The organism is Roseibium aggregatum, assembly GCF_014692675.1.
Taxonomy (GTDB): domain Bacteria; phylum Pseudomonadota; class Alphaproteobacteria; order Rhizobiales; family Stappiaceae; genus Roseibium; species Roseibium aggregatum_C.
Window position 1 is genome coordinate 1 of sequence record NZ_JABFCZ010000006.1, and the last position, 54,111, is coordinate 54,111.

Below are 54,111 nucleotides of genomic sequence, written 5' to 3' on the forward strand. Positions count from 1 at the left end.
GGGCGACAACGTGTCGGTTGACGTCGAGCTGATCGTGCCGATCGCCATGGAAGAAGGCCTGCGCTTCGCTATCCGCGAAGGTGGCCGCACCGTCGGTGCAGGCGTCGTCGCTTCCATCATCGAGTAATTGACGGCAGGGCCTGTCGCTTCGTTTGAAACGCGGGCAGGCCCGCCTGTCTTATCGGGAAACCAAAAATGAACGGTCAGAATATCCGGATCCGCCTTAAGGCATTCGACCACCGTATTCTCGACGCCTCCACCAAGGAGATCGTCAATACGGCAAAGCGGACCGGTGCGCAGGTGCGGGGACCCGTGCCGCTGCCGACGCGGATCGAGAAGTACACGGTGCTTCGCGGCCCGCACATCGATAAGAAAAGCCGCGATCAGTTCGAGATGCGCACGCACAAGCGCCTGCTCGACATCGTTGATCCGACGCCCCAGACGGTTGACGCTCTTATGAAGCTCGACCTGGCTGCTGGTGTCGACGTCGAGATCAAGCTCTGAGGCGGATCGAAGGGGACACGTCAATGCGTTCTGGAGTGATCGCTCAGAAAGTGGGCATGACCCGTATCTACAACGATGCGGGAGAACATGTGCCGGTCACAGTTCTGAAACTGGACGGCTGCCAGGTGGTTGCCCACCGGACTGAAGAAAAGAACGGCTATACCGCGCTGCAGGTCGGCGCAGGTGCAGCCAAGGTAAAGAACACGCCGAAGGCGATGCGCGGTCACTTTGCTGTTGCAAAGGTCGAGCCGAAGCGCACGCTGGCCGAGTTCCGGGTGTCTTCTGACAACCTCATCGACGTTGGCGCGGAAATAACCGCCGACCACTATGTCGAAGGTCAGTTCGTGGACGTGACCGGCACCTCGATCGGTAAGGGTTTTGCCGGTGTGATGAAGCGCCACAACTTCGGTGGTGGCCGCGCATCCCACGGTAACTCGATCTCGCACCGTTCCCACGGTTCGACCGGTCAGTGTCAGGACCCGGGCCGCGTGTTCAAGGGCAAGAAGATGGCCGGTCACATGGGCGACGTCCGCGTGACCACGCAGAACCTGAAGGTTGTGCGTACTGATGTTGAACGCGGCCTGATCATGGTCGAGGGATCGGTTCCGGGCGCCAAGGGCGGCTGGATCCTGGTTCGCGACGCGATCAAGAAGGCGCTGCCGGATGGGGTTCCGATGCCGGGTGCATTCCGGGCTCCTGAGGGCGCTGCCGCCGCCGGGAAGGAGAGTGAGTGATGGAACTCCAGGTCAAGACCCTCGAAGGCGGGGCGGCCGGTTCGATCACGGTGTCTGACGAGATCTTCGGTCTCGAGCCGCGCACCGATCTGATCCACCGCGTGGTGCGCTGGCAGCTTGCCAAGCGCCAGGCCGGTACACACAAGGCGCTGGCCCGTTCGGAAGTTTCCGGCTCGACGAAGAAGTTCGTCCGCCAGAAAGGCTCCGGCGGCGCCCGTCACGGCAACAAGAAGGCCCCGCAGTTCCGCGGCGGCGGCAAGGCATTCGGTCCGGTCGTTCGCGACCACGGCCACGACCTGCCAAAGAAGGTGCGCGCTCTCGGGCTGAAGCACGTTCTGTCCGCCAAGGCAAAGGCCGACAGCCTGATCGTTGTCGAGGATGCCAAGGCAGCCGAAGCCAAGACCAAGGCGCTCAAGGCCCAGTTTTCCAAGCTGGGTCTGTCGAACGCCCTGATCATCTACGGCTCCGAGCTCGACCGGAACTTCGCTCTTGCCTCGCGCAACATCCCGAACGTGGATGTGCTGCCGGTCCAGGGCATCAACGTTTACGACATCATGCGCGCCGGCACCCTGGTGCTGACGAAGGCTGCGGTGTCCGCACTTGAGGAGCGCTTCAAATGAGCAAACTTCCTCACTACGACAAGATCGTCGGCCCGGTGATCACCGAGAAGGCGACCATGGCTTCCGAAGAGAACAAGGTTGTCTTCAAGGTCGCAAACGACGCGACGAAGCCGGAAATCAAGGCAGCGGTGGAAGCACTGTTCGGCGTCAAGGTCGCAGCCGTCAACACCCTCGTCCGCAAGGGCAAGGTGAAGCGGTTCAAAGGCCGGCTGGGCCGTCAGTCCGACTTCAAGAAGGCCGTCGTAACGCTTCAGGAAGGTCACGCGATCGACGTGACCACCGGGCTCTAAGGCGGGGACGATAGAAAATGGCACTTAAGACATTCAATCCGACCTCGCCGGGCCGCCGCCAGCTGGTCCAGGTTGACCGGTCCGATCTGTGGAAAGGCAAGCCGGTCAAGACCCTGACCGAAGGCCTGTCCAAGACCGGTGGCCGCAACAACATGGGCCGCCTGACGGCACGCAACGTCGGTGGTGGTCACAAGCGCTCCTACCGTCTGGTCGACTTCAAGCGTCGCAAGTTCGACGTTCCGGCCAAGGTCGAGCGCCTGGAATACGATCCGAACCGGACCGCATTCATCGCGCTGATCCGTTATGAAGACGGCGAGTTGAGCTACATCCTGGCGCCGCAGCGCCTGGCCGTCGGCGACACCGTCGTCTCCGGTCAGTCGGTCGACGTGAAGCCGGGCAACGCGATGCCGCTGGCCTCCATTCCGGTCGGCACGATCGTACACAACATCGAGCTGAAGCCGGGCAAGGGTGCGCAGATCGCTCGCTCCGCCGGTGCTTTCGTTCAGGTCGTTGGCCGTGACCAGGGTTACACCACCCTGCGTCTGATGTCGGGCGAGCAGCGCCGTGTTCTCGGTACCTGCATGGCTTCCATCGGCGCAGTGTCCAACCCGGATCACAGCAACATCAATTACGGCAAGGCCGGCCGTTCCCGCTGGCTGGGCGTTCGCCCGCACACCCGCGGTGTTGTCATGAACCCGGTCGACCACCCGCATGGCGGTGGTGAAGGCCGGACTTCCGGTGGCCGTCATCCGGTTACCCCTTGGGGTAAGCCGACCAAAGGTAAGCGCACGCGGCGTAACAAGTCGACGGACAAGTACATTGTCCGTAGCCGCCACGCGCGCAAGAAGTAAAGGACAAGGATCGTGGCACGTTCGATCTGGAAAGGTCCGTTTGTTGACGGGTATCTGCTGAAGAAAGCGGACAAGGTTCGTGAATCCGGCCGCAACGAGGTCATCAAGACCTGGAGCCGCCGCTCGACGATCCTGCCGCAGTTCGTCGGTCTCACCTTCGGTGTCTACAACGGTCAGAAGCACGTTCCGGTGCTGGTGTCTGAAGAGATGATTGGTCACAAGTTCGGCGAGTTCTCGCCGACCCGGACCTATTACGGACACGGCGCCGACAAGAAGGCGAAGAGGAAGTAACGATGGGCAAGCCGAAGCGTGAGCGGACGCTCGCTGACAACGAGGCCCGGGCAATGACCCGCATGCTGCGCATTTCTCCGCGCAAGCTGAACCTCGTTGCGGCTGCTATCCGCGGCAAGAAGGTCGGTACCGCGATTGCGGATCTGACATTCTCCCGCAAGCGTATCGCGCAGGACGTCAAGAAGACCCTGATGTCCGCGATTGCGAATGCGGAAAACAATCACGACCTGGATATCGACAACCTGGTGGTTGCCGAAGCTCATGTTGGCAAGGCATTTGTCATCAAGCGTTTCCAGCCCCGTGCACGCGGTCGTGTTGGCCGGATCGAGAAGCCGTTCTCGAACCTGACCATCGTTGTCCGTGAAGTCGAGGAGAGTGCCTGATGGGTCACAAAGTCAATCCGATCGGCATGCGCCTCGGGATCAACCGCACCTGGGATTCGCGTTGGTATGCCAACAAGGGTGAGTACGGCGATCTTCTCCATGAAGATTTCCGCATCCGTGAATTTCTGCTCAACGAACTGAAGCAGGCAGCTGTTTCCAAGGTCGTTATCGAGCGCCCGCACCGCAAGTGCCGCGTCACCATCCACTCCGGTCGTCCGGGTGTGGTCATCGGCAAGAAGGGTGCGGACATCGAGCGTCTTCGCAAGAAGATCGCCGAGATCACCAATTCGGAAGTGCACATCAACATCGTTGAAGTGCGCAAGCCGGAAATCGACGCGACGCTGGTCGCCGCTTCGATCGCACAGCAGCTGGAACGCCGTGTTGCCTTCCGCCGCGCCATGAAGCGGGCCGTTCAGTCGGCCATGCGTCTGGGCGCACAGGGCATCCGGATCAACTGCGGTGGCCGTCTCGGCGGTGCGGAAATTGCGCGTATCGAATGGTACCGCGAAGGCCGCGTGCCGCTGCACACCCTGCGTGCCGACATCGACTACGGTGTCGCATCCGCTCACACCGCTTACGGTGTCTGCGGCGTGAAGGTGTGGATCTTCAAGGGTGAGATCCTCGAGCACGACCCGATGGCGTCTGAGCGCCGTGCGACGTCCGGCTCGGATTCAAACCAGGGTGATCGCGGCGGACGCCGGGATCGTGGTCGCGAGCGCGCAGCTTAATTTAAGCTGCACGACGTTCGTCAAACACTAGGAACGAGAGAAGAACGATGCTGCAACCGAAGCGAACGAAGTTCCGCAAGCAGCACAAGGGCCGCATCCACGGTCTGTCGAAGGGAGGCACCGACCTCAACTTCGGCAACTACGGTCTGAAGGCGTTGGAGCCGGAGCGGGTTACCGCTCGTCAGATCGAGGCAGCCCGTCGTGCCATGACCCGTCACATGAAGCGTGCGGGCCGTGTCTGGATCCGCATCTTCCCGGATGTGCCGGTCTCCACCAAGCCGGCGGAAGTCCGCATGGGTAAGGGTAAGGGTTCTCCGGATTACTGGGCCTGCCGCGTCAAGCCCGGCCGGATCATGTTCGAGATCGATGGTGTGCCGGAAGATATTGCGCGTGAAGCAATGCGTCTTGCCGCAGCCAAGCTGCCGATCAAGTGCCGTTTCGTTCAGCGTATCGGCGAATAAGGCAGTCGAGGAGTTAGTGCCATGAAGGCGACAGACGTAAGGGCAAAGACCCTGGACGAGCTCCGCACGGAACTCGAAGGCCTGAAGAAAGAGCAGTTCAACCTGCGCTTCCAGAAGGCCACCGGTCAGCTCGAGAACACTGGGCGTGTGCGGCAGGTCCGCCGCCAGATCGCCCAAATTCAGACGATCATGCGCGAAAAGCGCGTGGCGGCAAGCGCGTAAGGAGACGGTAATGCCGAAGCGCATTTTGCAGGGCACCGTTGTCAGCAACGCGAATGACAAGACGGTGACGGTGAAGGTGGAGCGTCGCTTCACACACCCGCTGCTCAAGAAGACCGTGCGCCGGTCCAAGAAGTACCGCGCGCACGACGAAGCAAACAAGTACCAGGTTGGCGACATTGTTCAGATCGAAGAATGCGCGCCGATCTCCAAAAACAAGCGTTGGACCGTGGTCAACTGACCACGTCCTAAAGGTTGAGCATCAGGCGCCCGTGGCAGGTGCGCCGGACAGAGAACAAGGCAGCCAGTCATGATTCAGATGCAAACAAACCTCGACGTGGCCGACAATTCCGGCGCCCGTCGTGTCATGTGCATCAAAGTGCTCGGCGGCTCAAAGCGCAAATACGCCCAGGTTGGCGACATCATCGTCGTTAGCGTCAAAGAGGCTATTCCGCGGGGCCGCGTTAAGAAGGGCGACGTGATGAAGGCTGTCGTCGTGCGCACGGCGAAGGACATTCGCCGCCCCGACGGCAGCGTGATCCGGTTCGACCGCAATGCGGCCGTCCTGGTGAACAACAACAAGGAGCCGGTCGGCACCCGTATCTTCGGTCCGGTGCCGCGCGAACTCCGTGCAAAGAACCATATGAAAATCATCTCGCTCGCGCCGGAGGTGCTCTGATGGCTGCGAAAATTAAATCAGGCGACACGGTCATCGTGCTGACGGGTCGCGACAAGGGCAAGACCGGCGAAGTCATCAAGATGATGCCGGACGACAACAAGGCCCTGGTTCGCGGCGTGAACATGGTGCGTCGTCACCAGCGCCAGACCCAGACGCAGGAAGGCGGGATCATCGCTAAGGAAGCGCCGATCCACCTGTCGAACATCGCGATTGTCGATCCTCAGGACGGCAAGGCAACGCGCGTCGGTTTCAAGGTGCGTGAAGACGGCACCAAGGTCCGTGTGGCCAAGCGCTCGGGAGATCTGATCGATGGCTGAGACCAACACCATGCCGCGTCTGCGCCAGCAGTATGACAGCGTCATCCGGCAGCAGCTGCAGGAAAAGTTCAATTACAAGAACCCCATGCAGGTGCCGGCTCTGGAAAAAATCGTCTTGAACATCGGTGTCGGCGAAGCCGTTGCCGATTCCAAGAAGGCACGTATCGCTGCTGAAGACCTGGCGCTGATCGCCGGTCAGAAGCCGGTGATCACCAAGGCGAAAAAGTCGATCGCGACCTTCAAGGTGCGCGAAGGCATGCCGCTGGGTGCGAAGGTGACCCTGCGCCGCCAGCAGATGTACGAATTCCTGGACCGTCTGATCACCATCGCGCTGCCGCGCGTTCGTGACTTCCGCGGTTTGAACCCGAAGTCCTTTGACGGCCGCGGCAACTACGCCATGGGCATCAAGGAACATATCGTGTTCCCGGAAATTGAGTACGACAAGGTCGACCAGATCTGGGGTATGGACGTGATCGTCTGCACCACGGCTCCGAATGATGACGAAGCGCGCGAGCTTCTGCGCGCGTTCAACTTCCCGTTCAGCAAGTAAGCGGCGCGGGAAAGGAACGAGGAACGACGATGGCGAAGAAGAGCGCGGTCGAAAAGAACAAGCGTCGCGAGAAGCTTGTCGAGAAATACGCTGAGAAGCGCGCTGCCCTCAAGGCGATGGCCAAGGACGAGAGCCTGTCCCTTGAAGAGCGGTTCAATGCACGTCTCAAGCTGGCGAAACTGCCGCGGAACTCCGCGCCGAACCGGGTTCGCAACCGTTGCGAAGTCTCGGGCCGGCCGCGCGGCTACTACCGCAAGCTGAAGATGTCGCGTATCGCGCTTCGTGAACTGGGCTCCCTGGGCAAGATCCCGGGCCTGGTCAAGTCGAGCTGGTAAGGAGAAACTCCGATGGCAATTTCCGATCCGTTGGGGGATATGCTGACCCGGATCCGCAACGCGCAGATGCGTCGCAAGGGCAAGGTCAGCTCACCGAATTCCAAATTGCGTGCACATGTGCTTGATGTGCTTGCAAAGGAAGGCTACATCCGTGGCTACACGACGGTCGAATACGAGGGCGGCAAGTCCGAGTTGGAGATCGAACTGAAGTATTTCGATGGCGAACCGGTCATCCGCACGATTGAGCGGGTCTCCAAGCCGGGCCGCCGGGTTTATTCTTCGGTAAAGAACATCCCGCATGTCTCCAATGGCCTGGGCGTGTCGATCATTTCGACTCCGCGCGGCGTCATGAGCGACCATCAGGCGCGGGACGAAAACGTAGGCGGCGAGGTTCTGTGCCGCGTCTTCTGATGCGGTGCACTCGCCTTAACTGAAACGACAAGGTTGGTCAGATGTCTCGAATTGGCAAAAAGCCAGTCCCCGTGCCGAGCGGGGTAACGGCAACGATCAACGGCCAGACGGTTGAAGTCAAAGGGCCGAAGGGGGAACTCTCCTTCATGCTCAACGACAACGTGCTGGCCGAAATGACGGACGGCGGGATCAAGGTTGATCCGCGCGGTAACTCCAAGACGGCTCGCTCCATGTGGGGCATGAGCCGGACCATGGTGCAGAACATCGTCACGGGCGTGAGCGACGGCTTCGAACGGAAGCTGGAAATCACCGGTGTCGGTTACCGTGCACAGGTCCAGGGTTCGAACCTTCAGCTGGCGCTGGGTTTCTCGCACGATGTCCTCTATCCGATTCCGGAAGGGATCGACATCAAGTGCCCGAAGCCGACGGAGATCGTGATCTCCGGTATCGACAAGCAGACAGTAGGCCAGGTTGCGGCCGAAATCCGCAAGTTCCGCCCGCCGGAGCCCTACAAGGGCAAAGGCGTTCGTTATGCGGGCGAATTCATCGTCCGCAAAGAAGGCAAGAAGAAGTAACGGACCAGGATCATGGCGAACAGCAAAATTGCTTTCGAACGCCGCCGCGATCGCGTGCGCCGTTCTATCAAGAAGGTGGCGAACGGACGTCCGCGGCTTTCTATCTTCCGCTCGTCGAAGCAGATCTACGCTCAGATCATCGACGACGGCAAAGGACAGACGATTGCCTCTGCCTCGACGATCGAAAAGGATCTGAAGGGCAACCTGAAGACGGGCGCCGATACCGCTGCTGCGGCAGCCGTCGGCAAGCTTGTCGCCGAGCGCGCTCTGGCTGCCGGTGTCAAGCAGGTCGTGTTCGACCGGGGCGGATACATGTATCACGGGCGCATCAAGGCGCTTGCCGATGCAGCCCGCGAAGGCGGACTGGAATTCTGACCAGCGCCCGTTGGCGCTCCTAAGAACGGAAGACGTATAAAATGGCGAGACAGGATAATCGCGATCGCGAAGAGCGAGACAGCGAATTCGTCGACAAGCTGGTCCACATCAACCGCGTCGCCAAGGTGGTCAAGGGTGGCCGCCGTTTCGGCTTCGCAGCGCTGGTCGTCGTCGGCGACCAGAAGGGCCGTGTCGGCTTCGGTCATGGCAAGGCACGTGAAGTGCCGGAAGCCATCCGCAAGGCAACGGAAGCTGCCAAGCGCACCATGATCCGCGTTCCCCTGCGGGAAGGCCGGACCCTTCACCACGATGTGGAAGGCCGTCACGGTGCGGGCAAGGTTCTGTTGCGCGCGGCTCCGGCCGGTACCGGTATCATTGCCGGTGGTCCGATGCGTGCGGTTTTCGAAACGCTCGGCGTGCAGGACGTGGTGGCGAAGTCCCTGGGGACCTCCAACCCCTACAACATGGTTCGCGCTACCTTTGCAGCGCTGACCAAGGAAGACAGCCCGCGTTCGGTCGCGGCACGCCGCGGCCTGAAGGTCTCGGTGCTGCAATCGCGCCGTCGTGATAAAGATGATGCGGCTCCGGCGGCTGCCGAGGCTTGACCTCGGCCGCTCCGGTACCCAGCTGAATAAGGGTTAGTTCCATGGCGAACACCGAAAACACTGTCACGGTCGAACAGATCGGCAGCCCGCTGCGCCGTCCCAAGGACCAGCGCGCGACGCTCATCGGTCTCGGCCTGAACAAGATGCACCGCCGTTCCACACTGAAGGATACTCCTGAAGTGCGCGGCATGATCAATAAGGTCCAGCATCTCGTTCGCGTCGTCGAAGACGCGTAACCGGGATCGGGAGATAAAAAGATGAAGCTCAACGAACTCAGGGACAATCCCGGTTCCACTCCGAGCCGCACCCGCGTCGCACGCGGCATCGGTTCGGGCAAGGGCAAGACCGGCGGCCGCGGCGTGAAGGGGCAGAAGTCCCGTTCCGGCGTTGCGATCAAGGGCTTTGAAGGCGGTCAGATGCCGCTTCACCGCCGTCTGCCGAAGCGTGGCTTTACGAACATCTTCGCCAAGGAATACAACGTTGTTTCCCTTGGCCGTGTTCAGCAGGCCATCGACGCCGGCAAACTCGACGCCGGTGCGGCCGTTACGGTCGAGGCTCTCAAGGCCGCAGGTATTGTCAAGCGCGTCAAGGACGGTGTCCGTCTGGTAAGCGATGGCGAACTGAAGGCAGCTGTCACCTTTGAAATCGCCGGCGCCTCCAAGGCTGCCGCTGAAGCGGTTGAAAAGGCTGGCGGCAAGGTTGTCGTTCTGGGAGCTCAGGCCTAACAGGCCTGGGTTTTTCCCGTTTGTCGGCACAAAACTGACCGGAGTAGGGCATGGCATCCGCCGCCGAACAACTGGCGTCAAATCTCAATTTCTCAGCTTTCGCCAAGGCTGAAGAACTCAAGAAGCGCATCTGGTTCACGCTGGGGGCGCTTTTGGTTTATCGACTGGGGACTTACATCCCGCTTCCGGGCATTAATCCGGAAGCCTTCGCGAACGCCTTCAACCAGGCGCAGTCCGGTATCATCGGCATGTTCAACATGTTCTCCGGTGGTGCGGTTCAGCGCATGGCGATCTTCGCGCTCGGCATCATGCCGTACATCTCCGCCTCCATCATCATGCAGCTGATGACGACCGTCGTGCCGTCGCTGGAGCAGATGAAGAAGGAAGGCGAGCAGGGACGTAAGGTCATCAACCAGTATACCCGCTACGGTACGGTGATCCTGGCCGCCTTCCAGGCCTACGGCATCGCCGTCGGCCTTGAGGGCGCAACCAATGTCGTTTCCGATCCGGGCTGGTTCTTCCGTGCGTCCACGGTCATCACGCTGGTCGGCGGCACCATGTTCCTCATGTGGCTGGGTGAACAGATCACCTCGCGCGGCATCGGTAACGGCATTTCGCTGATCATCTTCGCCGGTATCGTTGCCGGCCTGCCGAAGGCGGTCGTCTCGACGCTCGAACTCGGCCGCCAGGGCGCGCTTGCCACCTGGATCATCCTGATGGTGGTCGTGGTCGCCGTCGTCGTGATCGGGGTCATTGTGTTCATGGAACGCGCCCAGCGGCGCCTGCTGATCCAGTATCCGAAGCGCCAGATGGGCAACCGGATGTTCGAGGGCAACACGTCGTTCCTGCCGCTGAAGCTGAACACCGCCGGTGTTATCCCTCCGATCTTCGCGTCTTCGCTGCTGCTGGTTCCGGCCACCGTTGCCGGGTTCGCCGGCCAGGGCGGATCGAACGAATGGGTGACCACCATCACGGCGCTGCTGGGCCACGGCCAGCCGCTCTACATGGTCTTCTATGCGTCGATGATCATCTTCTTCAGCTTCTTCTATACGGCGATCGTGTTCAATCCGACCGACACCGCGGATAACCTGAAGAAACACGGCGGCTTCATTCCGGGCATTCGCCCGGGTGAAAGGACGGCGCAGTACATCGATTATGTGCTGACCCGTGTCACCGTCGTGGGGGCGATCTACATCACCCTCGTTTGTCTATTACCCGAATTCCTCATTTCGGCGACAGGCGTTCCGTTCTATTTCGGGGGAACCTCGCTGTTGATTGTGGTCAGCGTGACCATGGATACTGTATCCCAGATCCAGGGCCATCTGCTCGCTCATCAGTACGAGGGCCTTGTAAAGAAAGCGAAACTAAGGGGGAGACGCCGATGAGGCTCATTCTGGTCGGACCGCCGGGGGCGGGGAAGGGAACACAGGCAACGCGTCTGGTCGCCAAATATGGCATTCCCCAACTGTCGACGGGCGACATGCTGCGGGCAGCCGTTGCGGCACAGACACCGATCGGCCTGAAGGCCAAGGAAGTCATGGACGCCGGCGGCCTGGTCTCCGATGAAATCGTCGTCGGCATCATCCGGGACCGGATCGGCGAGGAGGATGCTCAGAAGGGGTTTATCCTCGACGGCTTCCCGCGCACGCTGGCCCAGGCCGAGGCCCTGGACCAGATGCTGAGCGAAAAGGGCATCAAGCTCGACAGCGTCCTGGAACTGCGGGTCGACCAGGAAAAGCTCGTCGGCCGGATCATCAACCGGGCCGAGGAAGCCAAGGCAAAGGGCGAAGCGGTCCGCAAGGACGACGATCCGGAAGTCTTCAAGCAGCGGCTTGAGGCCTATAACCGCGATACCGCGGTGGTCGTGCCCTACTACGCCAAGAGCGGCCTTTTGACCGTTGTTGACGGAATGCAGTCAATCGACGAGGTGACCGCGGCGATCGATGCCGTGCTTTCCCGTCTTGACGAAAACGTTTAGAGCCGTTAAAGGACGCGCTCAATCTGAAATGAGTGGTGTCGCTCCCGTCTTGCGCGGGACCGGCACATTCTGTGCTTGGTGAACCTGATTTGGTTGGGAACCCCGGCAAAAACAAGTGCTCCGCAAGGGCCGGCCTCCACCGGACGCGGGGAATAACAGTGGACGCGGCTGTTTTTTGCAGCTGCCAGAAATGGAGACGAACGTGGCACGTATTGCTGGCGTTAACATCCCGACGAACAAGCGCGTTGTCATCGCGCTTCAGTATATTCACGGCATCGGCGCGAAGCTGGCGCAGGAAATCACCGAAAAGGTGAACATTGCCCCGGAACGCCGCGTGAACGAGCTTTCCGACGCAGAAGTGCTGCAGATCCGTGAAACCATCGACCGCGATTACATGGTCGAAGGCGATCTGCGCCGTGACACCGCAATGAACATCAAGCGTCTGATGGACCTCGGCTGCTACCGCGGCCTGCGGCACCGCCGCGGTCTTCCGGTTCGCGGTCAACGGACTCATACGAACGCCCGCACCCGCAAGGGTCCGGCTAAGCCGATCGCAGGCAAGAAGAAGTAAACCACCAGCGATTGGCGGTGGAGCTGCCGGGATTACGGCAGTGTAGAGATCGAAGTAAGGAACAAGAATGGCTAAAGACACGACACGCGTGCGTCGCCGCGAACGCAAGAACATCTCGTCCGGCGTTGCGCATGTGAATTCGACATTCAACAATACCATGATCACGATCACGGATGCCCAGGGCAATGCAATTTCCTGGTCGTCTGCCGGTGCACTCGGCTTCAAGGGTTCGCGTAAGTCTACCCCTTATGCTGCCCAGGTTGCCGCTGAAGACGCTGCCAAGAAGGCCGCCGAACACGGCATGCGTACGCTGGAAGTGGAAGTTCGTGGTCCGGGCTCGGGCCGTGAATCGGCTCTTCGCGCCCTCCAGGCTGCCGGTTTCCTGATCACGTCGATCCGCGATGTGACGCCGATTCCGCACAACGGCTGCCGTCCGCGCAAGCGTCGCCGCGTCTAAGGCCTCACCGCCTGACGCAAATGTTTCTCCAATGGCAAAGAATAGTCCGGGCGCAAACAGGCCGGACGGGATAGCCGAAGGGGCAAGAACGTGACCATTCAAAAGAACTGGCAAGAACTGATCAAGCCGACCAAGCTCGAAGTCAAGCCGGGTGAAGACCCCCGGTTTCTGGCGACGGTTGTCGCCGAGCCGCTCGAGCGCGGATACGGCCTGACGCTGGGCAATGCCCTACGCCGCATCCTTCTGTCCTCGTTGCAGGGGGCGGCCGTGACGGCGGTGCAGATCGACGGCGTGCTGCACGAGTTCTCGTCGATCCCCGGCGTCCGCGAAGACGTGACCGACATCGTTCTCAACATCAAGGAAATCGCCATCCGCATGGAAGGCGAAGGTCCCAAGCGCATGGTCGTGCGCAAGCAGGGCCCGGGTGTTGTGACCGCCGGTGACATCCAGACCGTGGGCGATGTGGAAGTGCTCAACCCGGACCTCGTCCTGTGCACGCTGGACGAAGGTGCGGAAATCCGCATGGAATTCACCGTCAACACCGGCAAGGGCTACGTGTCTTCCGACCGTAACCGCCCGGAAGACGCTCCGATCGGTCTGATCCCGGTCGACAGCCTCTATTCCCCGGTGAAGAAGGTTTCCTATAAGGTCGAGAACACCCGTGAGGGCCAGGTCCTCGACTATGACAAGCTTACCCTGACCGTCGAAACCGATGGTTCGGTGAAGCCGGATGACGCTGTGGCTTTCGCAGCGCGCATCCTCCAGGACCAACTGTCCATCTTCGTCAATTTCGAAGAGCCGAAGCGCGAAGCAGCCGAGGAAACCGTCCCGGAACTCGCCTTCAACCCGGCCCTTCTGAAGAAGGTCGACGAGCTGGAACTGTCGGTCCGTTCGGCCAACTGCCTGAAGAACGACAATATCGTGTATATTGGCGATCTCATTCAGAAGACCGAAGCGGAAATGCTGCGCACGCCGAACTTCGGCCGCAAGTCGCTCAACGAGATCAAGGAAGTTCTCGCACAGATGGGCCTGCATCTGGGCATGGAAGTGGCCAACTGGCCGCCTGAGAACATCGAAGATCTCGCCAAGCGTTACGAAGACCATCAGTATTAAGGGACGCAAGCGTCCCTGAAGGATCAACCGGGTAGGGCACGAGACGAGCCGCCCGACAGAAAAAGGAGAGGGCCATGCGCCACGGTAAAGCCGGCCGCAAGCTCAACCGGACCTCTAGCCACCGCAAGGCTATGTTCGCAAATATGGCGGCGTCGCTGATCAAGCATGAACAGATCGTCACGACCCTGCCGAAGGCCAAGGAAATGAAGCCGATCATCGACAAGCTGATTACGCTCGGCAAGCGCGGTGATCTTCACGCACGCCGCCAGGCGATTTCGCAGGTTCGCGATGTCGCCATGGTGCGCAAGCTGTTCGATACGCTCGGCGAACGCTACAAGGACCGCCAGGGCGGCTACAGCCGGGTTCTGAAGGCCGGTTTCCGCCACGGCGACAGTGCTCCGATGGCCGTGATCGAACTGGTCGATCGTGACATGGATGCCCGCGGTTCCGAAGACCGGGCTCGCGTTGAAGCCGAAGCAGCGGCAGAAAACGCAGCGTAAACAAGACTTTAAATTAACAGTCTGTAAAAGGCGGGTCTTAACCCGCCTTTTATTTTGTTTTGAATTGTCAACAGGAAAGATTGCCTTTGTTTTCAATAGGATGAGTTTGCAACCGTCTGTAATTTTCCTGATTATCGTTATTTTAACCGCCCTAAACGAAAGTCTCATCCAATCCTAGTATTACCGCTGGTGGGGAGGATGGAATGGACGCGGAACAGCAATCATCCGCAGAGAATTACAAGAAGAACCGGTTCTTGCGGCTCAAGGTTATCGTGCCGGTTCTTATGGTCGGTGTCACTTTCGCTTCCTGCGTAGCAGTCGGTATCGGTGGCTACCTTAACGCGCGTTCGGGGCTGAAGCAGGCGGCCCAGGGCGAGCTGACCATGGTGGCCAGGGCGCGTCAGGCCTTGGTCGGCATGCGTCTGGAAGGGCTGGCCGGCTCCTTGTCGAACGTTTCCTCCGGCGCCGGCGCGGCACTTGCGCTCAACGACATGAACTCGGCCCTGGTGAACCTGGAAAACGACCGGGCATCTCTGAAGGAATATTTCCAGCCGGATGGGTCCACTCCGGCAGAACGCGCGGAAAAGACCGGCAAGGACAACAAGACCATGTACGCCTGGCGTCACACGGACGTCCACGGCAGCTTCTTTTCCGAATGGAAGAACGGCAACTACGCGGATATCTACGTCCTCAACAAGGAAGGCCGGGTGATCTATACGGTCACCAAGTCGGCTGACTTCCTTGAAAAGGTCGATGGCGACATGCTGAAGGATACCGCGCTCGCGACGGTCTACAAAGAGGCCATGGCCGGCGAAAAGGGGCAGCAGTTCTTCTCCAAGTTCGAGAAATACGGCCCCGCGGGCGGTGAAGCCTCCATGTTCATCGGCTCGCCGGCCTTCCTGACGTCCTTTACCGGTGAAGAGCTGGGCGGTGTCGTCGTTATCCGGATCAACTCCGGATATCTCGAAGCCGTGACCAACGACCGCAAGGGCCTGGGTGAAACCGGCCAGGTCTATATGGTCAATCAGGACGGAACCCTGATCACCAACCAGCCGCTGTCTGCGGAACCGACCGCGCTGACCAAGACCATGGCGTCCGAACTGGTCACCAAGGCGGCCGGCGGTATGGAAACCAAGGGTATGATGACCGGTCAGGACGGGGTCGACCGCCTGATGGTCGCGGAACCGGTGACCTTCGGTGACGAGAGCTGGGCGATGGTCGCGGAGCTCTCCGAAGCGGAATCCATGGCCAGCGTCGATGAAATGCGCAACTCCATGATCCTGTCGACGCTGATCACCGTCGGTATCGCAGCGGTCATCGCCCTGTTCTTCTCCCGCTCGATCACCAACCCGCTCGGCACGCTGGTGACCGCGCTGGAAGACATCGCACGGGGCAATCACAGCGCCGATATCTCCGCGGCGCGGCGCGGCGACGAAATCGGCGACATCGGCCGGGCCGTCGTCAAGATCCGCGAAAATGCGGCCGAGGAGCAGGAGCGCCGGGCGGAACTGGAAGCGCAGAACGCGCGAACCCAGGCCGAGCAGCGCAAGGAAATGCTGGGCGGACTTGCCGCGGAATTCGAGGCAAGCGTGGGCAAGGTGGTCGAGCATGTGACCCATTCCGCAATGACCTTGCGGGATGCGGCCGACGAGATGCGCAAGATGACGGAGGAATCCGGCGACACCTCGACCCGTGCCGCCCAGGTCTCCGCCGATGCCATGAACGAAGTGCAGTCGATCGCGACCGCCTCGGACCAGCTGTCGAGCTCCATTCAGGAAATCTCGTCGCTGATCGAGCGGTCTTCGGCAGTTGCCCAGACGGCGACGGTGCGTGCGGAGTCCACCAACAGCACGGTGCGGTCGCTGGCGGAAGCCGCCAACCGCATCGGCGAGGTGGTGACCCTGATCAGCGATATCGCCGACCAGACCAACCTGCTTGCGCTCAACGCCACGATCGAGGCGGCACGCGCCGGCGAGGCGGGCAAAGGCTTTGCGGTCGTTGCCTCGGAGGTGAAGGAACTCGCCTCTCAGACCGGCAAGGCCACCGGCGAGATCCAGCAGCAGATCGACGCGATCCGACAGGCAACCGAAGAAGCGGTCTCCGCAATCGGCGAAATCCAGGAGACGATCGGCGAGATCACCCAGTCGGTGACCGACGTTTCCGCCGCCGTGACGGAGCAGAGCTTCGCCACCCGGGGCATTGCCGAAAACACCCAGCGGGCCGCGGAAGGCACGTCGCGGGTCTCGGAAGACATTTCCAACGTCAGCGAGATGTCTCAGAAGACCAACGAATCCGCCAACGTCTTCACCGAAAAGGTGGCAGAGCTCTCCGAACAGGCCAGCCATCTGGACCGGGAGGTCCGCGGATTCCTGTCTCAGGTCCGCTCCGCCTGATCCGCAACGCGGAACCAGAAAACACCAACGGCCGCCGGTTCTCCCGGCGGCCGTTTTGTTTTTAGGACAAGCAGGGCCGCACCACACCCGCTGCTGTCATTCCCGCGTGTTTGGTTGTTTGATCGGGGAGGTCTGGGCCTATACCGGGAGGACACGGCGTACTGGGTCTCGGCTCTCCGCTTACGCTCCGGCCCGGATGACAATCTGAATATGTGGCACGGCCTTGCATCACACTCAGGCCGTCATCACTTCTCCCGAAACCGCTTTTTTCCTGCGCTTTGCCATTGCCTCTTTTTGTCCCCATCTGGCATGTATCAGAACCGGCGACGGGGTGCGGATTCGCTAGTATTTGGAGAAAGTTTCATGGCAAGGGCAAAGTCCAGAGGTGCCTTTCGTGTTTCAATCGCCGTTCTGTTCGGGCTGATCATCGGTTTTGCGGGGGGCGCACAGGCGCAGGATAACCGGCAGGTGCCGGTGTCGGCTGCCCAGGTCAAACTGTCCTTTGCGCCGATCGTCAAGCAGGTGGCGCCCGCCGTCGTCAATGTCTACGCCACCCGCAAGGTGGTCGAGCGGCGTTCCGTCTCGCCGTTTTTCAACGATCCTTTTTTCCGCCGGTTCTTCGGCGACAACGGCTCCGGGTTCGGCCAGCCGCGGGAACGGGTGCAGCAGGCGCTCGGATCGGGCGTGATCATTTCCGCCGAGGGGACCGTGGTCACCAATTACCATGTGATCAAGGATGCCGATGAGGTCCGGGTGGCCCTGAACGACCGGCGCGAATTCGACGCCGATATCATCCTCAAGGACGAACGCACCGATCTGGCCGTGTTGAAGATCAAGGGCAGGGGACCGTTCGAATTCGTTCCCTTTGCCGATTCAGACAATCTCGAGGTCGGCGATATCGTGCTTGCCATCGGCAACCCCTTCGGCGTCGGCCAGACCGTGACCCAGGGGATCGTTTCGGCCCTGGCGCGGACACAGGTCGGTGTCACCGACTACCAGTTCTTCATCCAGACGGACGCTGCGATCAACCCGGGCAATTCCGGCGGCGCGCTGGTGGATATGAACGGCAGGCTGGTCGGGATCAACTCGGCGATCTTCACCCGCTCGGGCGGCTCCAACGGTATCGGCTTCGCCATTCCCGCTCACATGGTCCAGTTCGTCGCCTCCCAGGCCGGGCAGGGAGACAAGATAAAACGGCCCTGGCTCGGTGCGACGGTGCAGCTGGTGAACGCGGAAATCGCGGACGCCATGTCGCTCGACCGGCCGCGCGGGGTGCTGGTGACCAATGTCTATGACGGTTCTCCGGCGGCGGATGCGCACCTGGAGGTCGGCGACCTGGTCCTGGCCATCGACGGCAAGGAAGTGTCCGATCCCGATTCCTTCGGCTACCGCTTCGCAACCAAGAAGCTGGGCGGAACGGCGACCTTCACCATCCAGCGCGATCAGCAGCAGATGGACGTCGCCGTGGCGCTGAAGCCTGCCCCGGAAACCGTGCCGCGGGATACGCGCAAGCTGACGGAATATTCGCCGTTCGAAGGCGCGACGGTGATGAACCTGTCGCCGGCAGTTGCCGATGAATTGCGCCTCGACGGCGACCCGGAAGGGGTGGTCGTGTCCAAGGTCGAGCCGGACAGCACGGCGGCCCGGATCGGCCTTCAGGTCGGCGATATCGTGCGTGCGGTCAACGATCAGGACGTGCAGAGCACCCGTATGCTGGAAGCGATCACCCGCGCATCGCCGCGCCTGTGGCAACTGGCCATCGAGCGCAACGGCAAGGTCAACCGCATCGTCTTGCGCGGATAGGGGGTTCAAAAGCACTCGCTTTCGAACCGGGTTCGTCTCCCCCCTTGAGGGGGAGATGTCACCGCAGGTGACAGAGGGGGGTAACGACAGTGGCGTTAGATTCCGGTGCTTCGGTATGTCGAGAGGCTGACACCCCCCTCTGTCCGCTAAAGCGGACATCTCCCCCTCAAGGGGGGAGAGGGGCGCAAGGGGCAGAGGAATGAGACCGATTGTTTCCCTCAGAAGGGAAACGTTTCAGGAGATAATGCGGCAGTGAGCGATCTTTTCGAAGCTTCGGGATTGGCAGCGGACGTGGCCCGTCCGCTGGCGGACCGGCTGCGGCCGCAGAAGCTTGGTGATGTGGTCGGGCAGGATCACCTGCTCGGGCCCGAAGGCACGCTGTCGCGCATGCTCAAGAGCCGGACGCTCGGGTCGCTGATCTTCTGGGGGCCGCCGGGGACGGGCAAGACCACCGTCGCACGCCTGCTGGCGGCGGAAACCGATCTTGCCTTCGAGCAGATCTCGGCGATCTTCTCCGGTGTTGCCGATCTGAAGAAGGTGTTCGAAACCGCCCGTGCGCGGCGGATGAGCGGGCGGTCCACGCTGCTTTTCGTCGACGAGATCCACCGGTTCAACCGGGCCCAGCAGGACAGCTTCCTGCCGGTCATGGAAGACGGCACGATCACGCTCGTCGGCGCGACGACGGAAAACCCGTCCTTCGAGCTCAATGCCGCGCTTCTGTCGCGCTCCCACGTGATGACCTTTCATTCCCTCAATATCGAGGCGCTCAACAGGCTGCTGGACCGCGCGGAGGAAGTGGAAGACAAACCGCTGCCGCTCGATCAGGAGGCCCGCGCGGTGCTGGTGCGCATGGCCGACGGCGACGGCCGCTCGGCGCTCACGCTCGCCGAGGACGTGTGGCGGGCCGCGGATGAGGGCGAGGTGTTTGACGCGGAGCGCCTGCAGGAGATCGTCCAGCGCCGGGCACCGATCTACGACAAGAGCGCGGACGGCCACTACAATCTGATCTCCGCGCTGCACAAGTCGGTGCGCGGGTCCGATCCGGATGCGGCGCTCTACTGGTTCTGCCGCATGCTGGACGGCGGCGAAGATCCGCTTTATCTCGCCCGCCGGCTGATCCGCATGGCGGTGGAGGATATCGGTCTTGCCGACCCGCATGCGCTGGTGCAGGCGAATGCGGCGCGCGATGCCTATCAGATGCTGGGCTCGCCGGAAGGCGAACTGGCGCTCGCCCAGACGGTGGTCTATCTGGCGACCGCGCCGAAATCGAACGGGGTCTATATGGCCTACAAGGCGGCAACCCGCAGCGCCAAGACCAGCGGTTCCCTGCTGCCGCCCAAGCACATCCTCAATGCGCCGACGAAGCTGATGAAAGAGGAAGGCTACGGGGCCGGCTATCAGTACGATCACGACGCGCCGGACGGCTTCTCCGGCCAGGACTATTTTCCCGAGGATCTCGGGCGTCAGACCTATTACGATCCCCCGGAGCGCGGCTTTGAGCGCGAATTGCGCAAGCGTCTGGAATACTGGAGCAAACTGCGCCGGGAACGCGGTGGAGCCTAGGGTCCGTACCCTGGGGATCACGCGAGCCGCCGGGATGCAACATAACGTGATCCGCACTTGCGTTACGTTCCGACTAAAGGGCGCTATCCTCCGGTTCTGGCGTCAAGCCGCTCTTAAGAAGGCCGGGAGTACACTCACCGCGTTCTCTGTGGGTCTAAGGCGCAAACGGGATGAAGGAACTCGAGCTCCGGCTGGCATTTGTATTTTATGGCGGCGTTTCGCTGGCCATCTACATGCATGGCGTGAGCCGTGAAGTGCTCAATCTGGTCCGTGCCTCCGCTTCGCGCGCCGCTGGCAACGGGCGCATCTATGTGGCCCCGTCCCTCGACCGGCCGGCCTCTCCCAGCGAAAAGGTCTACCGGGATATTCTCGACCGGATTGCCGGTACCATCGATATCCGCGTTGTTGCCGATGCGATCGCGGGCGCGTCCGCGGGCGGTGTCAACGGTATCATGCTGGCGCGTGCGCTGGCCCACGACCTGCCGCTCGACAGCCACCGGGACCTGTGGCTGAAAAACGCCGATGTGACGGAATTGGCGCGGCCGCAGAACGGATTTTCCCGCTACCTCAAATCGGGCGTCAGCCCCGTGCTCGACACGTTGATCTCGCGCCAGCTCAAGGCCCGGATCAAGGATCCCGAAACCCGGGACAAGCTGCGCACCTTCATGCAGTCGCGCTGGTTCAAGCCGCCGTTTTCCGGCTCACGCTACATCGGCTGGATGCTGGACGCCTGCGCCGCCATGGACGAGCACATGGAGGAGGGCCGGACCCTGATACCACGCGGCCAGACCCTGGACCTGTTCGTGACCCTGACGGACTATTACGGCCAGCGCCGGCGCATTCGCATCGATGATCCCAATTTCATCGAGGAACTGGACCATCGCCGGATCCTGAATTTTCACGCCATGCACCGGATGCCGGGCGATCTTCTGAGCCAGTTCGGCTCGGAGTGCATTCCCGAACTGGTGTTTGCCGCGCGGGCAACCTCCTCTTTCCCCGGCGCCTTTGCCCCGGCGACGGTATCGGAGATGGACCATGCCCTGAAGAAGTTCCGTCTTCCCTGGCCGAACCGGACCGCCTTCCTGGCCAAGGGGCTGGAAATAGAACCCGAGCAGCCCGGCTATCGCTGTTTTGTCGACGGCAGCGTCGTCATGAACAAGCCGTTCGGGCCGGTGATCGACGTCATCAAGCAAAGGCCTGCATCGAGAGAGGTCGCGCGCCGGCTGGTCTATGTGGATCCGGCGCCCGGAGGCGTGGAGGCGGTGGAGGAGAACGGGCAGCCCATGCCGAGCTTCTTCCGCACCATCCTGGCCTCGCTCGCCCATATTCCGCGCAATGAACCCATCGGCGACGACTTGAGGGATATCGAAGCCCGCAATCGCAGGGGACATTGGCTGGCGGAGACGATCGCCGCCGCGGACCCGGTCGTGGACAAGGCTGTGCGCAAGATCCTGCGCGGCCGGACCCGGATTAAGGCCGAAGCGTTGACGAAATACCGGGCGCTCGCCAATGCGGATGCCCATACCCAGGCCGGATATGCCTTCCTGAACTACCAGTCGCTCAAGCTGCATGCGATCTGCGAGCGGTTGTCGGACCTGATCGCAGCGATGGCCGGACCGACAGGGCGGGCGGAGCGCAAGGATGCGCTCCTGTGGCTGATCGGCAGCCATTTCGCGGGTCTTGCCAAGGATAGCGGGGAGGGGCCGCCCGATCCGGATACGGAGGTGGTCGGTCTCCTACGTGGCCTCGATGTCGACTACCGTGTCCGGCGCCTGCGCTTTGCCATTCGCAAACTCAACGGCCTCTATCACCGCGTTCGGGAGATGGATGACGATGGTCAGGCCATTGCCGGTCTCGACCATCTCAAGAGCCGGCTCTACCAGCAGATCGACAATCTGCGCTGGCGCTGGCGGGAGGATTTCTACGGCGAGGACAGCCGCAGTCTTGCGGAAGACCTGTGCCAGGTCCTGTCGCAGCCGCCTGAAGAAGGGCCCGACAGGACCACGCTTCTAAGGGAACTCCTGGAGCATCTGGCGCACCTCATGGGGTTGCAGGATCTCGACCGGATGCAGGATGAGGTGTTCGCGGAACTCACCCAGGACCCGCTGCTGGCGGACGCGGTCGGCCGGGAGCTGACCGAGCGCTACGTCGGCTTCGCGTTTTATGACCTGGTGACCTTTCCGCTGCTGCAGAGCAACGACTTTTCCGAGGTCAGCGAGATCCTGGTCGATCGCATCAGTCCGCGCGATGCCGGCAGCTTCGGGGCCGACGGTTTCGAGCTCAAGGGCGAAAATCTCAATGCCTTCGGCGCGTTTTTCAACCGGCGCTGGCGCGAGCACGATTATCTGTGGGGCCGGCTGAACGCGGCGGATCGGCTGATCAGCATCGTGCTGTCGGCGGCTGGAACGAAGATCCTGTCGCCGGAGGACGAGCGGGCCTGCCGCCATGCGATCTTCAGCGCGATCCTGGACGAGGAAGAGCAGGTCCTGACCGCGGATCCGGAGCTGATTCCGCCGATCCGCGAGCAAATTGCCGCATTGGCCGGCGAAACGGTCGATTTCTGTATCTAAGCGCCAGCCACTGTTTGCATTGCAACGTCGGGTGTTTTTATAAAGAGGAACGATCCGTTTTTCGAAGCCGGAGGGAGCCTTGGTCCCGTCCGGGTTACTCATTCCCAAGTGGGCCCAAGTGGGACATGTTCATGGCATTGGTGGAAAATCCCATCCTGAACGGCATTCTGGAATTTGTCCTGCTTTTTGCCGCGCTTTATCTCGCAAGCCTGGTCATCCTGTTTTCCGTCGGCCTTGTCATGACCGCGCTCAACGCCCGCCATCCGGAGCGGCGCATTCAGAAGCGGGATCCGTCGCACCAGCCGCTGCGGGACATCAAGTCGTCGATGCGGCAGCTTTCCATCACCAGCACCTGCCTGGCGATCGGGCTCTACGCCCAGTTCAACGGCTGGACCCTGGTGCAGCCAATGGCGCTGTCCTGGTGGTCGGCGCCGCTGTTTTTCGTCCTGTCGCTCATCCTGCACGACACCTGGTTCTACTGGGGGCACCGGATCCTGCACACCAAGGCGTTCTACCGGTTTCACAAGCCGCACCACATGACCATTACGCCGACGGTCTGGTCGAACGATGCCGGCTCGTCGGTGGACACGCTGTTTGCCCATACCTATTACGCGCTGGTGCTGTTCGTCGTTCCCATGCCGGCGGCGGTCTTTCTCGCCCACCGGGTCTTCGACCAGGTGTCGGCGGCCATCGGCCATTGCGGCTATGAGCATTTCGCCAGCCCAACCGCGCGCCGGCCCTGGCCGCTGCTGTGCACGCTCTATCACGACCAGCATCACCAGTATTTCGTCTATAATTACGCCAACTACTTCTCCTTCTGGGACCGGTTGTGCGGCACGGTTCACCCGACCTACGATCAGAGGGTCGCGGAGTTCGAAGGGATCTACGCGGAACAGCGGAACTAGACGATGCAACTCGTTTTGGACTACCTGACCGTTTTCGCCGCGATCTACGCGGCCATGCTGGCCGTCTATTTCGCGACCGGCCTGACCATGACGGTGATCAACGCCCGCCATCCGGACCGGCGTATCCAGAAACACCGGGACGGCATGAAGCGGGTGAAGAAGGAAATCCGCGCGTCCCTGTCCGCGCTTGCGACCTCGTCGGTGCTCCTGTCGGCGGGCTATTTCGCGCAAACGCAGGGCTGGACACTGGTCGCGCCGCTGCCGCTTTCCTGGTGGTCGTTCCCGTTGATGTTCGTGATCTGCATGGTCCTGTTCGACGGCTGGTTCTACTGGGGCCACCGGATCCTGCATTGGCCGTCGCTTTACAAGTGGCATCTGCCGCATCACCGCTCCGTCGCGCCGACGGTGTGGAGCAATGACAGCTCGGCGATCGTCGACACGCTGATCGAGCACGGCTTCTACCTGGTCGTCTGGTTCGTGCTGCCGGTTCCGGCGCTTTCGGTATTCGCGCTGCGCCTGTTCGACCAGATCACGGGCATGGTCGGCCATTCGGGCTTTGAATATTTTGCCTCGAAGTCGTCGCGCTGGCCGTCGCCGATGATCTGCACCACCTTTCATGACCTGCATCATTCCCAGTTCCACTATAACTATGGCAACTTCTTCTCCATCTGGGACCGGCTGATGGGAACGGTTCACCCGGGCTATGATGCGATGGTCAAGGAAATGGAGACGACGGGCGAAATCCCCGATACGGCTCTTGAAAAGGTGCGCTGATATGCGCAGATCCTGCCCAGGCCTTTCGAGGTACGTTGGCACAAAGCGGAACGGAACATGCTGAATCAGGCCCTCGACATCTTTCTGGACTTCCTGCCGTTCTGGGCGGTGGCCTACGGGGTCAACGTGTTCCTGTATTTCGCCACCGGTTGGGTGCTGGTGACGATCCAGAACCGGCATCCGGAGCGTCGGATCCAGGCCCACCGGCGCGGTGAAAAGCGCAGAGGCAAGGAAATCCGCCAGAGTGTCTGGTCGCTGACGGCGACCGCCGGCTGCCTTGCGGGCGGGGTTTTCCTCTCGGTGCGCGGCTACACGTTCGTGGACCCGCTGCCGCTGACCTGGTGGTCCGTGCCGCTGATGTTCGTCATCTCCGTCGTCGCCTTCGATGCCTGGTTCTACTGGGGGCACCGGATGATGCACACCAAGTGGCTCTACCGCTTCCATGCGGAGCATCACCGCTCCGTGGCGCCGACCGTCTGGAGCACCTATTCCGACGATCTGGTCGATGCCTTCGTCATGCAAAGCTATTACCTGTGGGCGGTGCTGTTCCTGCCGATCCCGGCCGTGGTGCTCGTCGCCCACCGGCTGTGGGACCATTTCAACGGCACCATCGGCCATTCGGGCTTCGAGTTCTACGCCTCGCCGCTGTCGCGGATGCCGTCGCCCATGGTCTGCGTGACCTTCCACGACCAGCACCATTCCCGCTTCAAGTACAATTTCGCCAATTTCTTTTCCTTCTGGGACCGGCTGTGCGGCACCATTGATCCGAAATACGATGAGCAGGTGAAGAAATTCGAGGCGATGGGCAAGGATGCCGACAAACAGGTTGCGGCGGAATAGACCGGCCGCGACGCCCCTTATCACTCACTTCACTCCGTTGCTGCCCATGCTTGAATTCCTCGACAAGATCCCTCTGACCGGCCTATTGCTGTTCGCAATCGTGCTCGGCCTCGCCCCGTTCCTCCCCGAGCCGCATCTGGTGGAAAAGCTGCGCATGCTTGCGCAGGGGCAGCTGAAGAAGCCCATCGATATCTTCGACCTTTTCTGGCACACATGGCCGATCGTGCTCGTTATTCTGAAACTGATACGGATGCGGCAGACGGGCGCGTTCTAAGGTATTTTTGAGGGGCTCATGAACCATTTCCTCCTTGTCGCGCTGGGCGGCGGCATCGGCGCGGGCCTGCGCCATCTGGTCGGTCTGTGGACGCTGAGGGCCTTCGGCCCCGGCTTTCCCTACGGCACCATCACCGTGAATATCGTCGGCTCGCTGATCATGGGGCTCTTCATCGGCTGGCTCGTCCGCCATGGTGTGGGCGGGTCGCAATCCCTGCGCTATTTCGTGGCAACGGGCATGCTCGGCGGCTTCACCACCTTTTCCGCGTTTTCGCTCGATGTGGCGCTGATGTGGGAGCGCGGCGACACCCAGGCGGCGGTCGCCTATGTGCTCCTGTCCGTGGCGCTTTCCATTGCAGCCGTCTTCGCCGGCCTGTTCGTGATGCGCCAACTGGCGGCCTGAGGGGCGTCTCTCTTGCCTCTGACCGTCGCAGGGCTTTCAAAATTCCCTGAAACCGCCTATATGCGGGGCCGACCCTATGCGCCGGCCGGACGGCCGCTTGCGCCAAAGAGAACGAAATGTCCGCAATCGACCAGAAAAAAGTGACCGCAGACGAGGCGGGCATGCGCCTCGACCGCTGGTTCAAGGTGCACTATCCGGGACTGGGCTTCGGCCGGCTGCAGAAACTGCTGCGCACCGGACAGGTGCGCCTGGACGGCAAGCGGGCGGAAAGCTCGACCCGGATCGCCAAGGGGCAGATCGTTCGCGTGCCGCCGCTCGGCGTGGAACTGAGCGCGGACGATACGAAGAACAAGAAGCCGAAATCGACCAAGCTGATTGCCGACGACCGCAAGGCGATCGAGGACATGATGCTGTTCGAGGACGATCACGTGATGGTCCTCAACAAGCCGGCGGGGCTCGCCGTGCAGGGCGGCTCCGGGCTGAAGCGTCATCTGGACGGCATGCTCGACGCCTTTACCGACCGCAAGGGCAATAAGCCGAAGCTGGTGCACCGGCTCGACCGGGAAACGTCGGGCATCATTCTGGTCGCCAAGACACGGAAAGCCGCCCAGGAGCTCACAAAAGCGTTCCGTCACCGCAACACCCGCAAGATCTACTGGGCGATGCTGGCCGGCGTTCCCAAGCCCAAGCAGGGCCGTATCTCCACCTTCCTCGCACGCTCCGAGGAAAAGGAGCGCATGCGCGTGGCGCGCCAGGGCGAGGACGACGCCCAGCACGCGGTCTCGCTCTATTCGGTGGTGGAACAGTCGGCGCAGAAGCTTGCCTGGGTCTCCATGCGCCCCGTGACCGGCCGGACGCACCAGCTCCGCGCCCATGCGGCCCATATCGGCCATCCGATCATCGGCGACGACAAGTATTTCAACATCGAGAACTGGGAGCTGCCCGGCGGCATCCAGAACCGGCTGCACCTGCTCGCCCGCCGGATCGTCATCCCGCATCCGTCGGGCCACGGCGTCATCGACGTCTCCGCCCCCCTGCCGCCGCACATGCAGCAGACCTGGAACCTGCTCGGTTTCGACGCCTCCGACTACGACCCGGACATGAACGACCCGGAGGAGTGAGGAGTGTTGGGCTTGCCCATGAAACGCCAACGATTTGGCGTTTCAAGCGACGAACGCCCGAAGCCCTAGCGGAGGGCTGGGGCGGTTAGCTCTTAGCCGGCCAATCGACAACGATTTGTTGATTGGAATGCCGAATGCCCGGAGCCCTGGCGAAGGGCTGGCATGTCCCGCGTATCCGGTTCAGCATCGGGATTGGGGAAAGAGCGTACCACGCCCCCAAACCGTCACCCCGGACTTGATCCGGGGCCTACTCGCCGAGCCGTCTACCGCAGCTCTGGTCGTGAGCACAACGGCTCTGGAAACGAGTGGATCCCGGGTCTCTCTTCGTTCGCCCGGGACGACAATCGTGGGGTGGGCCGGCCTTGTCCGCCACACGTCAATCGTTTTCAGCCGCCCCGCCTCTACTGACCCAGCGCAATGAGCCCGATGGCGATTATGGTCACCATCAGCCCGCCGAGCGCCAGCTTCCAGGCATCCGACCGCTTCTTCAGCCCCGGCCAGCCGAGCGGCTTGATGATCTGGACCAGGGCCAGGGCAAGCATGAACAGGACGATGATCTTGGTCAACGGAAGCTCCGGGACGAGGCGATTGGTGTGAGAAGGATCAATAGAGGGGATAGGCCTGGGAGTCGAGGGACGCCCAAGCCCTTATCAGCTCAAGGTGTGATCTTGCAGAGGGCTGTCTGCCGCCAGATCCTGGCACCCTAGATCTTGTAACTCTGGTGAAAGTCCGGCATTTCCACGCGGGTGTGCTTGAGGGCCTTGGCGAAGTTTTCCTTCTTTTCCTTTTCGCCGTGAATCAGGAAGGTGATTTCCGGCTTGCCGGTCTGGCGGTGCCAGGCGAGCAGTTCGGACCGGCCGGCATGGGCGGAAAAGCCGTTGATGGTGTGGATCTTGGCCCTGACCGGGATCTCCTTGCCCCACAGGCGGACCGAGCGGGCGCCGTCGACGATAATGCGCGCGAGCGTGCCTTCCGCAGCATAGCCGACGAAGATGACGCTGCAGTCGGAATGGGCCAGGTTGTGCTGCAGATGGTGGCGCACGCGACCGCCGGTGCACATGCCGGAACCCGCCATGAGGATCGCGCCGGAGCGGATCTGGTTCAGCGCCATCGATTCAGAGGTTTCGCGGGTGAAATGCAGGTCGGGCAGCTTGAACGGGTCCTGACCGCTGTTGAGCATCCTTTCGATGTCGGTGCGCATGGCCTCCGGATGGCGGCGGAAGATCTGGGTTGCGGAGATCGCCATGGGCGAATCCAGGAATACATGCAGCGTGTCCGGGATTTCCTTGCGTTCCATACCTTCGCGCAGGAAGAACAGGAGTTCCTGCGCGCGCTCCAGGGCGAAGGTGGGGATGATCACGTTGCCGCCGCGCTCCTGGGCGTCGCGGATGGCTTCGTAGAATTCGTCGATGGAGGCTTGCAGCGGGCGGTGGTCGCGGTCGCCGTAGGTGGTTTCCATGACCACGATATCGACGTCCGACGGCGCCTGGTTGTCGCTGAGCAGCGGCCTGTGGTCCGGGCCGAGGTCGCCGGAGAAAAGGACCCGTCTCTTGTGACCTTCCTCCTCCAGCTCCAGCAGGACGCTGGCCGAGCCGAGGATATGGCCGGCATCGACGAAGGTGGCGGTGATGCCGTGGGCGAGGTGGATCGGCTTGTCGTAATCGGCGTTGCGTCCGAAGCGGTCCATGGCATCGAAGGCGTCCATGGTGTCGTAAAGCGGCTCGCTGCCCTTGCTGTGGTTGCCGTGGCGCCGGCGCCGGCGGGCCTCTTCCTCGTGCAGGTGGGCCGAATCGAGCATGACCAGGCGGGCGAGGTCGCGGGTGGCGGCGGTGCAGATGATTTCGCCCCGGAACCCCTGTTTGACCAGCAGCGGGATCCGTCCGCAGTGATCGAGATGGGCGTGGGTCAGAAGCAGGATATCGATTTGGCGGGGATCGAAGCCGAAGGGCTCGGTGTTTTCCTCGTTGAGTTCGTGTCCGCCCTGGAACATGCCGCAATCGACCAGGATCTTCTTGCCGGCACAGGTGATCATGTGGCACGAGCCGGTCACACCGGTCGCAGCTCCGTGAAACGAAATCTCCATTGTCCGGCGTCTCCTCAATTTGCCGATTGTTCTTATGTGCTGACGCTATGCCGTGAGGGGTTTTCCGGCAAGCTCGTACCAGCGCAGAATATCCTCCCAGATCTCTTCGGCCGTTTCGGCGTACCAGAACAGGTCCCGGTCCTCCGGGTCGATCACGCCTTCGGCCACAAGGAAATCGGGGTCGAACACCTTGCGCCAGTAGGCTTCGCCGACGAGAATCACAGGCACGGGGGCGATCTTGCGGGTCTGGATCAGCGTCAGGGTCTCGAACAACTCGTCAAGGGTGCCATAGCCGCCGGGGAAGACCACGAGCGCGCGGGCGCGCATCACGAAATGCAGCTTGCGCAGTCCGAAATAGTGGAAGCGGAAGCACAGGTCCGGCGTGACGTAGGGGTTGGGATATTGCTCGTGGGGCAGGGTGATGTTGAGCCCGACCGTGCGCGCGCCCACATCCGCAGCTCCCCGGTTGGCCGCCTCCATCATGCCCGGACCGCCGCCGGTGACGACCGCCAGATGGTCGCCGACCTTGTGTTCGGCTTCGCCGACCAGCCGGCCGAATTCCCGTGCGATGTCATAGTAGCGGCTCTTGTCGAGCACCCTGAGGGCGATCGCATGGCGCTGGGCCAGGTCCTTGTTTTCCGGGTCTCGCTCCAATGCGGCCTCAAGATCGGCAACCTTTCGGCGCGCTGCCGACGGTTCGGAGACGCGGGTGCTGCCGAAAACGACGATCGAATGGGCGATGCCGTGTTCCTGGAAAAGGGTTTCGGCCTTGGTGTAGTCGAGCTGCAGCCGGATGCCGCGGGTCTCGTCCCGGTTCAGGAAATCGACGTCCTCATCGGCCTGGCGGTAGTTCGGGCTGCGCATGATGGCGGCGACGAGTTCCGGCGCCTTCGGGTCCTCGTGGCTCGGCTTGGGAGATTTCCAGGGCAGATCGGTCTGGCGGCATTCGGCTTGCGCAGGGCAGGGCTTGCAGGGTGACAGTTTAGGATCTTGGGGCATCTTGCTGGTTTCTCGGACTGAATTCGGCTCGCGGAATCGCCTGTCGGGGCGGCGGTCCGGTTTCGCCGGATCTTATACCAATCATCATTGATGACGATCCGTATTACCCCAAATGGCGGCAGAATGAGTTCCGCCTGAGGGAGCAGAGATGAAAATACTGCTACTTGTACCTGAGCGCGCAAATTGTCCGATTCTCTTTCGTCAATTGGCCCAGCTTTTCGACACGCAGTTGATTGGCTACGAGGATGGGGCGCGTTTCGAACGGATCTCGGCGAGGTCCGCAGGAGTGCCGCGGCAGGGGCGTGACCGGAGGGAAACAACGTCTTTCCGGCAACGGCCTGCACTGCCGTGCGGAGTTCTCCTTCCGGCTGCCTTGCCTCGGCTCTTGACCCGGCCGGGAAAACCCGCCACATGCGGGGCCTGAGACACAAGCCCTGAAGAGCATCCAAATTCCATGTATCTCGTTATCTTCGATTGCGACGGCACTCTGGTGGACAGCCAGGAGACCATCCTGCACGGGCTGGAGGTCGGCTTTGCGGCTGCCGGTTTGCCGATGCCGGAGCGGCGCACGGCGCTTTCCATCGTCGGCCTGTCGCTCGAACGGGCCTTCCTGACGCTGGTGGGTCCGGAGAACGCCCACCACGTGACCACAATGGCCGATGCCTATCGGGCCTCGAAAGTGGAACGGCGGGGACAGGGGCTGGACCTCGATCCGCTTTACCCCGGCACCATGGACATGTTCGACCGGCTGGCGGCGCGCGACGATGTGCTTTTGGGTATCGCGACCGGCAAGGCGCGACGGGGCGTTGATCACATGGTCGAGGTACATGGGCTCCACGGCCGGTTTATCACCATCCAGACGGCGGATACCTCGCCCTCCAAACCCCATCCGGATATGATCCTGCAGGCGCTTGCCGAGACCGGGGCGGAGGCAGCCAACACGGTCATGATCGGCGACACGTCCTTCGACATGGAAATGGCTGCGGCCGCAAACGTGCGCAGCATCGGGGTCACCTGGGGTTACCATGACCGGCCGCGCCTGGAACTTGCCGGGGCGGCTCACGTAATCGATCATTTCGACCAGCTCGACGGTGTGCTGGAGCAACTTTTCGGGTTTGACAGGGAAACGGCGTAATGCGCGACCTTCTTGAAACGCTGGCCGACGACGCGGCCAAGGATCCGGAACAGCGGGCGCGGGAACTGTCCCGGCGCCAGTTGCCGAAACGATTCTACGAACGCGCGGAACATGCTGAAACCGAAGGCGGTTTTGCGATTCATCTCGACGGCCGGCCAGTGAAAACGCCGGGCAAGGCGGTCCTCGTCCTGCCGAGTGAGGCGCTTGCAAAGGCGGTAGCCGCAGAATGGGCCGCGCAGGAAAAGGAAATCAATCCGGCCAACATGCCGCTGACACGGATCAGCAATTCCGCGATCGATGCGGTTTCTGTCCGGTTCGCCGAGGTCGCCGACGAGATCGCCCGCTTCTGCGGCACCGATGCGCTCTGTTATCGGGCGGACGATCCAGAAACACTCGTCCAGCGCCAGACGGAGCTGTGGGATCCGGTGCTTGCTTGGGCAGAAGATCTGCTCGGCAATCGTTTCGTCCTGATTGGGGGCATCATCCATCAGGACCAGCCAGAGCCGCTCCTGAAGGCGTTCCGGGCCCGGCTCGATGGTCTCAAACCACTTCAGCTCGCGGCCCTTCACACGGCAACGACCCTGTCCGGGTCCGCCGTCCTGGCGCTCGCCGTACTCGAGGGACGGCTGACGGCCGATGACGCCTGGCAGGCCGCCCACGTGGAAGAGGACTTCAACATCGAACGCTGGGGCGAGGACGCCGAAGCCGCCGCCATCCGCGCCTACAAGCGCAAGGAATTCGAAGCGGCGGGTCTGATCCTGAAGGGGTGAGGCGGCGTGATCGGATGATGTTAGCGGCAGGGTCATGCCCCTTGCACCCGTCTCCCCCCTTGAGGGGGAGATGTCCGTGTCAACGGACAGAGGGGGGTATCGGACTTGCAACAAATCGAGGCGGTGGCGTGTGACGCTTCCGCTGTCACCCCCCTCTGTCACCGCCGGCATCTCCCCCTCAAGGGGGGAGAGGGGAGCAAGTCGAAGAACTGAGACCGGCCCCGCCCGGCCCTTCGCTATGGCTTCGGGCGTTCGGCGCTCAAAAAGCAAAATCGTTTGCTTTTTGCCGGCTCCGCCGGACGCGCCTCACCCCAAGTAAAACGTCGTTGCCATCAGGAAGAACACCAGCACGCCGAGCACGTCGTTGGTGGAGGTGATGAAGACGCCGGTGGCCATGGCCGGGTCGATGCCGAACTTGTCGAGCACGATGGGGATGATGGCGCCGACCATGGCGGCGAGCGTCGTGACGCAGAGCAGGGAAAACGACGTGGCGAGCGCCAGATGGACCGGATCGGTTATGGGGACCACCGTCGAGGCGATCATCACCAGCGTAGCGAGAATGCAGCCGGCGACGGCGCCGTTCGCAAGGGCCGCGATGAATTCCTTCATCAGCCGGAAGGCGATATCGCCGGACCACAGCGCACCGGTCGCAATCCCCTGAACGGCGACGGCAGACGCCTGCAGGCCGGCGTTGCCCGCCATGGACATGGTGACCGGAATGAAGGCGGCGAGAATGGCGGCGGTGGAAAGCTGGTGCTCGAAGGAGCCGACCACGCTGGCGGCGACGCTGGAACCGATCAGGCCGGCGAGCAGCCAGGGCAGGCGGCCGCGCATGATCTTCAGGACCGTGTCGTCGGCCTTGGCCTCCGACGACACACCACTCATCAGGAGCATGTCCTCGGTGGCTTCCTCGGAAGCGACACGGGCCATCTGCTTCGGCGTGATCCGGCCGATCAGCTGGCCGTCGGCATTGAGCACCGGGACCGTGTGCATGTCGCGCTTGCGGGCGAGGCGGAGCACTTCCTCCTGGTCGGTTTCGGCGGAGACGGCCAGGAAGTCCCGGTTCATGATTTCCGCGAGCGTCGCTTCCGGTGGCGACAGCAGCAGCTTGCCGACTGCAATGGTGCCGGTCAGGCGGCCTTCGTCGTCCAGCACATAGACGGTGTAAATCTTGCGGATCCGCTCGGCCTCGGCCCGGATCAGGGCGGAGGCATCCTCCACGGTGCAGGTTTCGGGCAGGGCGACGAACTTGCGGGCCATGATGCGGCCGGCGCTGTCGTCGGCGTAGGCTTCGAACCCGGCGACGGCTTCCACATCGGGCAGGCGTTCGGCCAGGGTCTCGGCGACTTCGTCAGGGAAGTCGTTGAGCATTTCCGCCGCGTCGTCCGGATCGAGGCCGGCGAGGATGTCGCGGAACTGCTCCAGGGTGGATTCCTCCATGAGGATGGAGCGGAACTCCGGCCTGAGTTCGGCGATCACCTTGATGGATGGATTGGACGGCAGCCATTTGAACAGCTTGCGCGCCTGCTTCAGCCGCAGGCGGACCAGAAGCTGCATGACGTCGATCGGGTCCCAGCGCTTCATCAGATCGACGAGGGCGATGCGCTCGCCCGCCTTGATCATCTGCCGGATCCTGGCCAGCGTCGCGTCATTGGCTTCCAGCGGTTCCTGTGCCGGCTCGCGATGCCAGACGAGGGTTTCAGGCTCATCGATGACTGTCATCGCACGCTCCAGGTCCGTCCGTTTCGGCGCTTCGGCGCCACGAACTGACTGTTCGCTTAACGCCGCGCCGAATGCAAGGCGACGTTTCTTCAGATCAGACTTCCAGTTCCTCGATTTCGGTAAAGGCGTCGCGGAGCGCGTCGGACCAGGCCTTGGACAGCTTGCGGAAATAGGGATCGTCCTTCTCGATCCGCAGCTGGCGTTCCGACGAAAAGCTGTCCTTGTTGTAGAGCAGCAGGTCGATCGGCAGGCCGACGGAGAGGTTCGAGCGCAGGGTGGAATCGAAAGACAGCAGGATCATCTTCGCGCCTTCGCCCAGGCGCATGTCGGCATGGGTGACCCGGTCCAGGATCGGCTTGCCGTATTTGTGCTCGCCGATCTGCAGGTAGGGCGTGTCGTCGCTCACCTCGATGAAGTTGCCCGCGGAATAGACCTGGAACAGGCGCGGCTCCTCGCCCTTGATCTGACCGCCCAGGATGAAGGTGACGAAGAAGTTTTCGGCGCTCGCCTCCAGGGCCTCGCCGTCGATCTGGCGCACCTCGCGCACGGCGCTGCCGACGAGCCGGGCCGCCTGGAACATGGTTTCCACATTCATCAGCGTGGCGCGGTTGCCGTCGAGGCCGCCGGCGATATGCTCGGTCAGGATGGACACCACCGCCTGGGTCACGGCGAGGTTGCCGGCCGACAGCAGGGTAATCACCCGTTCGCCCGGTTTTTCCCAGACGTGGAGCTTTTTGAAGGTGGAGACATTGTCGAGACCGGCATTGGTGCGCGTATCGGCGGCAAACACAAGGCCACGGTCGAGTTTCAGTCCAACGCAATAGGTCATCTTCGTTTCTCACAGACCTTGGCAGGTCGCCCGCGGGCAACCCCGGTTGCCCTATTGCTGCTGTTGTTGCTGGCGCGTGGCCTGTTCCACGTCCACCTCGACATCCATGTTTTCTTCCTGACCGCCGAACCGGATGCCGCGTATGGGAGCAGCGGAACGCGAATCCAGGCCTGTGGTCAAGCGGATATATCGATCCGTCGGACAGATAGCGTTGGATATATCGAAGCCGACCCAGCCGAGATCGGGAACGAAGGCTTCGGCCCAGGCATGGTGGGCCTCCGAGGACTGCTCGTCTTCCAGGAGCAGATAGCCGGAAATGTAGCGGGCCGGCACATCGATCGAGCGGCAGGCGGCGATGAAGATATGGGCGTGGTCCTGGCACACCCCTTCGCCGTTGGCGAGTGCGGAGACGGCCGTGGCATGGGTCTCGGTCACGCCCACCTTGTAATCGACCTTGTCGCGGATGGAATGCATCAGCTCGTGCAGGCCGGAGATCAGGTCGTCTTTTTCCGCCGCCGCGGCGAGGCGGCGGATCGCCTGGTTGGCCTTGGTCTGGGGCGTGAACCGGGTAAAGATCCGCGGCGGCGAGGAGGTGCCGTTCTCAAAGCCGATTACGCCGTTGACGTCAAAGGTATCAACCGTTCCGGATGCGGTGATTTCGACTTCTTCCGACATGCCATGAGCGGAGACCATATGCACCAGATTGCCGAACGCGTCTTCGTAGGCGGTGGCCCGGTCCATACCCGGCGCGTCGATCTTCCAGTCGATGACCGTCTGGGCCGGACCCGTCTTCGGCGTCAGGCGGATCTGCTGCATCGCATTGGCAAGCGGGGCGTCGTAGCGGTAATGGGTCTTGTGCCGAACGGTCAGTCGCATATCGGATACCGGCTCCCGTTTCTTCAGGCAAAGTTGTAGTCAATCGACAACTGATGGGCGAAGGCGTTGTTGCGCCCGATGAAGTCGGTCAGGAATTCATGCAGCCCGTTGTTGTAGATTGCGTCCATGTTCGTCGACTTCAGGTCCTTCCAGATCTGCGAGCCCATTTCCAGGCTCGGCTGAACCGATCCGTAAAACTCACCGAGGTCCTCGACCGTATCGTCGATCCAGTTGTAGCAATGGGCGAGCGAGCGGGGCATTTCGTCCCTGAGGATCAGGAAGGTCGCGATATTGCCCGCCTTCAACTTCGCATCCTGATAGGCGAAGCGGTAGCTCCTGAGACCTGAAAGGGCCCTGAGGATCACGATCCACTGGTAACGCTCGCCCGATGCACCGCCGGCGACGTCATTGTCGGGCAGGAGCACCCAGTATTGGGTGTCGAGAATGCGTGCCGTGTTTTCCGCCCGCTCGACGAAATTGCCGAGCTGGCTGAAGTAGTAGCCGTCGTCGCGCAGGATCGTGTTCAGGAGCGCCCCGCGGAAGAGGTGCGACCGTTGGCTGATCCAGGCCAGGAAGTCCGGCAGCTTTTCCTGGGTGATCGACTGGGGATTGACGTCCGCGAACTCGATCCAGGTGGTGTTGATCGCTTCCCAGAGTTCGGCCGTGATGCCGGTCCTGACCGCGCGGGCATTGTTGCGCGCCGTTTCCAGGCAGACCCGGACGCTGGAGGGATTGGTCTTGTCGAAGACCATGTAGGAGATCACGCCCCTGGGCGTCAGCTCTCCGACCTTTTCCGTAAATCCGAATTCGCTGCCCGAACTTGCCAGGGCAAAGCGCCAGTTTTCGCCGTCGGCCTGTCCGGCATGGGTCACCATGGCGGTGCGGTAGGCAGCCTGCAGTAATTTTGCGGTGTTCTGGGCGCGCTCTTGATAGCGCGACATCCAGAAGAGCGAGGAGGCGGTACGTCCAAGCATGATCCGGTCAGTCCTCCAGTACCCAGGTGTCCTTGGTGCCACCGCCCTGGCTCGAATTGACCACCAGGGAGCCCTTTTTCAGGGCGACACGGGTCAGTCCGCCGGGGGTGATGCGCACCTGGTCGCCGATCAGAACGAAGGGACGCAGATCCACGTGGCGGGGGGCGACGCCGGAGGCGACATGGGTCGGGCAGGCCGACAGCGCCAGGGTCGGCTGGGCAATGTAGTTGGATGGATTCGACATCAGGATCTTGCGGAACTCGGCGATCTGGCGTTTGGAGGCGGTCGGGCCGATCAGCATGCCGTAGCCGCCGGAGCCATGGACCTCCTTGACGACGATCTCTTCCAGATGGTCGAGCACATAGGCCAGATCGTCCTCGCGCGAACAGTTCCAGGTCGGCACGTTGTTCAGTATCGGCTTCTGGCCGGTATAGAACTCGATGATGTCGGGCACATAGGCATAAATCGCCTTGTCGTCGGCAATGCCGGTTCCCGGTGCGTTGCAGATGGTGACATTGCCGGCACGATAGGCATCGAACAGGCCCGGTACGCCCAGCATGCTGTCCGGATTGAAGGTGAGGGGGTCGAGGAAGGCATCGTCGATCCGGCGGTAGATCACATCCACCTGCTGCGGCTCACGGGTGGTGCGCATGAACACCTTGCCTTCGTCCACGAAGAGATCGCGGCCCTCGACCAGTTCCACGCCCATGGAGTCGGCCAGGAAGGCATGCTCGAAATAGGCCGAGTTGTAGATGCCCGGTGTCAGCACACAGACGGTCTGTTCCGACTTCGACAGGTCCGGGGCGACGCTTTCCAGCGTCTGGCGCAGGTTTTCCGGGTAGTGTTCCACCGGCGCGATGCGGTGCATCTCGAACAGGTCCGGGAACATGCGCATCATGGTTTCCCGGTTTTCCATCATGTAGGAGACGCCCGACGGCGTGCGGGTGTTGTCCTCCAGCACGTAGAATTCGTTTTCCGACACCCGCACCAGGTCGGTGCCGATGATGTGGGCGTAGACCTTCTGCGCCGGGGTAAAGCCGACCATTTCCGGCAGGAAGGCGTCGTTCTGGATGATCAGGCTTTCGGGAATGCGTCCGGCGCGCAGGATCTCCTGGCGGTGGTAGATGTCGTGAAGAAAGGCGTTCAGCGCCCGCACCCGCTGGTCGATGCCGGCAGACAGCCGGCGCCATTCGGATGCGGAGATGATCCTGGGGATCGGGTCGAAGGGGATCAGCCGTTCCGTGGCCTCGTCGGCGCCATAAACGGCAAAGGTGATGCCGAGCCTGCGAAAGATCGTTTCCGCTTCGCGGGTCTTGCGGGACAGGTAGTTGGGCGGCTTGGCGTCCAGCCATGCGGACAGCCTTGCATAGGCGGCCCGCGGATTGCCCGCATTGTCCAGCATCTCGTTAAAGTATGAACGCTCTTCGGCCATTACCTCCCCGTTCATCGCTGCTGCGTTGTTAGGCAATCATGGCAAATTGGAGCACGGTGTCAAAGTGTATTCTTAAGGCGTCCGTGATTACCGATTAGGCAACAGGGCGCCGACTCGTGCTTTTTGCGGAGGTCGCAACTCCGCCCATGTGCTGACTATGCGTGCGTCGGTGCACATGCTAGGACCACATAAAATTACCTGTTTCGGAGACAGCCATGAAGGAAATCCTTGCCGAACTGGAAGCGCGCCGCGGAACCGCGCGCCTGGGGGGTGGTGAACGGCGGATCGAGGCCCAGCACAAGAAAGGCAAGCTGACGGCCCGCGAACGGATCGAAATCCTGCTGGACGAAGGGTCCTTCGAGGAATTCGACATGTTCAAGACCCACCGCTGCACCGATTTCGGCATGGATGAGCAGCATATACCGGGCGATGGCGTGGTGACCGGATGGGGCACCGTCAACGGCCGGACCGTCTATGTGTTTTCCAAGGATTTCACTGTCTTCGGCGGATCACTGTCGGAGACCCATGCCCAAAAGATCATCAAGATCCAGGACATGGCCCTGCAGAACCGCGCACCGATCATCGGCCTGTTCGATGCGGGCGGCGCGCGTATCCAGGAAGGGGTCGCAGCTCTTGGCGGCTACGGCGAGGTGTTCCAGCGCAACGTACTGGCTTCCGGCGTGATCCCGCAGATCTCGCTGATCATGGGACCGTGCGCGGGCGGCGACGTCTATTCGCCGGCGATGACCGATTTCATCTTCATGGTGCGCGATACCTCTTACATGTTCGTCACCGGTCCGGACGTCGTGAAGACCGTGACCAACGAAACGGTGACGGCGGAAGAACTGGGCGGGGCCTCTGTCCACACGGTGAAATCCTCCATCGCCGACGGGGGCTTCGACAACGATGTCGAGGCGCTTTCGGAAATGCGCCGGCTGATCGACTTCCTGCCGATGAACAACCAGGCGGATCTTCCGGAACTGACCTGCCACGACGATCCGGACCGGATCGACGACAGCCTCGATACCCTGATTCCGAACAATCCGAACAAGCCCTACGACATGAAGGAGCTTGTGCTGAAGACGGTGGACGAGGGCGACTTTTACGAAATCCAGGAAAAATTCGCCGGCAACATCATCACCGGCTTCGGCCGGATGGAGGGCCGGACGGTCGGCATCGTCGCCAACCAGCCGATGGTGCTGGCCGGCGTTCTCGATTCCGACGCCAGCCGGAAGGCGGCCCGGTTCGTGCGCTTCTGCGACTGTTTCAACATTCCGCTTGTGACCTTCGTCGACGTGCCGGGCTTCCTGCCGGGCACGGCCCAGGAATACGGCGGACTGATCAAGCACGGCGCCAAGCTCTTGTTCGCCTATGCGGAAGCCACTGTGCCGAAGGTGACCGTGATCACCCGCAAGGCCTATGGCGGCGCCTATGACGTGATGAGCTCCAAGCACATCCGGGGCGATGTCAACTACGCCTGGCCGACCGCGGAAATCGCGGTCATGGGCGCCAAGGGGGCGGTCGAGATCCTGTACCGCTCCGAACTGGGCGATGCGGACAAGATCGCGAAGCGTACCAAGGATTACGAGGAGAGGTTCGCCAATCCGTTCGTGGCCGCCGAGCGCGGCTATATCGACGAGGTGATCCTGCCCCACTCCACGCGCCGCCGGGTGGCGCGGGCGCTTGCCCTGCTGCGTTCGAAGAACCTGCAGAACCCGTGGAAGAAGCACGACAACATTCCGCTTTGACGGCGGAATGTTGATGGCGCGGGCGCAGGACTAACCCGCGTTGCGGGCAGGCTGGTCCTTGTCGTCCCGGAGGGTGTGCAGTGCGGTGAGCAGGGTTTCGATGTCGCGCCGGGGCATTGGCCGGCCATAGAGGAAGCCCTGAACCTGCTCGCAGCCTTCGGCCATCAGGATATTGGCCTGTTCAAGCGTTTCGACGCCCTCCGCGATGACGTCCATCTTCAGGGCATGGCCCATGCTGATGATGGCGCGCACGATGGCGTCCGCATCGTCCTCGTTGCCGATATCGTTGATGAACGAGCGGTCGATCTTGATCTTGTCGAAGGGAAACTGCCGCAGATAGCCCAGGCTGGAAAAGCCCGTGCCGAAGTCGTCCAGCGCAATCTGGACGCCCATCTCCTTGAGTTCCCTCAGGATCGTGAGTGTCCGTTCGGTATCGCCGATCAGATTGTCTTCCGTAATTTCCAGTTCAAGCCGTTCGGGCGGCAGACCGGATTCCTCAAGGGCGGAATAGATGATCCGCGTCAGTCCGGTCTGCTGGAACAGGCTGGGAGCGAGATTGACGGCGATCTTCAGGTCACCCCACCGAACCGCGTCGTGGCAGGCCTTGTGCACGATCCATTCCGTCAGCGGCCGCATCATGCCGCTGGTTTCGGCGATCGGAATGAATTGGGACGGCGGAATTTCACCCATCTCCGGGTGCTGCCAGCGCGCGAGGGCCTCGAAACCGGTGATCTTCTGCGTCGAGAGTTCCACCTGCGGCTGATATTCCAGCCTCAGGTCCTCATTCGTCAACGCCTTGCGCAGGCCGGCTTCCAGCGATTTGCGGCGGCGCAAGTCCGAGTTCATTTCCTCTTCGAAGAAATGATAGGTGTTCCGGCCGTTCTGTTTGGATTTGTAAAGGGCGAGGTCCGCGCTGTTGAGCAGGAGAGACGGGCGGACCTTGCAGTCTTTCGTGCAAATGGCAATGCCGATGCTGACCCCGACAAAAGCTTCGGTTCCATTCAGATTGAAGGGCTTTTTGAAGGCAGCGATCAGACGTTCGGCCGTTGCCGCCGCCATTTGCGGGTCGGCAATTCCGATCTGACAGGCGGCGAATTCGTCACCGCCGAGACGCGCCAGAACATCTCCCTCGCGCAGGCACTCCTTCATCCGGGAGGCGGCCTGGTAGAGGAGCTGGTCGCCGGCGGCATGGCCGAGGGTGTCATTGATATCCTTGAAGAAATCCAGGTCGAAGGCGTAAATGGTCACCGCGTCGGGTAACCTGCGTCCCGCGCGCAGAACCTTGCCAAGCCGGTCGATGAACAAGGCCCGGTTCGGCAGATCCGTCAATGAGTCATGGGTCGCCAGATAGGTGATGCGCTCCCAGGCCCTGGTCAACATGCGCATGGGGACCATGCGGAATGCCCAATAGACGAAAATGCTCGACAGCAGCGAGAAGGCGGCGACGACCGCGCCTTGCTTGTAGAGCGGTTCAAGCGAATGAACGATTTCCAGATGGCCGACCGGGGTGCCGTAGTCGGTCAATTCATGCCAAACGCGTGCGTTCGGCCATGTGTATTCGGGTTCGATCGCAGGACGCTGGACGATGAGTTTTCCATCGTTGCGGACCACTCGGTGAAAGTTCTCGTTTTTCAGTCCTTCACCGTCCTCGAGCATTTCGCCGATGCGGCCGGATTCGAACTGCCAGTATTCGGGATTCGTGTTGATCAGCCGTGTGATCTGACGGGCTTTGAACTTAGCCTCTCCGATTATTTCGCCGTGGATACTCAGATAGCCGAAATACAGATACAGAGCAGGAGGACCGACGGCGATCACAACCGTGGTGAAGATCGCGATCCACCTGATCAGTCGGATGAAGGGGCCGTCGCCCTGAGTCATTCTGTAAGTTCCCATCTGCGATTACCGGCCCGGTTCGGCGACGTCATGGCCGGTCGCAGTCAGAATGTCGCGGCCGGTCTTGGAAAAAACATAGGTCACAAAGGCTTCGAGCGCTTCTGAGGGGTCTTTCCCGACCACCAGATAGAGGGTCTTGCAATAGGGGTAATCGCCCGAGTGAAGCCCGTCCACGGAGGCAACCTGGCCGTCGAATGTCAGCGGCTTGAGGTTCCGGCTCTCGCTCAGGATCTGAGCCAGCGTCGTCAAGCCCAGCGATCCGGGGATCGTTTCCAGGGCCGATGCGTTGTCCTGGTCCGTGACGGCAACCAGAAGCTCATTCCGGGTGAAAGCTGTCGCAATGGCCGCGTCCAATTCCCTCGAAAGGCCGCGTAACAGCTGGGTATCGCTTTCCTGTTCGGGGCGCAGGATCAGGCGAAGCGGCGTACCGTCCTGCCACTTGGAGGTCGCGCCTGAATAAATGCCGGGCAGTTCGGAAAGGGTGACATTGCCGGACGGGGTTTTCTTGTGTGTGGCAAAGACGATCGGGGTCCGGGCGTAGAGGGTGGCGGACAGGCCTTTTGCGCTTTCCTTGTCCTTCAGCGGCCGGGCGCTGAGTGCCAGGTCTATCTTTCCCGCATCGAGTGCCTTGATGCCGCCGCCGGAGCCAAGACTGGGCAGGACGACCGTCTTGATTTCGGGGTGATCTTCGGAAAATGCCTTGGCCAGCAATTGCATGCCGCCGAGGGCGGTTCCTGTGCCGCCGATGACGAGCCGGGCCGGCGAACCGGCTGCGCCCGCCTGGGGAGCAAGGGCAATGACGGCTGTTGCAGCGATGGCGAATGTGAACGTCCTGACAGAACGTCCACTAAATAAACCGAAGAAGTCTTTCATTCGCCCGAGCTCAGTTGATCAATATCGGGCTCACCTATAAGTTATTGACGTATAGGAAGAGTAAATATGGCTATTTTGGGATATATTTAAGAAATATGTCGTCACTTATATAATGAAGAAAACCTTAGCAGCACAAAATTCGCGTTTGGAGAACTGGCGATCAGGTCTGCGAATTCTGATGCAAAGAGCCGCCGCACCCACCCGACAGATTCCGGGTTCGGGCATCGGAAGAAATTGCTTCGCTGCGGTGGGAATTCAGGAGTTGTCCGGCTGTTTATTCTGTGCCGCCAAGGCCCGTTATCAGGGCCCTGGCGGTTTTCATTTTCACTCAGTTGCTGAATAGCGGTTGCCGGCATTCCAGGCCGACAAGGCATTTCGGATTGTCGCGCGTTGGCCCGAGTTGCGGGAAGGCGGCCTCTTCCCTGGTACAGTAGCGTCGATCCGACACATACCGGGAGAAGGTGTAAGGGCCGGTCGTAAAGACCACCGAGCCGTTTCGCAGAACCATCTGCTGGGCCTCAAGGCAGGTCATGCGGCGCAGGTCGGGGCGAGCGAGGGCGAACTGGCTCATGGACAGGACGAGAAACACAGCAATCGATATGATTTTCGTTATGGACTTCACTGGAACCTCCACTAAACGAGTGCAGATGATAGCCCGAACGGATGTAGAGCGAGGAATTGCGCCGGCAAGGCTTCTCGAGCGGTCACAGTGCCGTTGGCTGCAACCGTCCGTCAGGCGTCCTCATTTATAGGTTCAACGTTCCCAGGGCGAAAACAGCGGCTCGCGGCATTCATAGCCGACGAGGCATCTCGGGTTGTCGCGGGTCGGGCCGAGTTGGGGGTAGGCGGCCTGCCCCCAGTCGCAGAAGCGGGCGTCGGCGACAAACCGGGAGAATGTATATTGCCCGGTCGTGAACACCACCGCGCCGTTGCGCTGGACCATCTGTTGCGCTTGCAGGCAGGTCATGCGTCTGAGATCAGGTCGAGCCTGGGCAAACTGGCTCAATGACAGAACAATGAAAACAGTGATCGAAATGATTTTTGCAAGGGACCGCATATGTGCCTCCACAGATAGGGCCTACGATAACAGATCATAGCCGAAATAGAGCAATACGGCAGCAAGGCGACAAGATGGCGATGACGGATAAGTGAGAATCAACCCTGCGGCGGTCGGTCCCTGAGCAGTTCGACACTGACCTTGCCGGTCGGGACGGGAAGAGGTGCGCTGGGCTTGTGGACGCGGATACGGATCCGCTGGATGCGGTCGTCGGACTTGAAAACCGCCTCGATAACCTGCGCGGCGAGCCGTTCGATCATCTTGAAACGGGTTTCGGTGACGGCTGTCTCCACTGTCTTGAGCAGGGAGGCGTAGCAGACCGTGTCGGCGTACTCGTCGGTTTCACAGACCTTCTGCAGGTCGATCCAGCAGGTCAGGTCGACATGAAACCTTTGGCCGAGCTTTGCCTCTTCGTCATAAAGACCGTGATAGGCAAAAAAGGCGAGGTCTTCGAGGTGGATCGCATCCATGGCGCTTGATCTTCCGTGACAGGGCCTTTCGGGGAGGCGCTGCGACGGGCTTAGAGGCTCCACTTCCGAAAAGCGAGTCCCATGATCAAAAATATCTGCCGGTATGGAGGAACGGTCTTGTTAACCGCCGCTCGCCGGCGAACAGGCCGTCCCGGGCAGCACGTCCCTGGCACCGTCGAGGGAGAAGCCTGCATGGCGGTCGTCGGCGAAGGTGACCGCAAGGCGGGTTGCTGACCGGATCTGGTTCCACAGATAGACGAAATTGTCGGCGCAGGTCGGGCAGTTCGTCGGCAGGTAACCGTTCCTGTCGGCGTCCAGCTTGACGAAGCTGCGGCCGATCGCGATTTCGACCCTTTTGCTGGGAGGAGCGGGCTGGCCTTCGATGTCGATGCTGATCAGGCTGACGGGTTTGTTCCGCTGCGACTTGCACCAGATCGTAAAATGAGCGCCGTCGTTGTTGACCGTCCAGTATTTCGTATAGCCCTGAACGATTCCGCTCTGCCATCTGCCAACCTGGGCCGCGGAAGCGGTGCCCGGTACCAAGGCGATTATTAAAAAGACAGCGAGTTTTCGCAGGCCGATCATAGGTTTTCCTCCCAGGGTCGGAATATTAGACATGGAATATGTTAAAATTGACTATATGGCTTTTCTTCCGGATATTTTTCAGGCCGGATAAGGACCGGCTGTGGGCGGGGGATGCGCGAAACCACTGCCCATCTTTTGGATATGTTGCACCTGGCGCGGCCTGCACATACAAACGTTCGACGATAAAAAACGGGCTGAGTGTGCATGTTTTCCAAGATCCTGATTGCCAACCGTGGTGAAATCGCGTGCCGGGTCATCAAGACCGCGCGGCGCATGGGCATCAAGACCGTGGCGGTCTACTCGGATGCCGACCGGGATGCGCTGCATGTGGAAATGGCCGACGAGGCCGTCCATATCGGGCCGGCCGCGGCGGCCGAATCCTATCTCATCCCGGAAAAGATCATCGCGGCCTGCAAGGAAACCGGCGCGGAAGCGGTTCACCCGGGGTACGGCTTCCTGTCGGAACGGGCAAGTTTCCCGGAAATGCTCGCCAGGGAAGGCATCGTCTTCATCGGTCCGAACCCGCGCGCCATTACAGCCATGGGCGACAAGATCGAATCCAAGAAATTCGCCAATGAGGCCAAGGTCAGCACGGTGCCGGGCTACCTCGGGGTCATTGAATCGCCGGATCAGGCGGTGGAGATCGCCGAGGACATCGGGTATCCGGTGATGATCAAGGCGTCGGCCGGCGGCGGCGGCAAGGGCATGCGTATTGCCTGGAATGCGGAGGAAGCCCGCGACGGCTACACCCGCTCCAAGTCGGAAGCCGCGTCTTCCTTCGGCGATGACCGGGTGTTCATCGAGAAATTCATCGAGAACCCGCGTCACATCGAAATCCAGGTGCTCGGCGACAAGCACGGCAACGCCATCTATCTGGGCGAGCGCGAATGTTCCATCCAGCGCCGGAACCAGAAGGTCATCGAGGAAGCGCCGTCGCCGCTGCTCGACGAGGCGACGCGCGCCAAGATGGGCGAGCAGGCCGTGGCGCTCGCCAAGGCCGTGGACTATGACAGCGCAGGCACCGTGGAATTCGTCGCCGGCCAGGACAAGAGCTTCTATTTCCTGGAAATGAACACCCGCCTGCAGGTGGAGCATCCGGTCACTGAACTGATCACGGGCATCGACCTTGTGGAACAGATGATCCGGGTCGCCGCCGGTGAGAAGCTGGAAATCGAACAAAAGGACGTCAAGCTGAACGGCTGGGCGGTGGAAAGCCGCATCTATGCGGAAGACCCGTACCGCAATTTCCTGCCGTCCATCGGCCGGCTGGTGCGCTATGCGCCGCCTGAGGAAAGCACCAGCGACGGCGTGACGGTCCGCAACGACACCGGCGTGGTCGAGGGCTCGGAAATCTCCATGTTCTACGACCCGATGATCGCCAAGCTGATCACCCATGCCCCGACGCGCGACGAGGTCATCGACGCCATGAGCGAGGCGCTCGACGCCTTCTATGTGGACGGCATCCAGCACAATGTGCCGTTCCTGACCGCGCTCATGAACCATCCGCGCTGGCGCTCCGGTCAGTTGGCGACCGGCTTCATCGCCGAGGAATATCCGGACGGTTTCTTTCCCTCGCATCCGGATGAGGCCGCCACCGGCGTGCTGGCGGCCGTGGCCCTGTCCATGGGCGCGCTCAACCGGGAGCGGCTCGACCATCTGCCGGGCCGCCTGCGGCCCCATTCGGGCGCGATCCGCGAGAACTGGGTGGTCAAGGTCGACAAGACTTACGTGCCGGTCCGACTGGCCGCCGGCTATCCGGGCACGCCGGTCGAGATCGATGTGGCCATCGGCGACGGTCCGGTCACGACAGTGGAATCGGACTGGGCTCCGGGGCAGGCGCTCTGGAACGGATCGGTCGGAGGACGGCCGGTGGTCGTCCAGGTGCGCCCGGTTCTGGGCGGCTATCGCCTCGACTGGCAGGGGTTTTCGGTGATCGCCAAGGTGATGACGCCGCGCATGGCCGAACTCGATGCGCTGATGCCGGAAAAGCTTCCGCCGGATACGTCCAAGATGCTGCTCTGCCCGATGCCGGGCCTCGTCGTTTCCATCGCTGTGGAAGAAGGCCAGGAGGTCAAGGCCGGGGAGCAGCTTGCCATCGTCGAAGCCATGAAGATGGAAAACGTGCTCAGGGCCGAACGGGACTGCACGGTCTCCGCGATCAAGGCGAAGGCGGGCGACAGCCTCGCCGTCGACGCGGTGATCATGGAATTCAGCTGATTCTCCGTAGCGGACGGAATTCGAGGCGGCGCGCGCGGCAACGTTCGGGCCGCCTTGCCGTTTCTGCCTCAAGCTTTGCGTCGACGGACCTGTGACATCGTTTAGGCTTTTCCTCACCGGTGCGGCGGTATACAGAGCGGCATAAACGTCTTCTTCAGCTCTGTCGTCTATCGGGCCTTCATGATCTATTCCACACTTCTGTTCGATCTGGACGGGACGCTGACGGATCCCTTCGTCGGCATCACCCGTTCCATCCAGTATGCGCTGGACAAGATGGGCGCGTCCCGTATCCCCGAGGCGGAAGACCTGCGCTGGTGCATCGGACCGCCGCTGTGGGAAAGCTTCGGCATTCTGCTGGAGACCGGCGACCGGGCCGTGCAGGACCGGGCGGTTACCTTCTACCGTGAGCGCTACACCACCGAAGGCCTGTTCGAGAACACCGTCATCGACGGTATCGAGCGCCTCGTCGGAGACCTTGAGGCCAGCGGCCGCAAGATGTTCGTGGCCACCTCCAAACCGCACGCCTATGCGGCCAGGATCATCGAGCATTTCGGCCTGCTGCCGCATTTCGGCAAGGTCTACGGCTCGGAACTGGACGGCACGCGCTCGGCGAAGTCGGATCTGATCGCCTTTATCCTGGAGCAGGAAAAGATCGCCGCTACCGAGTGCGTCATGGTCGGAGACCGCAAGCACGACCTGATCGGGGCGAAGGCCAACAAGGTCGCCGCCCTGGGTGTGACCTGGGGCTATGGCAGCCGCGAGGAACTGGAGGCGGAGCACCCGGCCGCGATCTTTGACCGTCCGCAGGAACTGGGAACCTGGGTCATCACCGGTTGAGGTGATTCCGACCTGCGTTCTGCAGGTTGTTTCCGGTCAGGAGCTGCTTACCTGAATTTCCGTTTTCGGCTGCTTTCGGCCGGATCCATGCCATTCCGTAAGGAAATGTTATGGAGTTGTTCCTACGTAGAAAACACTAGGGGCTGCGGGAGCCGGAACAGTGATGACGAGCGTTGCGACGGAACATATCTGTGAGGGGAATGCGCCCGCAACGGTCGGCTATTTCGGAAAACCGGAAGAACCCCGCCCAACCCTTCCTGCGGGCTATCGCCTCCAGCCTCTCGACATAGCCTCGAATTCTTCTGCCGACGACCTTGCAGCCTGCATCGTTTCCGTCTCGCCGGACGATGCCGGCAGCATGCTGCGCCGGGTTCGCCTGGCGGTCGGAGATACGTGTTTCGTGATCGCCTTTGTTCGTGAAGGCTTGGGTGAGGACTGGATGCCGCGCCTGTTGGACCTGGGGGCGGACGACGTCTTGAGCGAAGCCGCCGGAGACCAGGCCGCCATCGCGCTCAAGAGGGCGGAGAAAGCGGCCCGCTACCGCCGGCAGATGCGGGAGACCGTGAGCCGTCTCGGGACCGAGCGCGATAATCTGCAGGCGGCAATCGACAATCTGCCGTCGCCGATCTTCTTCAAGGACAGGCAGGGGATCTACAGCGGCTGCAATGTGGCCTTCACGCGCTACATCGGCCTGCCGGCGGACCAGGTAAAGGGGGCGAGCGTCTATGACGTGGCGCCCGAACACCTCGCGAAGGTGTATGAGGAAGCCGACGAAGAGCTGATGCGCAAGGGCGGCACCCAGTTCTACGAGGCCAAGGTCCGCTATGCGGACGGCGAAGAACGTCATGTGATGTTCAGCAAGGCCGTGACGCGCGACCATTCCACCGGGGAGGTGAACGGCCTGGCCGGTGCGATGCTGGACATTACCGATCGCAAGCAGCTTGAGGAGCAGCTCCGGCGCGCGGCCGATTTCGATCACCTGACCGGAGCCTTCAACCGGCGCAAGTTTTTCAAGACGGCGGGAGAGGTCGAAACAGAGGCCCGGGAAACCGGCGCCGGCCTGGCGGTTCTCGTGATCGATGTGGACAATTTCAAGGGGATCAACGACCGGCACGGCCACGCGGTCGGCGACAGTGCGCTGTGCCATCTCGTCGAGCAGCTGGACGAACATCTGAGCGAGGGGCACTTTTTTGCCCGGGCCGGCGGCGAGGAATTCTTTGTCCTGCTCAGGGACTGCGATCTCGACGGCGCCGCCGCCATCGCGGAATCGATCCGCCGGAGGATCGAAAACAGCATCTTCAGCGAGAGCGGCGTGGTGCTCAGCTACCGGGTCAGTATCGGTGTCGCGGCTCTTGCGGCGGACGAAACGGTTTCCTCGGCGCTGATGCGTGCCGACAAGGCCCTCTACAAGGCCAAGAAGGTCGGCCGGAACAGGGTTTTCGTCGCTTGAACGTCGCCGCAGCGGCGACGTTTCGTGCTAGTCTGAAATCCAGTCGGTGAAATTCTGAATGCTCCCGCCGGTTGCCGGCGGAAGGGGACCTCATGACTTCCTCAAACAAATGCGTCCGGGCGATCATCAGCGGCCGGGTCCAGGGTGTCGGCTACCGCGCCTGGTGCGCGCGTGCCGCAAGTGCACGCGGCCTGTCCGGCTGGGTGCGCAATCGCCGTTCGGGAGCGGTGGAAGCGCTGTTTTGCGGAGACGCGGCAACCGTGGACGCAATGCTTGCGGCTGTCTGGGACGGGCCTCAATTCTCCAGGGTGCTTGAGGTGGAGGTGATCGGTGAGACCGAAACGCATTGCGGGGCTTTCGAGGTGCGCGATACGTGTTGAAGCCAAGGCGGCGGCAACGGCAAAATGCGCGGCGCGTAATGCAAGGTCTGCGGATTTCCTTTGTTGTCATCTCCGCGAAAGAGGGGAACCGTACTCCGTGAGGCTTGTTGCTTGAACCGTGAGCGAACGGGCTACTAGGTCCCGGATCTCCCTGACGTTCGCGCGGGATGACAACCGGGACCGGATCGGGTGCCGAGCCATTCTCCACCCGTGTTAGGCCAATATTCCTGGAGCCTTTTCCAGAACCTTCCTGTTAACCTCTGGCGGCGGCACGTTATTTTTCCTAAGCTTTCCTTCGAGTCAGTTGCCGTTGTCATGTTTTTCACATGCAAATGTCGTTTACCGTGTGACTCGGATTGTAAGCCGGCTTGCCGGTGTGCAGATATTTGATCAAAGGAGATGGTCGTGAAGATTGCAGTTCTTGGTGGAGACGGGTTTGTCGGATGGCCGACGTCGCTGCATCTGTCCGATCTGGGCCACGAAGTTCACATCATCGACAATCTGAGCCGGCGCTGGATCGATACCGAGCTCGGCGTGCAGTCGCTGACGCCGATGGATTCCATCCAGGAGCGCACCCGGATCTGGAAACAGGAGACGGGCAACAAGATCCATTTCCACCTGATCGACATCGCGTCCGACTACGAGGTCTTCAAGAAGTGGCTGGCGGAAGCCAGGCCGGACGCGATCATCCATTTCGCCGAACAGCGGGCCGCGCCTTATTCGATGAAGTCGGACCGGCACAAGAACTACACGGTCAGCAACAACGTCAATGCGACCCACCACCTGCTGAACGCCATGGTGGAGCTCGATCTGGACGCCCATCTCGTTCACCTGGGCACCATGGGCGTCTATGGTTATTCGACCGTGGGCGCCGCTATCCCCGAAGGCTATCTGCCGGTCGGGATCGAGACCATGGACGGGGAAACGGTTTCCCAGGAAATCCTCTATCCGGCCAATCCGGGCTCGATCTACCACATGACCAAGTGCCTGGATCAGCTCCTATTCCAGTTCTACGCCAAGAACGACGGCCTGAGGATCACCGACCTGCACCAGGGCATCGTCTGGGGCACCCACACCGAGCAGACCCGGCGCCACGAGCAGCTGATCAACCGGTTCGACTATGACGGCGATTACGGCACGGTCCTGAACCGGTTCCTGATCCAGGCGGCGATCGACTATCCGCTGACGGTTCACGGTACCGGCGGCCAGACACGGGCCTTCATCCATATCCAGGATTCGGTGCGCTGCATCGAGCTGGCGCTGAAGAACCCGCCGGCGAAGGGCGACCGGGTCAAGGTGTTCAACCAGATGACGGAGACCCACCGGGTGCGGGATCTCGCCGAACTCATCTCCAAGATGACCGGGGCGAAGATCGCCTGGCTGCCCAACCCGCGCAAGGAAGCGCCGGAAAACGATCTGGTGGTCAGGAACGACCAGTTCCTGGAGCTCGGCCTGGAGCCGATCACGCTGGCCGAAGGGTTGCTTTCGGAAGTTGTCGACGTGGCGAAGAAATACGCCTACCGCGTCGACCGCAGCCGGGTTCCGGCCATCTCCGCCTGGACCAAGGAAATCGCCAAAGAGGTGGAAAAAGACCCGGAGCATCCGCGTCTGCGTTCGGTATCTTGAAGTCATGCCTCATGATGATATCGGGCCGGTGTTTGAAGAACCGGCCCGAAGCTCCCATGCCTATGTGACCCTGGTCACCAATCCGGACTATGTGACCGGAGCGGTCGCCCTGCTGCGATCGCTGCGCCGGACGGGAACGGAGGCGGATCTGGTGGTACTGCACACCCCCGGCGTGGACGATGAGGACCTGGACCCCCTGCGCCAGTTCTCGCCACGGCTCGGCGCCTGCGAGCGCCTAGCCACATCCGAGGCCTTCAACGAACGCCATGAACGCGGACGGCTGCACACCGCGGCCCCCTTCACCAAGGGCGACAAGCCGAAGTTCCACACGCCGCTCGACAATTTCGTCAAGCTGAGGCTGTGGCAGCTTGAGGATTACGAAAGCGTGGTCTTCATCGATGCGGACGCCATCGTGCTGAAGAGTTGCGACAAGCTGTTCGGCTATCCGGAGTTCTGTGCCGCCCCCAATGTCTATGAGGCGCTTGCCGACTTTCACCGCATGAACAGCGGCGTCTTTACCGCCAGACCGTCCAAGGCGACCTTCGCGCGGATGATGACCGTTCTGGACCGGCCGGACGTGTTCTGGCGCCGAACCGACCAGACCTTCCTGCAGACCTTCTTTCCCGACTGGCACGGCCTGCCGGTCTTTTGCAACATGCTGCAATATGTCTGGTTCAACCTTCCAGAGCTGTGGGACTGGGGGCAAATCCGCGTGTTGCATTTCCAGTATGAAAAGCCCTGGCAGGTGGATAATCCCAAGGCGGAAAGCCTTAAGCCGTTGATCGACCTGTGGCGGGCGTTTTATACCGGTGAAGGCATTCCGGACGACATCGGCGCGCTCCCCGGACCCGTGGTACCGACGAAAGAAAACCCCTGATGCATGTGCTTCTGACCGGCGGGACCGGTGTCCTCGGGCGGTTCATCGCAGCCGGCCTGCTTGAGGCCGGGCACGAGGTGACCTTTCTCGGCCGCACGGAGCCGGAGGATAGCCGTGTCGGCTTTATTCCCTGGGAGTTGTCGGCCGCCGATATCGACCTGCCTGCCGCGGATGCGCTGGTTCATTGCGCGCTGGAGCATGTACCGGGCCGATACCGTGGCGGGGAGGGGGACGATCCGGCGGGCTTCCTGCTCGCCAATGTCGACGGGACGCGCAAGCTGTTCCAGGCGGCGAAGACGGCCGGAGTGCGGCACTGCGTGTTTCTCTCGAGCCGGGCGGTCTATGCGGACAACGGCCAGTGGGACGTGCTGACGGAGGCAGCCGCGATCCGTCCCGATACGCTCTACGGGCAGGTGAAGCTCGCGGGCGAAGAGGCGCTGCAGGCGCTGTGCACTGAGCATTTTTCCGGAACCTCCCTGCGGGCGACCGGCATCTACGGCCTGCCGCCGGGGGTTGCCACCCATAAATGGTCGGAGCTTTTTTCGAATTTCAGGAACGGTGCAACGGTGCTGCCGCGCGTGGGCACGGAGGTGCATGGCGAAGATCTCGCCGCCGCCGTGCTGCTCGTTCTGGAAAAGGTGGGCGAGCGGGCATCGCCCTTCGAGGTCTACAACGTCTCCGACCTGCTGCTCGACCGGCAGGACCTTTTGAAGCTCTACGCCGAGGCGACCGGCTGTGAGACGGCGCTGCCGCCCCGTGCGCCCGGGCCGGTCGGCGTCATGGAGCCGGGCAAGCTGAAGGTGCTCGGCTGGGCTCCGGGCGGCATGGGGAAGCTGCGGGAATTCGTGGAAGCGGTGGCGACTGAGGTCAACTAACGAGAGCGATCAAGTCGAGGATGGGGGCTGTACAAGTGGTGAGGCGCTTCCCCTTACTTCCGCCCTCACGCCACCGTCCGCGTCGGCCCGAAAATCTTCTCGAACTCCGCGCGCAGGACGGTGTCGCTTTCCGCCATGGAGACAGGGATGCCGAGGTCGACGAGGCTGGTGACGCCGTGGTCCTGGACGCCGCAAGGGACGATGCCGGTAAAATGCTCCAGATCCGGATCCACGTTGAAGCTGATGCCGTGGAAGGTCACCCATTTGCGCACGCGGATGCCGATGGCGGCGATCTTGTCTTCCACGTCGGCGCCCCGGTCCGGCCGGCGCACCCAGACGCCGACCCGGTCCTCGCGGCGCTCGCCGCGGATGTGATACTGCCACAGCGTGTTGATCAGCCAGGCTTCGAGCGCTGCCACGAAGGCGCGGATGTCCTGGCGGCGGCGCTTCAGGTCCAGCATGACGTAGGCGACCCGCTGGCCGGGGCCGTGATAGGTGAACTGGCCGCCGCGGCCGGTCTTGAAGACCGGAAAGCGGTCGGGCGCGACCAGGTCGCCTGCGTCCGCGCTGGTGCCGGCGGTATAAAGCGGGGGGTGCTCCAGCAGCCAGACCCGTTCGTTGCCGGTTCCGGCGCTGATCCGGGCCACATGGGCCTCCATTTCCGCCACCGCCTCCTCGTAACCGACGAGATCGTCGGAGACGACCCAGTCAACGGGAGGCCATTCCACCGGCGGGCTGGAAACCTGGGGAAGAAAGTCGTGGGCGAGGTTTTCGCGTTCCGGATGGGACATGGGGTGCTTTAAGCTTTTGTTAACGATTTGCGCCGTGAATAGGGTCTTAAGGTTTCGTTAAGATGCCTGTTCGCGCGCAGCATCATTCTCATACAGACGGAAGGCTGTCATGGCCACCTTCGATGAAATCAATGTCGATATCTCGGTCGTTCTCGGCTCCTCGGAAATGCCGGTGCACCAGTTGCTGCGCATGGGCCGCGGCGCGGTGATCGATCTCGATGTGCGCGAGGACGAGGACGTGTCGATCTACGCCAACAACACGCTTGTGGCGAAAGGGCAGGTGGTCCTGCTCGGCGAACGGGTCGGGATCTCGATTACAGAGGTCCTGATGCGCAGTCCCGAGATCCGTCCGATGCGCACGGACGGGCCGCTTTAAGCGGCTTCTTAGCCGTTGTGAATTATTCTGAAAAGCGCACTTGCTAAGCAGAATCCGATTTGCTACATGAGGCGCCTCGACGCCGACCGGCGCCGGGAAAAATTTGCGGTCGTGGCGGAATTGGTAGACGCGCAGCGTTGAGGTCGCTGTGGGGTAAAACCCGTGGAAGTTCGAGTCTTCTCGACCGCACCATTTATCTCTCTTCACACTGTCGCGATCTTCGATCGCTTCGCTCCAGAGGGGGCGGCCAAAGTGGCCGGCGCGCAGTCGCGCTTGCGAACCCTTCGGGTTCGTGCACCTTACAAAGAAAGCCCTTGCA

Annotated in this window: 63 protein-coding genes, 1 tRNA gene and 1 pseudogene; 50 read left to right on the forward strand and 15 right to left on the reverse strand. The window is 61.6% G+C overall.

Translation table 11 applies throughout. The annotated features are described in order from the left end of the window. From tuf to HK439_RS06185, 38 genes and pseudogenes are all read left to right on the forward strand, one after another. Positions 1-127: pseudogene (gene tuf / locus HK439_RS06000) on the forward strand (elongation factor Tu); the annotation flags it as partial. Positions 128-195: 68 nt separating this feature from the next. Next, the gene (gene rpsJ / locus HK439_RS06005; protein WP_006936455.1) at positions 196-504 is read left to right on the forward strand and encodes a 30S ribosomal protein S10; all 309 of its coding nucleotides are present in this window, start codon (positions 196-198) and stop codon (positions 502-504) included. 23 nt (positions 505-527) lie between these two features. Beyond that, positions 528-1,238, forward strand: a complete 711-nt coding sequence (gene rplC, locus HK439_RS06010; protein ID WP_190290492.1) for a 50S ribosomal protein L3 — start codon at positions 528-530, stop codon at positions 1,236-1,238. Further along, positions 1,238-1,858 (forward strand): 50S ribosomal protein L4, encoded by a 621-nt coding sequence (gene rplD, locus HK439_RS06015; RefSeq protein ID WP_190290493.1) that lies wholly within the window; start codon positions 1,238-1,240, stop codon positions 1,856-1,858. Before rplC ends, rplD begins: the two co-directional genes overlap by 1 nt. Further along, a complete protein-coding gene (locus HK439_RS06020) occupies positions 1,855-2,148 on the forward strand; it encodes a 50S ribosomal protein L23 (RefSeq protein ID WP_190290494.1) in 294 nt (97 codons plus the stop codon). Before rplD ends, HK439_RS06020 begins: the two co-directional genes overlap by 4 nt. Before the next feature lie 17 nt (positions 2,149-2,165). After that, positions 2,166-2,999: a 50S ribosomal protein L2 gene (gene rplB, locus HK439_RS06025; RefSeq protein WP_190290495.1), complete on the forward strand. Its 834-nt coding sequence runs from the start codon at positions 2,166-2,168 to the stop codon at positions 2,997-2,999. A 12-nt stretch (positions 3,000-3,011) separates the two neighbouring features. Further along, positions 3,012-3,290 carry a 30S ribosomal protein S19 gene (gene rpsS, locus HK439_RS06030; RefSeq protein ID WP_148632529.1) on the forward strand — a complete coding sequence of 93 codons (279 nt, stop codon included), beginning with the start codon at positions 3,012-3,014 and terminating at the stop codon, positions 3,288-3,290. A gap of 2 nt (positions 3,291-3,292) precedes the next feature. Next, entirely contained in the window at positions 3,293-3,673 is a 381-nt protein-coding gene (gene rplV / locus HK439_RS06035) for a 50S ribosomal protein L22 (protein WP_190290496.1), read from the forward strand. Further along, complete coding sequence (gene rpsC, locus HK439_RS06040) at positions 3,673-4,401, forward strand: 30S ribosomal protein S3 (RefSeq protein WP_190290497.1); 729 nt, start codon at positions 3,673-3,675, stop codon at positions 4,399-4,401. Before rplV ends, rpsC begins: the two co-directional genes overlap by 1 nt. A 47-nt stretch (positions 4,402-4,448) precedes the next feature. After that, positions 4,449-4,862 carry a 50S ribosomal protein L16 gene (gene rplP, locus HK439_RS06045; RefSeq protein ID WP_190290498.1) on the forward strand — a complete coding sequence of 138 codons (414 nt, stop codon included), beginning with the start codon at positions 4,449-4,451 and terminating at the stop codon, positions 4,860-4,862. A 21-nt stretch (positions 4,863-4,883) separates the two neighbouring features. Continuing rightward, entirely contained in the window at positions 4,884-5,084 is a 201-nt protein-coding gene (gene rpmC / locus HK439_RS06050; RefSeq protein ID WP_190290499.1) for a 50S ribosomal protein L29, read from the forward strand. 10 nt (positions 5,085-5,094) lie between these two features. Beyond that, positions 5,095-5,322, forward strand: a complete 228-nt coding sequence (gene rpsQ, locus HK439_RS06055) for a 30S ribosomal protein S17 (RefSeq protein WP_190290500.1) — start codon at positions 5,095-5,097, stop codon at positions 5,320-5,322. Between the two features lie 69 nt (positions 5,323-5,391). Continuing rightward, positions 5,392-5,760 carry a 50S ribosomal protein L14 gene (gene rplN / locus HK439_RS06060; protein ID WP_008191626.1) on the forward strand — a complete coding sequence of 123 codons (369 nt, stop codon included), beginning with the start codon at positions 5,392-5,394 and terminating at the stop codon, positions 5,758-5,760. Next, positions 5,760-6,077, forward strand: a complete 318-nt coding sequence (gene rplX, locus HK439_RS06065; protein ID WP_190290501.1) for a 50S ribosomal protein L24 — start codon at positions 5,760-5,762, stop codon at positions 6,075-6,077. The genes rplN and rplX overlap by 1 nt, the downstream gene beginning before the upstream one ends. Further along, entirely contained in the window at positions 6,070-6,627 is a 558-nt protein-coding gene (gene rplE / locus HK439_RS06070) for a 50S ribosomal protein L5 (RefSeq protein ID WP_190290502.1), read from the forward strand. The genes rplX and rplE overlap by 8 nt, the downstream gene beginning before the upstream one ends. Positions 6,628-6,656: 29 nt before the next feature. After that, a complete protein-coding gene (gene rpsN, locus HK439_RS06075) occupies positions 6,657-6,962 on the forward strand; it encodes a 30S ribosomal protein S14 (RefSeq protein WP_190290503.1) in 306 nt (101 codons plus the stop codon). Between the two features lie 12 nt (positions 6,963-6,974). After that, on the forward strand, positions 6,975-7,373 hold the full coding sequence (gene rpsH, locus HK439_RS06080; RefSeq protein WP_190290504.1) for a 30S ribosomal protein S8: 399 nt from the start codon (positions 6,975-6,977) through the stop codon (positions 7,371-7,373). A 41-nt stretch (positions 7,374-7,414) separates the two neighbouring features. Beyond that, positions 7,415-7,948, forward strand: coding sequence for a 50S ribosomal protein L6 (gene rplF / locus HK439_RS06085; RefSeq protein ID WP_190290505.1), 534 nt, complete (start codon positions 7,415-7,417; stop codon positions 7,946-7,948). A gap of 12 nt (positions 7,949-7,960) precedes the next feature. Then, positions 7,961-8,323, forward strand: coding sequence for a 50S ribosomal protein L18 (gene rplR / locus HK439_RS06090; protein ID WP_190290506.1), 363 nt, complete (start codon positions 7,961-7,963; stop codon positions 8,321-8,323). 41 nt (positions 8,324-8,364) lie between these two features. Then, the gene (gene rpsE, locus HK439_RS06095; RefSeq protein ID WP_190290507.1) at positions 8,365-8,928 is read left to right on the forward strand and encodes a 30S ribosomal protein S5; all 564 of its coding nucleotides are present in this window, start codon (positions 8,365-8,367) and stop codon (positions 8,926-8,928) included. 41 nt (positions 8,929-8,969) lie between these two features. After that, positions 8,970-9,164 (forward strand): 50S ribosomal protein L30, encoded by a 195-nt coding sequence (gene rpmD / locus HK439_RS06100; protein WP_190290508.1) that lies wholly within the window; start codon positions 8,970-8,972, stop codon positions 9,162-9,164. Between the two features lie 21 nt (positions 9,165-9,185). Then, complete coding sequence (gene rplO, locus HK439_RS06105) at positions 9,186-9,653, forward strand: 50S ribosomal protein L15 (protein ID WP_190290509.1); 468 nt, start codon at positions 9,186-9,188, stop codon at positions 9,651-9,653. 50 nt (positions 9,654-9,703) lie between these two features. Continuing rightward, on the forward strand, positions 9,704-11,038 hold the full coding sequence (gene secY / locus HK439_RS06110; protein ID WP_190290510.1) for a preprotein translocase subunit SecY: 1,335 nt from the start codon (positions 9,704-9,706) through the stop codon (positions 11,036-11,038). Then, a complete protein-coding gene (locus tag HK439_RS06115; RefSeq protein ID WP_190290511.1) occupies positions 11,035-11,631 on the forward strand; it encodes an adenylate kinase in 597 nt (198 codons plus the stop codon). Before secY ends, HK439_RS06115 begins: the two co-directional genes overlap by 4 nt. 202 nt (positions 11,632-11,833) lie before the next feature. Then, positions 11,834-12,202, forward strand: a complete 369-nt coding sequence (gene rpsM / locus HK439_RS06120) for a 30S ribosomal protein S13 (RefSeq protein WP_190290512.1) — start codon at positions 11,834-11,836, stop codon at positions 12,200-12,202. Between the two features lie 67 nt (positions 12,203-12,269). Further along, complete coding sequence (gene rpsK, locus HK439_RS06125; protein WP_006936427.1) at positions 12,270-12,659, forward strand: 30S ribosomal protein S11; 390 nt, start codon at positions 12,270-12,272, stop codon at positions 12,657-12,659. A 90-nt stretch (positions 12,660-12,749) separates the two neighbouring features. Then, positions 12,750-13,772 carry a DNA-directed RNA polymerase subunit alpha gene (locus tag HK439_RS06130; RefSeq protein ID WP_190290513.1) on the forward strand — a complete coding sequence of 341 codons (1,023 nt, stop codon included), beginning with the start codon at positions 12,750-12,752 and terminating at the stop codon, positions 13,770-13,772. Between the two features lie 74 nt (positions 13,773-13,846). Beyond that, positions 13,847-14,272 carry a 50S ribosomal protein L17 gene (gene rplQ / locus HK439_RS06135; protein WP_190290514.1) on the forward strand — a complete coding sequence of 142 codons (426 nt, stop codon included), beginning with the start codon at positions 13,847-13,849 and terminating at the stop codon, positions 14,270-14,272. 203 nt (positions 14,273-14,475) lie between these two features. Further along, the gene (locus HK439_RS06140) at positions 14,476-16,665 is read left to right on the forward strand and encodes a methyl-accepting chemotaxis protein (RefSeq protein WP_209011597.1); all 2,190 of its coding nucleotides are present in this window, start codon (positions 14,476-14,478) and stop codon (positions 16,663-16,665) included. A 363-nt stretch (positions 16,666-17,028) separates the two neighbouring features. Continuing rightward, positions 17,029-18,468, forward strand: a complete 1,440-nt coding sequence (locus tag HK439_RS06145) for a DegQ family serine endoprotease (RefSeq protein ID WP_190290515.1) — start codon at positions 17,029-17,031, stop codon at positions 18,466-18,468. A 252-nt stretch (positions 18,469-18,720) separates the two neighbouring features. Beyond that, positions 18,721-20,031 (forward strand): replication-associated recombination protein A, encoded by a 1,311-nt coding sequence (locus HK439_RS06150; RefSeq protein ID WP_190290516.1) that lies wholly within the window; start codon positions 18,721-18,723, stop codon positions 20,029-20,031. Positions 20,032-20,201: 170 nt separating this feature from the next. Next, a complete protein-coding gene (locus tag HK439_RS06155) occupies positions 20,202-22,601 on the forward strand; it encodes a patatin-like protein (RefSeq protein WP_190290517.1) in 2,400 nt (799 codons plus the stop codon). Between the two features lie 131 nt (positions 22,602-22,732). After that, positions 22,733-23,506: a sterol desaturase family protein gene (locus tag HK439_RS06160; RefSeq protein ID WP_190290518.1), complete on the forward strand. Its 774-nt coding sequence runs from the start codon at positions 22,733-22,735 to the stop codon at positions 23,504-23,506. Between the two features lie 3 nt (positions 23,507-23,509). Further along, positions 23,510-24,280 carry a sterol desaturase family protein gene (locus HK439_RS06165; RefSeq protein WP_190290519.1) on the forward strand — a complete coding sequence of 257 codons (771 nt, stop codon included), beginning with the start codon at positions 23,510-23,512 and terminating at the stop codon, positions 24,278-24,280. 57 nt (positions 24,281-24,337) lie between these two features. Beyond that, complete coding sequence (locus HK439_RS06170) at positions 24,338-25,120, forward strand: sterol desaturase family protein (protein ID WP_190290520.1); 783 nt, start codon at positions 24,338-24,340, stop codon at positions 25,118-25,120. A 46-nt stretch (positions 25,121-25,166) separates the two neighbouring features. Further along, the gene (locus HK439_RS06175; RefSeq protein WP_190290521.1) at positions 25,167-25,394 is read left to right on the forward strand and encodes an RND transporter; all 228 of its coding nucleotides are present in this window, start codon (positions 25,167-25,169) and stop codon (positions 25,392-25,394) included. 18 nt (positions 25,395-25,412) lie between these two features. Continuing rightward, positions 25,413-25,796: a fluoride efflux transporter CrcB gene (crcB, locus tag HK439_RS06180; RefSeq protein WP_190290522.1), complete on the forward strand. Its 384-nt coding sequence runs from the start codon at positions 25,413-25,415 to the stop codon at positions 25,794-25,796. Between the two features lie 116 nt (positions 25,797-25,912). Further along, the gene (locus tag HK439_RS06185; protein WP_190290523.1) at positions 25,913-26,917 is read left to right on the forward strand and encodes an RluA family pseudouridine synthase; all 1,005 of its coding nucleotides are present in this window, start codon (positions 25,913-25,915) and stop codon (positions 26,915-26,917) included. Between the two features lie 401 nt (positions 26,918-27,318). Here HK439_RS06185 and HK439_RS06190 read toward each other — a convergent pair whose 3' ends face one another. From HK439_RS06190 to HK439_RS06200, 3 genes are all read right to left on the reverse strand, one after another. Then, on the reverse strand, positions 27,319-27,483 hold the full coding sequence (locus HK439_RS06190; RefSeq protein WP_190290524.1) for a hypothetical protein: 165 nt from the start codon (positions 27,481-27,483) through the stop codon (positions 27,319-27,321). A 137-nt stretch (positions 27,484-27,620) separates the two neighbouring features. Then, entirely contained in the window at positions 27,621-29,000 is a 1,380-nt protein-coding gene (locus HK439_RS06195; protein ID WP_190290525.1) for an MBL fold metallo-hydrolase RNA specificity domain-containing protein, read from the reverse strand. 45 nt (positions 29,001-29,045) lie between these two features. Further along, on the reverse strand, positions 29,046-29,999 hold the full coding sequence (locus HK439_RS06200; protein WP_190290526.1) for a TIGR00730 family Rossman fold protein: 954 nt from the start codon (positions 29,997-29,999) through the stop codon (positions 29,046-29,048). A gap of 454 nt (positions 30,000-30,453) precedes the next feature. On the opposite strand from HK439_RS06200, the gene HK439_RS06205 reads away from it, so the two are divergent. Together HK439_RS06205 and HK439_RS06210 are read left to right on the forward strand one after the other, a co-directional pair. After that, complete coding sequence (locus HK439_RS06205) at positions 30,454-31,134, forward strand: HAD-IA family hydrolase (RefSeq protein WP_190290527.1); 681 nt, start codon at positions 30,454-30,456, stop codon at positions 31,132-31,134. Beyond that, a complete protein-coding gene (locus HK439_RS06210) occupies positions 31,134-31,904 on the forward strand; it encodes an ATP12 family chaperone protein (protein ID WP_190290528.1) in 771 nt (256 codons plus the stop codon). The genes HK439_RS06205 and HK439_RS06210 overlap by 1 nt, the downstream gene beginning before the upstream one ends. 306 nt (positions 31,905-32,210) lie before the next feature. Here the strand turns inward: HK439_RS06210 and mgtE are convergent, their stop codons facing one another. The 5 genes from mgtE to HK439_RS06235 all read right to left on the reverse strand — a co-directional run bounded on the left by mgtE (position 32,211) and on the right by HK439_RS06235 (position 37,737). Continuing rightward, positions 32,211-33,626 carry a magnesium transporter gene (gene mgtE, locus HK439_RS06215; protein WP_190290529.1) on the reverse strand — a complete coding sequence of 472 codons (1,416 nt, stop codon included), beginning with the start codon at positions 33,624-33,626 and terminating at the stop codon, positions 32,211-32,213. A gap of 94 nt (positions 33,627-33,720) precedes the next feature. Beyond that, positions 33,721-34,455, reverse strand: a complete 735-nt coding sequence (locus tag HK439_RS06220) for a proteasome-type protease (protein WP_190290530.1) — start codon at positions 34,453-34,455, stop codon at positions 33,721-33,723. 51 nt (positions 34,456-34,506) lie between these two features. Next, entirely contained in the window at positions 34,507-35,331 is an 825-nt protein-coding gene (locus tag HK439_RS06225) for a transglutaminase family protein (protein ID WP_190290531.1), read from the reverse strand. A gap of 23 nt (positions 35,332-35,354) precedes the next feature. Then, positions 35,355-36,305, reverse strand: a complete 951-nt coding sequence (locus HK439_RS06230) for an alpha-E domain-containing protein (RefSeq protein WP_190290532.1) — start codon at positions 36,303-36,305, stop codon at positions 35,355-35,357. Between the two features lie 7 nt (positions 36,306-36,312). Continuing rightward, positions 36,313-37,737 carry a circularly permuted type 2 ATP-grasp protein gene (locus HK439_RS06235; protein WP_190290700.1) on the reverse strand — a complete coding sequence of 475 codons (1,425 nt, stop codon included), beginning with the start codon at positions 37,735-37,737 and terminating at the stop codon, positions 36,313-36,315. 215 nt (positions 37,738-37,952) lie between these two features. Here HK439_RS06235 and HK439_RS06240 point away from each other — a divergent pair, with 215 nt between their 5' ends. Then, positions 37,953-39,485: an acyl-CoA carboxylase subunit beta gene (locus HK439_RS06240; RefSeq protein ID WP_190290533.1), complete on the forward strand. Its 1,533-nt coding sequence runs from the start codon at positions 37,953-37,955 to the stop codon at positions 39,483-39,485. Between the two features lie 30 nt (positions 39,486-39,515). Here the strand turns inward: HK439_RS06240 and HK439_RS06245 are convergent, their stop codons facing one another. The 6 genes from HK439_RS06245 to HK439_RS06270 form a co-directional block, all read right to left on the reverse strand. After that, positions 39,516-41,363, reverse strand: a complete 1,848-nt coding sequence (locus HK439_RS06245) for a putative bifunctional diguanylate cyclase/phosphodiesterase (protein WP_190290534.1) — start codon at positions 41,361-41,363, stop codon at positions 39,516-39,518. A gap of 21 nt (positions 41,364-41,384) precedes the next feature. Beyond that, complete coding sequence (locus HK439_RS06250) at positions 41,385-42,251, reverse strand: substrate-binding domain-containing protein (protein ID WP_190290535.1); 867 nt, start codon at positions 42,249-42,251, stop codon at positions 41,385-41,387. Positions 42,252-42,579: 328 nt separating this feature from the next. After that, positions 42,580-42,873 carry a hypothetical protein gene (locus HK439_RS06255; RefSeq protein ID WP_209011598.1) on the reverse strand — a complete coding sequence of 98 codons (294 nt, stop codon included), beginning with the start codon at positions 42,871-42,873 and terminating at the stop codon, positions 42,580-42,582. A gap of 132 nt (positions 42,874-43,005) precedes the next feature. Further along, positions 43,006-43,308, reverse strand: coding sequence for a hypothetical protein (locus HK439_RS06260; RefSeq protein ID WP_190290537.1), 303 nt, complete (start codon positions 43,306-43,308; stop codon positions 43,006-43,008). A gap of 98 nt (positions 43,309-43,406) precedes the next feature. Continuing rightward, positions 43,407-43,778: a dihydroneopterin aldolase gene (gene folB, locus HK439_RS06265; protein ID WP_190290538.1), complete on the reverse strand. Its 372-nt coding sequence runs from the start codon at positions 43,776-43,778 to the stop codon at positions 43,407-43,409. 120 nt (positions 43,779-43,898) lie between these two features. Further along, positions 43,899-44,363 (reverse strand): hypothetical protein, encoded by a 465-nt coding sequence (locus HK439_RS06270; RefSeq protein WP_190290539.1) that lies wholly within the window; start codon positions 44,361-44,363, stop codon positions 43,899-43,901. Between the two features lie 204 nt (positions 44,364-44,567). On the opposite strand from HK439_RS06270, the gene HK439_RS06275 reads away from it, so the two are divergent. The 7 genes from HK439_RS06275 to HK439_RS06305 all read left to right on the forward strand — a co-directional run bounded on the left by HK439_RS06275 (position 44,568) and on the right by HK439_RS06305 (position 52,625). Continuing rightward, complete coding sequence (locus tag HK439_RS06275; protein WP_190290540.1) at positions 44,568-46,580, forward strand: acetyl-CoA carboxylase biotin carboxylase subunit; 2,013 nt, start codon at positions 44,568-44,570, stop codon at positions 46,578-46,580. Positions 46,581-46,760: 180 nt separating this feature from the next. Next, on the forward strand, positions 46,761-47,417 hold the full coding sequence (locus HK439_RS06280; RefSeq protein WP_190290541.1) for an HAD hydrolase-like protein: 657 nt from the start codon (positions 46,761-46,763) through the stop codon (positions 47,415-47,417). 163 nt (positions 47,418-47,580) lie between these two features. Continuing rightward, the gene (locus tag HK439_RS06285) at positions 47,581-48,867 is read left to right on the forward strand and encodes a sensor domain-containing diguanylate cyclase (protein ID WP_209011599.1); all 1,287 of its coding nucleotides are present in this window, start codon (positions 47,581-47,583) and stop codon (positions 48,865-48,867) included. A 92-nt stretch (positions 48,868-48,959) separates the two neighbouring features. Continuing rightward, complete coding sequence (locus HK439_RS06290; RefSeq protein WP_190290542.1) at positions 48,960-49,247, forward strand: acylphosphatase; 288 nt, start codon at positions 48,960-48,962, stop codon at positions 49,245-49,247. A 405-nt stretch (positions 49,248-49,652) separates the two neighbouring features. Beyond that, a complete protein-coding gene (locus HK439_RS06295; protein ID WP_190290543.1) occupies positions 49,653-50,873 on the forward strand; it encodes an NAD-dependent epimerase/dehydratase family protein in 1,221 nt (406 codons plus the stop codon). A gap of 4 nt (positions 50,874-50,877) precedes the next feature. Next, a complete protein-coding gene (locus HK439_RS06300; RefSeq protein ID WP_190290544.1) occupies positions 50,878-51,750 on the forward strand; it encodes a glycosyltransferase in 873 nt (290 codons plus the stop codon). Beyond that, complete coding sequence (locus HK439_RS06305) at positions 51,750-52,625, forward strand: NAD-dependent epimerase/dehydratase family protein (protein WP_190290545.1); 876 nt, start codon at positions 51,750-51,752, stop codon at positions 52,623-52,625. The genes HK439_RS06300 and HK439_RS06305 overlap by 1 nt, the downstream gene beginning before the upstream one ends. A 65-nt stretch (positions 52,626-52,690) precedes the next feature. Here the strand turns inward: HK439_RS06305 and lipB are convergent, their stop codons facing one another. Beyond that, positions 52,691-53,416 (reverse strand): lipoyl(octanoyl) transferase LipB, encoded by a 726-nt coding sequence (gene lipB, locus HK439_RS06310; protein ID WP_190290546.1) that lies wholly within the window; start codon positions 53,414-53,416, stop codon positions 52,691-52,693. Between the two features lie 109 nt (positions 53,417-53,525). On the opposite strand from lipB, the gene HK439_RS06315 reads away from it, so the two are divergent. Next, positions 53,526-53,792 (forward strand): FliM/FliN family flagellar motor switch protein, encoded by a 267-nt coding sequence (locus tag HK439_RS06315; RefSeq protein ID WP_190290547.1) that lies wholly within the window; start codon positions 53,526-53,528, stop codon positions 53,790-53,792. 105 nt (positions 53,793-53,897) lie between these two features. Further along, positions 53,898-53,984 (forward strand) — tRNA-Leu (locus HK439_RS06320). Positions 53,985-54,111 lie beyond the last annotated feature (127 nt).

What these genes read in the sequence shown, in the direction of transcription:
- rpsJ (WP_006936455.1), top strand. Translation starts at nt 196, where the DNA reads ATGAACGGTCAGAATATCCGGATCCGCCTTAAGGCATTCGACCACCGT.
- rplC (WP_190290492.1), top strand. Translation starts at nt 528, where the DNA reads ATGCGTTCTGGAGTGATCGCTCAGAAAGTGGGCATGACCCGTATCTAC.
- rplD (WP_190290493.1), top strand. Translation starts at nt 1,238, where the DNA reads ATGGAACTCCAGGTCAAGACCCTCGAAGGCGGGGCGGCCGGTTCGATC.
- HK439_RS06020 (WP_190290494.1), top strand. Translation starts at nt 1,855, where the DNA reads ATGAGCAAACTTCCTCACTACGACAAGATCGTCGGCCCGGTGATCACC.
- rplB (WP_190290495.1), top strand. Translation starts at nt 2,166, where the DNA reads ATGGCACTTAAGACATTCAATCCGACCTCGCCGGGCCGCCGCCAGCTG.
- rplV (WP_190290496.1), top strand. Translation starts at nt 3,293, where the DNA reads ATGGGCAAGCCGAAGCGTGAGCGGACGCTCGCTGACAACGAGGCCCGG.
- rpsC (WP_190290497.1), top strand. Translation starts at nt 3,673, where the DNA reads ATGGGTCACAAAGTCAATCCGATCGGCATGCGCCTCGGGATCAACCGC.
- rplP (WP_190290498.1), top strand. Translation starts at nt 4,449, where the DNA reads ATGCTGCAACCGAAGCGAACGAAGTTCCGCAAGCAGCACAAGGGCCGC.
- rpmC (WP_190290499.1), top strand. Translation starts at nt 4,884, where the DNA reads ATGAAGGCGACAGACGTAAGGGCAAAGACCCTGGACGAGCTCCGCACG.
- rpsQ (WP_190290500.1), top strand. Translation starts at nt 5,095, where the DNA reads ATGCCGAAGCGCATTTTGCAGGGCACCGTTGTCAGCAACGCGAATGAC.
- rplN (WP_008191626.1), top strand. Translation starts at nt 5,392, where the DNA reads ATGATTCAGATGCAAACAAACCTCGACGTGGCCGACAATTCCGGCGCC.
- rplX (WP_190290501.1), top strand. Translation starts at nt 5,760, where the DNA reads ATGGCTGCGAAAATTAAATCAGGCGACACGGTCATCGTGCTGACGGGT.
- rplE (WP_190290502.1), top strand. Translation starts at nt 6,070, where the DNA reads ATGGCTGAGACCAACACCATGCCGCGTCTGCGCCAGCAGTATGACAGC.
- rpsN (WP_190290503.1), top strand. Translation starts at nt 6,657, where the DNA reads ATGGCGAAGAAGAGCGCGGTCGAAAAGAACAAGCGTCGCGAGAAGCTT.
- rpsH (WP_190290504.1), top strand. Translation starts at nt 6,975, where the DNA reads ATGGCAATTTCCGATCCGTTGGGGGATATGCTGACCCGGATCCGCAAC.
- rplF (WP_190290505.1), top strand. Translation starts at nt 7,415, where the DNA reads ATGTCTCGAATTGGCAAAAAGCCAGTCCCCGTGCCGAGCGGGGTAACG.
- rplR (WP_190290506.1), top strand. Translation starts at nt 7,961, where the DNA reads ATGGCGAACAGCAAAATTGCTTTCGAACGCCGCCGCGATCGCGTGCGC.
- rpsE (WP_190290507.1), top strand. Translation starts at nt 8,365, where the DNA reads ATGGCGAGACAGGATAATCGCGATCGCGAAGAGCGAGACAGCGAATTC.
- rpmD (WP_190290508.1), top strand. Translation starts at nt 8,970, where the DNA reads ATGGCGAACACCGAAAACACTGTCACGGTCGAACAGATCGGCAGCCCG.
- rplO (WP_190290509.1), top strand. Translation starts at nt 9,186, where the DNA reads ATGAAGCTCAACGAACTCAGGGACAATCCCGGTTCCACTCCGAGCCGC.
- secY (WP_190290510.1), top strand. Translation starts at nt 9,704, where the DNA reads ATGGCATCCGCCGCCGAACAACTGGCGTCAAATCTCAATTTCTCAGCT.
- HK439_RS06115 (WP_190290511.1), top strand. Translation starts at nt 11,035, where the DNA reads ATGAGGCTCATTCTGGTCGGACCGCCGGGGGCGGGGAAGGGAACACAG.
- rpsK (WP_006936427.1), top strand. Translation starts at nt 12,270, where the DNA reads ATGGCTAAAGACACGACACGCGTGCGTCGCCGCGAACGCAAGAACATC.
- rplQ (WP_190290514.1), top strand. Translation starts at nt 13,847, where the DNA reads ATGCGCCACGGTAAAGCCGGCCGCAAGCTCAACCGGACCTCTAGCCAC.
- HK439_RS06140 (WP_209011597.1), top strand. Translation starts at nt 14,476, where the DNA reads ATGGACGCGGAACAGCAATCATCCGCAGAGAATTACAAGAAGAACCGG.
- HK439_RS06145 (WP_190290515.1), top strand. Translation starts at nt 17,029, where the DNA reads ATGGCAAGGGCAAAGTCCAGAGGTGCCTTTCGTGTTTCAATCGCCGTT.
- HK439_RS06155 (WP_190290517.1), top strand. Translation starts at nt 20,202, where the DNA reads ATGAAGGAACTCGAGCTCCGGCTGGCATTTGTATTTTATGGCGGCGTT.
- HK439_RS06160 (WP_190290518.1), top strand. Translation starts at nt 22,733, where the DNA reads ATGGCATTGGTGGAAAATCCCATCCTGAACGGCATTCTGGAATTTGTC.
- HK439_RS06165 (WP_190290519.1), top strand. Translation starts at nt 23,510, where the DNA reads ATGCAACTCGTTTTGGACTACCTGACCGTTTTCGCCGCGATCTACGCG.
- HK439_RS06170 (WP_190290520.1), top strand. Translation starts at nt 24,338, where the DNA reads ATGCTGAATCAGGCCCTCGACATCTTTCTGGACTTCCTGCCGTTCTGG.
- HK439_RS06175 (WP_190290521.1), top strand. Translation starts at nt 25,167, where the DNA reads ATGCTTGAATTCCTCGACAAGATCCCTCTGACCGGCCTATTGCTGTTC.
- crcB (WP_190290522.1), top strand. Translation starts at nt 25,413, where the DNA reads ATGAACCATTTCCTCCTTGTCGCGCTGGGCGGCGGCATCGGCGCGGGC.
- HK439_RS06185 (WP_190290523.1), top strand. Translation starts at nt 25,913, where the DNA reads ATGTCCGCAATCGACCAGAAAAAAGTGACCGCAGACGAGGCGGGCATG.
- HK439_RS06195 (WP_190290525.1), bottom strand. Translation starts at nt 29,000, where the DNA reads ATGGAGATTTCGTTTCACGGAGCTGCGACCGGTGTGACCGGCTCGTGC.
- HK439_RS06200 (WP_190290526.1), bottom strand. Translation starts at nt 29,999, where the DNA reads ATGCCCCAAGATCCTAAACTGTCACCCTGCAAGCCCTGCCCTGCGCAA.
- HK439_RS06205 (WP_190290527.1), top strand. Translation starts at nt 30,454, where the DNA reads ATGTATCTCGTTATCTTCGATTGCGACGGCACTCTGGTGGACAGCCAG.
- HK439_RS06210 (WP_190290528.1), top strand. Translation starts at nt 31,134, where the DNA reads ATGCGCGACCTTCTTGAAACGCTGGCCGACGACGCGGCCAAGGATCCG.
- mgtE (WP_190290529.1), bottom strand. Translation starts at nt 33,626, where the DNA reads ATGACAGTCATCGATGAGCCTGAAACCCTCGTCTGGCATCGCGAGCCG.
- HK439_RS06220 (WP_190290530.1), bottom strand. Translation starts at nt 34,455, where the DNA reads ATGACCTATTGCGTTGGACTGAAACTCGACCGTGGCCTTGTGTTTGCC.
- HK439_RS06225 (WP_190290531.1), bottom strand. Translation starts at nt 35,331, where the DNA reads ATGCGACTGACCGTTCGGCACAAGACCCATTACCGCTACGACGCCCCG.
- HK439_RS06230 (WP_190290532.1), bottom strand. Translation starts at nt 36,305, where the DNA reads ATGCTTGGACGTACCGCCTCCTCGCTCTTCTGGATGTCGCGCTATCAA.
- HK439_RS06235 (WP_190290700.1), bottom strand. Translation starts at nt 37,737, where the DNA reads ATGGCCGAAGAGCGTTCATACTTTAACGAGATGCTGGACAATGCGGGC.
- HK439_RS06240 (WP_190290533.1), top strand. Translation starts at nt 37,953, where the DNA reads ATGAAGGAAATCCTTGCCGAACTGGAAGCGCGCCGCGGAACCGCGCGC.
- HK439_RS06245 (WP_190290534.1), bottom strand. Translation starts at nt 41,363, where the DNA reads ATGACTCAGGGCGACGGCCCCTTCATCCGACTGATCAGGTGGATCGCG.
- HK439_RS06250 (WP_190290535.1), bottom strand. Translation starts at nt 42,251, where the DNA reads ATGAAAGACTTCTTCGGTTTATTTAGTGGACGTTCTGTCAGGACGTTC.
- HK439_RS06260 (WP_190290537.1), bottom strand. Translation starts at nt 43,308, where the DNA reads ATGCGGTCCCTTGCAAAAATCATTTCGATCACTGTTTTCATTGTTCTG.
- folB (WP_190290538.1), bottom strand. Translation starts at nt 43,778, where the DNA reads ATGGATGCGATCCACCTCGAAGACCTCGCCTTTTTTGCCTATCACGGT.
- HK439_RS06270 (WP_190290539.1), bottom strand. Translation starts at nt 44,363, where the DNA reads ATGATCGGCCTGCGAAAACTCGCTGTCTTTTTAATAATCGCCTTGGTA.
- HK439_RS06275 (WP_190290540.1), top strand. Translation starts at nt 44,568, where the DNA reads ATGTTTTCCAAGATCCTGATTGCCAACCGTGGTGAAATCGCGTGCCGG.
- HK439_RS06280 (WP_190290541.1), top strand. Translation starts at nt 46,761, where the DNA reads ATGATCTATTCCACACTTCTGTTCGATCTGGACGGGACGCTGACGGAT.
- HK439_RS06285 (WP_209011599.1), top strand. Translation starts at nt 47,581, where the DNA reads ATGACGAGCGTTGCGACGGAACATATCTGTGAGGGGAATGCGCCCGCA.
- HK439_RS06290 (WP_190290542.1), top strand. Translation starts at nt 48,960, where the DNA reads ATGACTTCCTCAAACAAATGCGTCCGGGCGATCATCAGCGGCCGGGTC.
- HK439_RS06300 (WP_190290544.1), top strand. Translation starts at nt 50,878, where the DNA reads ATGCCTCATGATGATATCGGGCCGGTGTTTGAAGAACCGGCCCGAAGC.
- HK439_RS06305 (WP_190290545.1), top strand. Translation starts at nt 51,750, where the DNA reads ATGCATGTGCTTCTGACCGGCGGGACCGGTGTCCTCGGGCGGTTCATC.
- lipB (WP_190290546.1), bottom strand. Translation starts at nt 53,416, where the DNA reads ATGTCCCATCCGGAACGCGAAAACCTCGCCCACGACTTTCTTCCCCAG.
- HK439_RS06315 (WP_190290547.1), top strand. Translation starts at nt 53,526, where the DNA reads ATGGCCACCTTCGATGAAATCAATGTCGATATCTCGGTCGTTCTCGGC.